Origin of the sequence: Streptomyces sp. NPDC006174, assembly GCF_040614075.1 — a bacterium.
GTDB lineage: Bacteria > Actinomycetota > Actinomycetes > Streptomycetales > Streptomycetaceae > Streptomyces.
Window position 1 is genome coordinate 1 of record NZ_JBEXTJ010000020.1, and the last position, 57,671, is coordinate 57,671.

General features: G+C 72.3%; 45 protein-coding genes and 1 pseudogene (1 of these 46 running past the window's edge). 20 read left to right on the forward strand and 26 right to left on the reverse strand.

The window, feature by feature from the left end; all coding sequences use genetic code 11:
- The first annotated feature begins 474 nt into the window (after positions 1–474).
- Positions 475–924 carry a PTS glucose transporter subunit IIA gene (locus ABZ267_RS31935; RefSeq protein WP_018512548.1) on the forward strand — a complete coding sequence of 150 codons (450 nt, stop codon included), beginning with the start codon at positions 475–477 and terminating at the stop codon, positions 922–924.
- 76 nt (positions 925–1,000) lie between these two features.
- A complete protein-coding gene (ptsP, locus tag ABZ267_RS31940; protein ID WP_356754139.1) occupies positions 1,001–2,671 on the forward strand; it encodes a phosphoenolpyruvate--protein phosphotransferase in 1,671 nt (556 codons plus the stop codon).
- Positions 2,672–2,744: 73 nt separating this feature from the next.
- Here the strand turns inward: ptsP and ABZ267_RS31945 are convergent, their stop codons facing one another.
- Positions 2,745–3,683 carry a hypothetical protein gene (locus ABZ267_RS31945; RefSeq protein WP_356754141.1) on the reverse strand — a complete coding sequence of 313 codons (939 nt, stop codon included), beginning with the start codon at positions 3,681–3,683 and terminating at the stop codon, positions 2,745–2,747.
- A gap of 62 nt (positions 3,684–3,745) precedes the next feature.
- Positions 3,746–5,725, reverse strand: coding sequence for an acetoacetate--CoA ligase (locus ABZ267_RS31950; RefSeq protein ID WP_356754143.1), 1,980 nt, complete (start codon positions 5,723–5,725; stop codon positions 3,746–3,748).
- Positions 5,726–5,939: 214 nt separating this feature from the next.
- Between ABZ267_RS31950 and ABZ267_RS31955 the strand changes: the two genes are divergently transcribed.
- Positions 5,940–8,294: a glycoside hydrolase family 31 protein gene (locus ABZ267_RS31955; RefSeq protein ID WP_356754145.1), complete on the forward strand. Its 2,355-nt coding sequence runs from the start codon at positions 5,940–5,942 to the stop codon at positions 8,292–8,294.
- A gap of 29 nt (positions 8,295–8,323) precedes the next feature.
- On the opposite strand, the gene ABZ267_RS31960 is transcribed toward ABZ267_RS31955, so the two are convergent.
- Positions 8,324–8,890, reverse strand: coding sequence for an NUDIX domain-containing protein (locus tag ABZ267_RS31960; RefSeq protein WP_356754147.1), 567 nt, complete (start codon positions 8,888–8,890; stop codon positions 8,324–8,326).
- Positions 8,891–8,950: 60 nt separating this feature from the next.
- Between ABZ267_RS31960 and ABZ267_RS31965 the strand changes: the two genes are divergently transcribed.
- The 4 genes from ABZ267_RS31965 (at position 8,951) to ABZ267_RS31980 (ending at position 11,995) form a co-directional block, all read left to right on the forward strand.
- Positions 8,951–9,787 carry a M15 family metallopeptidase gene (locus tag ABZ267_RS31965; RefSeq protein WP_356754149.1) on the forward strand — a complete coding sequence of 279 codons (837 nt, stop codon included), beginning with the start codon at positions 8,951–8,953 and terminating at the stop codon, positions 9,785–9,787.
- A gap of 107 nt (positions 9,788–9,894) precedes the next feature.
- Positions 9,895–10,242, forward strand: coding sequence for a DUF962 domain-containing protein (locus ABZ267_RS31970; RefSeq protein WP_356754151.1), 348 nt, complete (start codon positions 9,895–9,897; stop codon positions 10,240–10,242).
- Between the two features lie 122 nt (positions 10,243–10,364).
- Positions 10,365–10,808, forward strand: coding sequence for a zinc ribbon domain-containing protein (locus ABZ267_RS31975; RefSeq protein ID WP_356754153.1), 444 nt, complete (start codon positions 10,365–10,367; stop codon positions 10,806–10,808).
- On the forward strand, positions 10,805–11,995 hold the full coding sequence (locus ABZ267_RS31980; protein WP_356754155.1) for a lipid-transfer protein: 1,191 nt from the start codon (positions 10,805–10,807) through the stop codon (positions 11,993–11,995). Before ABZ267_RS31975 ends, ABZ267_RS31980 begins: the two co-directional genes overlap by 4 nt.
- A gap of 146 nt (positions 11,996–12,141) precedes the next feature.
- Here ABZ267_RS31980 and ABZ267_RS31985 read toward each other — a convergent pair whose 3' ends face one another.
- Genes ABZ267_RS31985 through ABZ267_RS32000 form a run of 4 tightly spaced genes read right to left on the reverse strand, consistent with a single transcriptional unit; the run spans position 12,142 to position 16,590 of the window.
- On the reverse strand, positions 12,142–12,750 hold the full coding sequence (locus ABZ267_RS31985; RefSeq protein WP_356754157.1) for an ATP/GTP-binding protein: 609 nt from the start codon (positions 12,748–12,750) through the stop codon (positions 12,142–12,144).
- Complete coding sequence (locus tag ABZ267_RS31990; protein ID WP_356754159.1) at positions 12,731–13,183, reverse strand: DUF742 domain-containing protein; 453 nt, start codon at positions 13,181–13,183, stop codon at positions 12,731–12,733. Before ABZ267_RS31990 ends, ABZ267_RS31985 begins: the two co-directional genes overlap by 20 nt.
- Positions 13,184–13,192: 9 nt before the next feature.
- Positions 13,193–13,636 carry a roadblock/LC7 domain-containing protein gene (locus ABZ267_RS31995; protein WP_356754161.1) on the reverse strand — a complete coding sequence of 148 codons (444 nt, stop codon included), beginning with the start codon at positions 13,634–13,636 and terminating at the stop codon, positions 13,193–13,195.
- Positions 13,633–16,590, reverse strand: a complete 2,958-nt coding sequence (locus ABZ267_RS32000) for a nitrate- and nitrite sensing domain-containing protein (RefSeq protein ID WP_356754163.1) — start codon at positions 16,588–16,590, stop codon at positions 13,633–13,635. Before ABZ267_RS32000 ends, ABZ267_RS31995 begins: the two co-directional genes overlap by 4 nt.
- 507 nt (positions 16,591–17,097) lie before the next feature.
- On the opposite strand from ABZ267_RS32000, the gene ABZ267_RS32005 reads away from it, so the two are divergent.
- Entirely contained in the window at positions 17,098–17,580 is a 483-nt protein-coding gene (locus ABZ267_RS32005) for a hypothetical protein (RefSeq protein ID WP_356754165.1), read from the forward strand.
- An 85-nt stretch (positions 17,581–17,665) separates the two neighbouring features.
- Here ABZ267_RS32005 and ABZ267_RS32010 read toward each other — a convergent pair whose 3' ends face one another.
- The 7 genes from ABZ267_RS32010 to ABZ267_RS32040 form a co-directional block, all read right to left on the reverse strand.
- Complete coding sequence (locus tag ABZ267_RS32010) at positions 17,666–22,435, reverse strand: hypothetical protein (RefSeq protein WP_356754167.1); 4,770 nt, start codon at positions 22,433–22,435, stop codon at positions 17,666–17,668.
- A gap of 58 nt (positions 22,436–22,493) precedes the next feature.
- Positions 22,494–23,420: a hypothetical protein gene (locus ABZ267_RS32015; RefSeq protein ID WP_356754169.1), complete on the reverse strand. Its 927-nt coding sequence runs from the start codon at positions 23,418–23,420 to the stop codon at positions 22,494–22,496.
- Between the two features lie 55 nt (positions 23,421–23,475).
- A complete protein-coding gene (locus ABZ267_RS32020; protein ID WP_356754171.1) occupies positions 23,476–25,002 on the reverse strand; it encodes a hypothetical protein in 1,527 nt (508 codons plus the stop codon).
- 105 nt (positions 25,003–25,107) lie between these two features.
- Complete coding sequence (locus tag ABZ267_RS32025; protein ID WP_356754173.1) at positions 25,108–28,704, reverse strand: hydantoinase B/oxoprolinase family protein; 3,597 nt, start codon at positions 28,702–28,704, stop codon at positions 25,108–25,110.
- 50 nt (positions 28,705–28,754) lie between these two features.
- Entirely contained in the window at positions 28,755–29,327 is a 573-nt protein-coding gene (locus ABZ267_RS32030) for a DUF4240 domain-containing protein (RefSeq protein WP_356363115.1), read from the reverse strand.
- A gap of 56 nt (positions 29,328–29,383) precedes the next feature.
- Entirely contained in the window at positions 29,384–30,802 is a 1,419-nt protein-coding gene (locus tag ABZ267_RS32035; protein WP_356754175.1) for a HEAT repeat domain-containing protein, read from the reverse strand.
- A gap of 290 nt (positions 30,803–31,092) precedes the next feature.
- Positions 31,093–31,485: an ankyrin repeat domain-containing protein gene (locus ABZ267_RS32040; RefSeq protein WP_356754177.1), complete on the reverse strand. Its 393-nt coding sequence runs from the start codon at positions 31,483–31,485 to the stop codon at positions 31,093–31,095.
- Between the two features lie 322 nt (positions 31,486–31,807).
- Here ABZ267_RS32040 and ABZ267_RS32045 point away from each other — a divergent pair, with 322 nt between their 5' ends.
- Both ABZ267_RS32045 and ABZ267_RS32050 read left to right on the forward strand, forming a co-directional pair.
- Entirely contained in the window at positions 31,808–32,002 is a 195-nt protein-coding gene (locus ABZ267_RS32045) for a hypothetical protein (RefSeq protein ID WP_003970432.1), read from the forward strand.
- A 37-nt stretch (positions 32,003–32,039) separates the two neighbouring features.
- Positions 32,040–33,698: a hypothetical protein gene (locus ABZ267_RS32050; protein WP_356754179.1), complete on the forward strand. Its 1,659-nt coding sequence runs from the start codon at positions 32,040–32,042 to the stop codon at positions 33,696–33,698.
- A 93-nt stretch (positions 33,699–33,791) separates the two neighbouring features.
- Here ABZ267_RS32050 and ABZ267_RS32055 read toward each other — a convergent pair whose 3' ends face one another.
- Entirely contained in the window at positions 33,792–35,291 is a 1,500-nt protein-coding gene (locus tag ABZ267_RS32055; RefSeq protein ID WP_356754181.1) for a PLP-dependent aminotransferase family protein, read from the reverse strand.
- Positions 35,292–35,393: 102 nt separating this feature from the next.
- Here ABZ267_RS32055 and ABZ267_RS32060 point away from each other — a divergent pair, with 102 nt between their 5' ends.
- The 4 genes from ABZ267_RS32060 (at position 35,394) to ABZ267_RS32075 (ending at position 38,915) form a co-directional block, all read left to right on the forward strand.
- Positions 35,394–36,089, forward strand: a complete 696-nt coding sequence (locus tag ABZ267_RS32060) for a hypothetical protein (RefSeq protein WP_356754183.1) — start codon at positions 35,394–35,396, stop codon at positions 36,087–36,089.
- The gene (locus ABZ267_RS32065; RefSeq protein ID WP_356754185.1) at positions 36,086–36,850 is read left to right on the forward strand and encodes a glycerophosphodiester phosphodiesterase family protein; all 765 of its coding nucleotides are present in this window, start codon (positions 36,086–36,088) and stop codon (positions 36,848–36,850) included. The genes ABZ267_RS32060 and ABZ267_RS32065 overlap by 4 nt, the downstream gene beginning before the upstream one ends.
- 46 nt (positions 36,851–36,896) lie before the next feature.
- A complete protein-coding gene (locus ABZ267_RS32070) occupies positions 36,897–38,273 on the forward strand; it encodes an MFS transporter (protein ID WP_356754187.1) in 1,377 nt (458 codons plus the stop codon).
- Positions 38,274–38,540: 267 nt separating this feature from the next.
- Entirely contained in the window at positions 38,541–38,915 is a 375-nt protein-coding gene (locus tag ABZ267_RS32075) for an RNA polymerase-binding protein RbpA (RefSeq protein ID WP_003959706.1), read from the forward strand.
- Positions 38,916–39,054: 139 nt separating this feature from the next.
- On the opposite strand, the gene fxsA is transcribed toward ABZ267_RS32075, so the two are convergent.
- From fxsA to ABZ267_RS32095, 4 genes are all read right to left on the reverse strand, one after another.
- Positions 39,055–39,666, reverse strand: coding sequence for an FxsA family membrane protein (gene fxsA / locus ABZ267_RS32080; RefSeq protein ID WP_356754189.1), 612 nt, complete (start codon positions 39,664–39,666; stop codon positions 39,055–39,057).
- A 75-nt stretch (positions 39,667–39,741) separates the two neighbouring features.
- Positions 39,742–40,509: a polyprenol monophosphomannose synthase gene (locus tag ABZ267_RS32085; RefSeq protein ID WP_356754191.1), complete on the reverse strand. Its 768-nt coding sequence runs from the start codon at positions 40,507–40,509 to the stop codon at positions 39,742–39,744.
- A 564-nt stretch (positions 40,510–41,073) separates the two neighbouring features.
- Complete coding sequence (locus ABZ267_RS32090) at positions 41,074–42,720, reverse strand: amidohydrolase (protein ID WP_356754192.1); 1,647 nt, start codon at positions 42,718–42,720, stop codon at positions 41,074–41,076.
- A gap of 46 nt (positions 42,721–42,766) precedes the next feature.
- Entirely contained in the window at positions 42,767–43,207 is a 441-nt protein-coding gene (locus ABZ267_RS32095) for an Lrp/AsnC family transcriptional regulator (protein WP_015607305.1), read from the reverse strand.
- Between the two features lie 204 nt (positions 43,208–43,411).
- Between ABZ267_RS32095 and ABZ267_RS32100 the strand changes: the two genes are divergently transcribed.
- On the forward strand, positions 43,412–43,810 hold the full coding sequence (locus ABZ267_RS32100) for a hypothetical protein (RefSeq protein WP_356754194.1): 399 nt from the start codon (positions 43,412–43,414) through the stop codon (positions 43,808–43,810).
- A 214-nt stretch (positions 43,811–44,024) separates the two neighbouring features.
- On the forward strand, positions 44,025–44,174 hold the full coding sequence (locus ABZ267_RS32105; RefSeq protein ID WP_356754196.1) for a hypothetical protein: 150 nt from the start codon (positions 44,025–44,027) through the stop codon (positions 44,172–44,174).
- A 13-nt stretch (positions 44,175–44,187) separates the two neighbouring features.
- On the opposite strand, the gene ABZ267_RS32110 is transcribed toward ABZ267_RS32105, so the two are convergent.
- Both ABZ267_RS32110 and ABZ267_RS32115 read right to left on the reverse strand, forming a co-directional pair.
- Positions 44,188–45,360, reverse strand: a complete 1,173-nt coding sequence (locus ABZ267_RS32110; RefSeq protein WP_356754198.1) for an acyl-CoA dehydrogenase family protein — start codon at positions 45,358–45,360, stop codon at positions 44,188–44,190.
- Between the two features lie 504 nt (positions 45,361–45,864).
- Positions 45,865–46,482, reverse strand: a pseudogene (locus ABZ267_RS32115) (transposase).
- Positions 46,483–46,872: 390 nt separating this feature from the next.
- Here ABZ267_RS32115 and ABZ267_RS32120 point away from each other — a divergent pair.
- Positions 46,873–47,472 (forward strand): hypothetical protein, encoded by a 600-nt coding sequence (locus tag ABZ267_RS32120; RefSeq protein ID WP_356754200.1) that lies wholly within the window; start codon positions 46,873–46,875, stop codon positions 47,470–47,472.
- A gap of 168 nt (positions 47,473–47,640) precedes the next feature.
- Positions 47,641–49,233, forward strand: a complete 1,593-nt coding sequence (locus tag ABZ267_RS32125; protein WP_356754202.1) for a PepSY domain-containing protein — start codon at positions 47,641–47,643, stop codon at positions 49,231–49,233.
- Between the two features lie 56 nt (positions 49,234–49,289).
- On the opposite strand, the gene ABZ267_RS32130 is transcribed toward ABZ267_RS32125, so the two are convergent.
- The gene (locus tag ABZ267_RS32130) at positions 49,290–50,072 is read right to left on the reverse strand and encodes an SAM-dependent methyltransferase (protein WP_356754204.1); all 783 of its coding nucleotides are present in this window, start codon (positions 50,070–50,072) and stop codon (positions 49,290–49,292) included.
- A gap of 97 nt (positions 50,073–50,169) precedes the next feature.
- A complete protein-coding gene (locus ABZ267_RS32135; protein WP_356754206.1) occupies positions 50,170–51,537 on the reverse strand; it encodes a peptidase C39 family protein in 1,368 nt (455 codons plus the stop codon).
- Between the two features lie 185 nt (positions 51,538–51,722).
- Here ABZ267_RS32135 and ABZ267_RS32140 point away from each other — a divergent pair, with 185 nt between their 5' ends.
- Both ABZ267_RS32140 and ABZ267_RS32145 read left to right on the forward strand, forming a co-directional pair.
- On the forward strand, positions 51,723–52,352 hold the full coding sequence (locus ABZ267_RS32140) for a hypothetical protein (RefSeq protein WP_356754208.1): 630 nt from the start codon (positions 51,723–51,725) through the stop codon (positions 52,350–52,352).
- A gap of 359 nt (positions 52,353–52,711) precedes the next feature.
- Positions 52,712–54,646 carry an AAA family ATPase gene (locus ABZ267_RS32145; protein ID WP_356754322.1) on the forward strand — a complete coding sequence of 645 codons (1,935 nt, stop codon included), beginning with the start codon at positions 52,712–52,714 and terminating at the stop codon, positions 54,644–54,646.
- Between the two features lie 85 nt (positions 54,647–54,731).
- Here ABZ267_RS32145 and ABZ267_RS32150 read toward each other — a convergent pair whose 3' ends face one another.
- From ABZ267_RS32150 to ABZ267_RS32160, 3 genes are all read right to left on the reverse strand, one after another.
- Positions 54,732–55,835, reverse strand: a complete 1,104-nt coding sequence (locus ABZ267_RS32150; protein WP_356754210.1) for a hemolysin family protein — start codon at positions 55,833–55,835, stop codon at positions 54,732–54,734.
- A complete protein-coding gene (locus ABZ267_RS32155) occupies positions 55,832–57,241 on the reverse strand; it encodes a hemolysin family protein (protein WP_356754212.1) in 1,410 nt (469 codons plus the stop codon). Before ABZ267_RS32155 ends, ABZ267_RS32150 begins: the two co-directional genes overlap by 4 nt.
- Positions 57,242–57,442: 201 nt before the next feature.
- Positions 57,443–57,671, reverse strand: the 3' portion of a protein-coding gene (locus ABZ267_RS32160; protein WP_356754214.1) for a PH domain-containing protein. It continues 233 nt past the right edge of the window; only the last 229 of its 462 coding nucleotides appear in the window; the start codon falls outside the window, past its right edge — the gene reads right to left on this strand; the stop codon is at positions 57,443–57,445.

Consider the following 57,671-nt stretch of genomic DNA (forward strand, 5'->3'; position numbering starts at 1 on the left):
CTCCGGGCGCTTCCCTTCATGTACTTCTTTGTCTTGCTGTCTTGCGTTTCCGACTCTATCAGACTCTTTCGTGTCCGATTCCCGGTCGAAGCGGGTCGAACGGTTTTGCTGATTTTCGCTTCCAGGTAATTCGCTTTCGCGGTTTTCCCTTTCGGCGAGTCCGACTCTATCAGGCCTTTTCTGTTCCCTTGACCACGTCCCTCGGGCATGCCGGAGGAAGGTTCAAGGTTAGGATCTGGGCTCAAAGGTCGCCGCCGACCTCCGACTCAAAGTCGCGTTGGGGTCAGGCAGGAGTACGACAGTACAGGCCGCTGGGGATCGAGGCAAATCGCTTGCGGTGTACCCCTAGACCTGTCAACCGGGCGGTCTCGGGCGGAACCGGGACTTCATATGACTTACTCTGCTGAGCAGTACGCCGTCCCCACATCAGCCGCGGCGGCGACACCTGAATCTCCACCCCCTGGGAGGCTCCCCATGACCAACGTGACGTCCCCTCTTGCTGGACGCGCCATCGGACTCACCGCGGTTCCCGACCCGGTCTTCTCCGGCGCGATGGTCGGTCCCGGCACCGCCATCGACCCCGTACGTGAGCCCTCCGAGGCCGTATCTCCTGTCGACGGCATCGTCGTCTCCCTTCATCCCCACGCGTTCGTCGTCGTCGACGCCGACGGACACGGGGTTCTGACGCACCTCGGTATCGACACCGTCCAGCTCAACGGCGAGGGCTTCGAGCTTCTCGTGAACAAGGGGGACACGGTGACCCGGGGCCAGAGCATCGTGCGCTGGGACCCGGCCGGCGTCGAGGCGGCCGGCAAGTCACCCATCTGCCCGATCGTGGCCCTGGAGGCCACCGCCGAGTCGCTCTCCGATGTCCGTGAGGACGGGGACGTGAAGGTCGGCGACACGCTGTTCGGCTGGCAGTAGCGCCTCGGGCGCAGTGACAGGCCAGTTGCACAACCACCGCGGTGACACGGTCGCCGCACAACCGGAGACGGGTGAAATGGAGACAACGCTGCGAGGCGTCGGCGTGAGCCACGGTGTGGCCATCGGCGAGGTTCGGCACATGGGTACGGCGGTGCTGGAGCCGCCCGCCAAATCGATCCCCACCGAGGAGGCCGGGCGCGAACAGGGGCGTGCCCGCCAGGCGGTGGAGGCCGTGGCCGCCGATCTCATCGCGCGCGGCAATCTGGCGGGTGGCGAGGCACAGCACGTGCTCGAGGCGCAGGCCATGATGGCGCAGGACCCCGAGCTGATGTCCGATGTCGAGCGGCGCATCGCCGTGGGCAGCACCGCCGAGCGCGCGGTGTACGACGCGTTCGCCGCGTACCGGGCGCTGCTCGCCAACGCCGGTGAGTACCTCGCCGGGCGGGTCGCCGACCTCGACGACGTACGGAACCGGATCGTGGCGCGGCTGCTCGGTGTGCCGATGCCCGGGGTTCCGGACAGCGACGAGCCGTACGTGCTCATCGCGCGCGATCTGGCGCCGGCGGACACGGCGCTGCTCGACCCGACGCTGGTTCTCGGCTTCGTCACCGAGGAGGGCGGGCCGACCAGTCACAGCGCGATTCTGGCGCGGGCGCTCGGTGTGCCGGCCGTGGTGGCTCTGCCCGGTGCCGGTGAGCTGGCCGAGGGCACGGTCGTGGCCGTGGACGGCAGCACGGGCGAGATCTTCGTCGACCCGAGCGCCGAGAAGCGTGAGGAGATGGAGGCCGCGGCGGCTGCTCGTAAGGCGGCGCTGTCCTCCTCGACCGGTCCCGGCGCCACGTCGGACGGGCACAAGGTGCCGTTGCTCGCCAATGTCGGCGGTCCGGGCGATGTGCCCGCGGCGGTCGAGGCGGGGGCCGAGGGTGTGGGGCTGTTCCGCACCGAGTTCCTCTTCCTGGACGACAGCAAGCAGGCTCCCTCCGAGGAGAAGCAGGTTGCTGCCTACCGTGCGGTGCTGGAGGCGTTCCCCGAGGGGCGTGTCGTCGTCCGCGTACTGGACGCCGGCGCGGACAAGCCGCTGGACTTCCTGACGCCGGCCGACGAGCCGAACCCGGCGCTCGGTGTGCGGGGGCTGCGGAGCCTGCTGGATCACCCGGAGGTGCTGCGTACCCAGCTGACCGCGCTGGCGAAGGCGGCCGAAGGCCTGCCGGTGTACCTGGAGGTCATGGCGCCCATGGTGGCCGACCGCATCGACGCCAAGGCGTTCGCGGACGCGTGCCGTGAAGCCGGGCTGCAGGCGAAGTTCGGCGCGATGGTGGAGATTCCGTCGGCCGCTCTGCGGGCGCGGTCGATCCTCCAGGAGGTGGAGTTCCTGTCGCTGGGCACCAACGACCTGGCGCAGTACACCTTCGCGGCCGACCGTCAGGTGGGCGCGGTTTCCCGGCTCCAGGACCCGTGGCAGCCGGCGCTGCTGGATCTGGTCGCGCTGTCCGCCGAGGCGGCTCGTGCCGAGGGCAAGAGCTGTGGTGTCTGTGGTGAGGCCGCCGCGGATCCGCTGCTGGCCTGCGTGCTGACCGGTCTGGGTGTCACCTCGCTCTCGATGGGTGCGGCGTCCATTCCTTATGTGCGTGCCACGCTGGCCAAGTACACGCTGGCCCAGTGCGAGCGTGCGGCCAACGCCGCGCGTTCGGCCGACTCCGCCGACGAGGCGCGCAGCGCCGCTCAGGCTGTGCTGTCCGGCGAGTAGCCAGAGCCGCAAGAAGCAGGTCCTGGAGGGGCTTTCCGCCGAGGCGGGAAGCCCCTCCTGTCGTGTGCGCCTGTCAGCGGTGCGGTTCTGCCGGGTCGGCTCCGATGTCGAATCCCGCGCAGTACTCCACGCCGGATTCCGGGGAGACGGGCTCTCCGGTCTCGGCGTCGGTGCAGTAGGCGTTGAAGACCTCGCCCGCGGTGAGCGGGGCGAGGGCGCCGTACGCGAGTCGCCAGCCGTGGACGCGGTCCGGGCTGTCGGGCGCGCTGGTGCGGAGCACCACTCCCCCGGGTGCCTCCAGGGCGATGGCCACCGCGAGCACGGTGGCGAACTCCGCTCCTTCCGAGGTGTCGAGGCGGGCCGGACCGGTGGTGTCGCGGTGGGTGTGGAGCACCGCCAGGAGCTGGTCGTTCTCCGTCGGGGTGGAGCAGACCAGGTGGTGGGTGCCCGGTCCGGCCGTCTCCAGCAGGCGGGTCAGGAGGTGGGAGGCCCGGTCGAAGGCGGCCCGCCCGATGTCCTGACCGCAGTCCACACAGGCGCCGAGGTCGGCGAGGAGGAGGGTGGCGTACTCCCAGGTGGCCTGGCGGACCGCGCGGGAGACGAGGAGCGGGATGAGGTCGGTGAGGCGTTGGCCGGTGTAGGCGATCGTGGCCCCGCCGGCGGCGATCTCGGCGGTGAAGCGGCTGCGGCTGGCGCCGGTGTCCGCGTCGAGTCCGGACTCCGCGCAGAAATCGGCGTAGTCCTCCGGGTCGAAGAGCGCCACCGTGGTGTGCATGCCCTGGGCGGCCAGAGATTTGAGCAGGCCCTCGACCTGGTGCAGGTAGGCGGCGTGGTCGTCGAACGGGAAGGTGCGGTAGCGCCGCATGGCCGCGAAGTCCTGCGTGTCGACCAGGAGGCCGACGGTGCTCGGAGCTTCGCGGCGCAGTGTGCGGCGCAGGGTGGTGGTGTGTGCTGTGGTGCCGTGCTTCTTGTTGTGCTTCGAGCTGTGCTTGGTGTTCTCGGTCTGCGCCATGTGTCCCCCTGTGCGCGGTGAATCCTTGCTCACTCAGCGTAATCAGGGGCACTGACAATCGGTCAGCGGCGGCGGTTCGCGGCCAGTTCGGCGTAGAAGTGGAGGAGGTCGAGGTTGTCCACGGAGCCCGGGTTGACCGCCTTGGCGAGCTCGGTGCCTTGGAGCAGGCGCTTGACCGGGACCTCGATGCGCTTGCCGGTGAGGGTGTGCGGGATGGCGGGGACCTCGATGACCTCGTCCGGTACGTGGCGCGGGGAGAGGTTCTCGCGGATGGTGGCCTTGATGGCGGCGCGCAGGTCGTCGTCGAGGGTGGCGCCTTCGGCGAGGTGGACGAAGAGCGGCATCCAGTATCCGCCATCGGGCTCTTCGAGGCCGATGACGAGGGACTCGCGGATCTCGGGGAGCCGTTCGACGGCCTCGTAGATGTCGGCGGACCCCATGCGGACGCCCTGGCGGTTCAGTGTGGAGTCGGAGCGGCCGTGGATGATCACCGAGCCGTGGTCGGTGATGGTGATCCAGTCGCCGTGGCGCCAGACGCCGGGGTACATGTCAAAGTAGCTGTCGTGGTAGCGGCTGCCGTCGGGGTCGTTCCAGAAGCGGATCGGCATGGACGGCAGCGGGTTGGTGACGACGAGTTCGCCGACCTCGGCGGTGAGTGGTTTGCCCGCCGGGTCCCAGGACTGGAGATCGGTGCCGAGACAGGGGGCCTGGAGCTCGCCGATGTGGACCGGGAGCGTGGGGACGGCTCCGGCGAAGCAGCTGCAGACGTCGGTGCCGCCGCTGACCGAGGCGATCCAGAGGTCTTCGGCGACCTCGTCGTGGAGCCAGCGGAAGCCGTCGGGCGGGAGCGGTGAGCCGGTGGTGGCGACGCACTGGATGCGGGAGAGGTCGAAGTCGCGGCCAGGGTGGATGTCGGCCTTGCGGCAGGCCATGACGTACGCGGCGGAGGTGCCGTAGAGCGTGGCGCCGGTCTGTTCGGCGATCCGCCACTGGGCGCTGACGTCCGGGTAGCCGGGGCTGCCGTCGTACAGGACGACGGTGGTGCCGGTGAGGAGGCCGGAGACGAGGAAGTTCCACATCATCCAGCCGGTGGAGGTGTACCAGAAGAAGCGGTCCTCGGGTCCGAGGTCGCAGTGGAGGCCGAGCTGCTTGAAGTGTTCGAGCAGGATGCCGCCCTGGGACTGGACGATGGCCTTGGGCAGGCCGGTGGTGCCTGAGGAGTAGAGGACCCAGAGCGGGTGGTCGAAGGGGACCTGTTCGAAGACCGGCTCGGTGTCGGCGGAGGTGAGGGCGGCCCAGGCGAGCGCGCCTTCGGGGGCGTCGGTGCCGAGCAGCGGGATGTGGACGACGGCGCGGAGGGTGGGCAGTTCGCGGCGGAGTTCGGCGACGGTGTCCGTACGGTCGTGCTCCTTGCCGCCGTAGCGGTAGCCGTCGACGGTGAAGAGGACGACGGGTTCGATCTGCTGGAACCGGTCCAGGACGCTGCGGGCGCCGAAGTCGGGGGCGCAGGAGGTCCAGACGCCGCCGACGGCCGCGGTGGCGAGGAAGGCGACGACGGCCTGCGGGATGTTCGGGAGGTAGCCGCTGACGCGGTCGCCGGGCGTGACGCCGAGGACGCGGAGTTCGGCAGCGAGTGCGCCGACCTGGCGGCGGAGGTCGGCCCAGCTGATCGGGACCTGGGTGTGGGTCTCGTCGACGTACAGGAGCGCGGGGCTGTCGGCTCGGGCCGGGTCCTCGGCGGTGCGCAGCGCGTGTTCGGCGTAGTTGAGGGTGGCGCCGGGGAACCAGGTGGCGCCGGGCATGGTGCGGTCGCCGATGACGCTCTCGTACGGCGTGGAGAAGCGGACGTCGAACCACTCGGCGACGGCCTGCCAGAAGGTGTCGAGCTCGTCGACGGACCAGCGGTGCAGGGCCTCGTACCCGCCGTCGGCCGGTGCTCCGAAGCGGCTCGCGGCCCAGCTCTGGAAGCGGGTCACGGCCGCGGCCTCGATGCGCTCGGGGCTGGGCTGCCAGAGGGGTGCGTCGGGCGTGGCTGCGGTCATGGGGCGGCTCCCTGGCTGGACGGGTACGCGGGTGGCGTGTCGGCGCGCACGGGCTGGGGTGTGCGCGTGAGCGGCTGACACGGACGATGCCATGTGATCGTCTTCGGCACCAGGGTGGCCCGGCGTGATGCGGGCTGCGATGCATCGGCGAGGACGGGTGAACGGCAGTTGAACGGGAGGTTCTGCGGTCCTGGCGGGTGGCATGGTGTGCGCCATGGACGGTCGTGACCTGGTGCGTCGGGTGAGGTTGGTCGGTTCGGTACGGGGGCTGCGGACGGTGCTCGCGGCCTGGCGGCGCCGGTCGGCGGACGCGCGTGCGCTGCCTCCGCGCGGTGCGGAGCGGGCTCGGGTGCCCGGTGCTCTGGTGGGGGCGGAGCCGGGTCCTGGCGGGGGTGTGGTGCGGTTCGCCCGTTCGGAGCTGCGGGTCCGGGTGGCGGTGGGCGGTGCGGTGTTCTGGGCGTGGGACGGGGCGGATCCGCTGCCGTCGTACGCGTTGGCGGGTGAGGTTCCGGGGCCGGATCCGCGGGCGGTGCTGGAGCCGGGCCAGGACGGTGGCTGGCAGGTGGTCTCCGAGCGGCTGACGGTGATCGTGTCGCGTACGGGTGCGGTGGAGCTGCGGACGCCGGGCGGGGTGCTGTTGCGGCGGGAGTTGCCGCCGCGCTGGTGGGAGCCGGTGGGCGGCGGCGCGGTGCGGTGGGTGCAGCGGTCGGAGGTGCCGGCGGACGCGCGGTTCTTCGGGCTCGGCGGGCGGGCGTCGGGGCCTCGGCTGCGGGACGGGGCGTACGGGCTGTGGAACACGGATCCGGGCGGACGGTTCGGGCCGGAGGACGATCCGCTGTATCTGACGATGCCGGTGCAGGTGGTGGTGTCGGACGCCGGGACGCATCTGGCGTTCCACGACAACACCTGGTCGGGCCGGGTGGTGGTGCGCGAGGGCGAGGAGGGCGCGGGCTCGGGGCACGACCGGCCGGGGACCTGTGAGGTGCGGATGGAGGGCGGGCCGCTGCGGTGCTGGGTGGTGGCGGGGACGCCGGCCCGGGTGCTGCGCGGGTGGACGGCGTTGACGGGTGCGCCGGCGGTGCCGCCGTCGTGGGCGCTGGGGCCGCAGCACGCGCGGTGGGGGTTCGGGAGTGAGCGGGAGGTGCGGCGGGTGGTGGCCGGGTACCGCGAACGAGGGCTTCCGCTGTCCGTGCTGCATCTGGACATCGACCACTACGACGCGCACCGGGTGTTCACGGTCGACCGGGAGCGGTTCCCGGCGCTGCCCGGGCTGGCCAAGGAGTTGCGCGACGAGGGCGTACGGCTGGTGTCGATCGTGGATCCGGCGGTGAAGGCGGCGCCGGGTGACGCGGTGTTCGACGCGGGCGTGGCGCTCGGGGAGCGAGGGGCGTATGTCCGGGACGCGCGGGGGCGGGTGGTGGTGGGTGAGGTGTGGCCAGGTGCCTGCGTCTATCCGGATTTTACTGATCCGATTGTGCGGGAATGGTGGGGATTCCTGTATGAGGAACGGCTTGCGCAGGGCTTCTCGGGGGTCTGGCACGACATGAACGAGCCGGTCTCCTTCACCGCGTTCGGCGACCCGTCCCTGCCGCGGTCGGCCCGGCACGTCCTGGAGGGCGCGGGCGGCGACCATCGCGAGGCGCACAACGTGTACGGGCTCGCGATGGCGCGCGCCGGGTACGAGGGGCTGCTCCGGCTGCGTCCCGAGGAGCGGCCGTTCCTGTTCTCGCGGTCGGGGTGGGCGGGGATGCAGAGGTACGGGGGCACCTGGTCCGGTGATGTGTCGACCGGGTGGCCGGGGCTGCGGGTCTCGCTCTCGCTGGTGCTGGGTCTCGGGCTGTGCGGGGTGCCGTACTCAGGGCCGGATGTGGGCGGATTCGACGGGTTCCCGTCGCCTGAGCTGTATCTGCGGTGGTTCCAGCTGGGTGCGTACCTGCCGTTGTTCCGGACGCATGCGGCGATCGACGCGGGGCGCCGGGAGCCGTGGGAGTTCGGGCCGGAGGTGCTGGAGCACGCGCGGACGGCGCTGGTGGAACGGGAGCGGCTGCACCCGTACTTCGTGACGCTCTCGCACGTGGCGCGGTTGTCGGGTGCGCCTTATGTGCGGCCGGTGTGGTGGGCGGCGCCGGGTGACCGGGCGCTGCGCGGGTGCGAGGACGCGTTTCTGCTCGGCGATGCGCTGTTGGTGGCGCCCGTGATGGAGGAGGGTGCGGACCGGCGGGTGGTGCGGCTGCCGCGCGGGCGTTGGTACGACACGGTGACCGGGCGGGCGTACGAGGGACCGGGGCCGGTGGTGGTCGACGCGCCGCTCTCCCGCATTCCGGTGCTGGCGCGGGCCGGCGCGGTCATTCCGGTGCGGGACGCGGACGGTGACCTGGAGTTGGAGGTGTGGGCGCCGGCTCCCGGCCTTACCGGAGGCGGGCTGGTGGTGCGGGATCCGGGTGACGGGTGGGCGGAGGCGGAGGTCGAGCGGTATGTGTCGCGCTGGGAGGGGGACCGTGTGGTGGTGGAGCGGGACGGTGGGGCGGGGGGCTCGGTGGGGCTTCCGGTGCGGGTTCGTGGTGACTAGGAGCCGCTCGTACGGCTAGGGGCTCGGGCTCAGCCGTAGCGGCCCGCGAACCAGGCGTTCATCGCTTCCGTGTGCAGGGGGAAGGTGAGCGGGCGGGGTGCGTACAGGATCTCGTAACCCGAGGTCTCGTTGGTGGGGACGGAGGGCGGCAGGCTTGTCAGGGGACGTGCCGGGAGGAGGCCGAAGACCAGGAGGTGGCCTGCGGTGTCGCTGAGGACGTCGGCGAGGCGGACGTCCGGTGCCTCGGCCTCGATCCCGGTCTCCTCGTACAGTTCCCGGACGACCGCGTGGCGCCAGTCCTCGGCGTGGTCGACGAAGCCGCCGGGCAGCGCTGTGCCGCCCTTGCGCGGTTCGATGGTGCGGGTGATGACGACGAGTCCGGTCGCGCTGGGGCCGGTCACCGGGAGCAGGGCCACGGCGACCGGGAGCGGATTGCGGTAGGCGGTGGAGCCGCAGCGCGGGCAGGTGCGGGGCCAGGTGCCGGGGGTGGTGAGGGCGGTGTACGGGGCTCCGCAGGTGGAGCAGTGGGAGTCCTTGACGTACGGGGTCGGCTGTCGACCGGTCGTCGGGGCGGGGCTGCTGGTGGGCTCGGACACGGGCGGACTGTATCCGATCGTCCTTTCGCCGGGGACGGGAAGCTGATAGACGATGTGGCCATGACAGGAATGCGTACCGCTCTCCGCGCCCTGGCCACCGCTGGAGCCGCTCTGCTCGCCGTCACGGCCGCCGCCCCCGCTCCGGCACAGGCCCGGCACGAGCCCGTATCGGCGCAGGCCCGTCCCGAACCCAAGGCGCCTGATGGGTTCGTGGCGTTGCGGTCGGTGGATCCGACGATCATCCAGGAGATGCGCTACACCACGGCCCACACCTTCCTCGGCGAGCGCGTCGACGGCTACCGGCAGTCCGTCTGCATCCTGACCCGGCCCGCCGCCCGCGCGCTGCGTCTGGCGCAGAAGCGGCTGCTGCGACAGGGCTATTCGCTGAAGGTGTACGACTGTTACCGGCCGCAGCGGGCGGTCGACCACTTCGTGCGGTGGGCGAAGGATCTCGACGACCAGTCCATGAAGGCGGAGTTCTATCCGCTGGTCGACAAGTCCCGGCTGTTCGAGGACGGTTACATCGCGGAGAAGTCCGGGCACAGCAGAGGGAGCACGGTGGATCTGACGCTGGTCCGGCTGCCGGCTCTGCCGACCAGGCCGTACCGCCCGGGTGAGCGGCTGACGCCCTGCTTCGCACCGCAGGGTGAGCGGTTCCCGGACAACTCGGTGGACATGGGCACCGGTTACGACTGCTTCGACACCCTGTCGCATACGGACGATCCCCGGATCCAGGGCAAGCAACGCGCCAACCGGCAGTTCCTGAAGCGGACGTTGACCGAGATGGGCTTCGTCAACCTGCCCGAGGAGTGGTGGCACTTCACCTACGAGCCCGAGCCGTTCCCGGACACCTACTTCGACTTTCCGGTGGACCGCAGGTCGGTGGGCAGGCCCTGAGGGGAACGGGCGACCGGGACCACCCCCGTGGGCTCCGGCCGCCTGTTCTTCCTTTCGGACGCGAAAGGGGCGTGTTCGGTTGCCGATCGGGCCGATACGGTGCCCGTATGTCACAGCAGACGTTCGATTCGTACGAGGAATTCTGGCCCTACTACGTCGCGATGCACTCCCGCGCCGCCACCCGCTGGGTCCATCTGACCGGCACGCTCACCGGACTCAGCATCGCCGCCTACGGGCTGGCACGCGGGCGGAAGCGATATCTGGCGGCGCTGCCGCTGATCGGGTACGGCACGGCCTGGCCCGCGCACTTCCTGATCGAGAAGAACAACCCGGCGACCTTCGGGCATCCGGCGTGGTCGCTTCGCGGGGACGCGCAGATGATCGGGATGATGCTGACCGGCCAGGACGCCGAGCTGGCCGACACCGCGGCCAAGTGGCTGGCCGAGAACGGCTGAGTCGCGCACGGAGCCGGCTCCCGTGGCCGCTCCTCTCGCCGGGCGCGGCCGCCCGTGGCACACTTCTGACGTTCCGTCAGTTTCAGTGCCGGGGAGGGACTTTGCCGCGTACGCGCATACCTGTGGTGGCCGGTTGGTTCACCGAGGACACCTCGGAGGAGGAGTTCCGGCTGCTGGGCACCCGGTGCTGGGACTGCCGGTCGGTCCACTTCCCCCGTGAGGACGGCCACTGCCGCAATCCGGCTTGCTCCGGCGGGGAGTTGGAGGAGGTGCCGCTGTCGAAGCGCGGCACGGTGTGGTCCTGCACCGATGGCCGCTACCGGCCCCCTCCTCCGTACGTCAGCGATCCCGAGGTGGCCTGGGTGCCGTACACGCTGGTCGCCGTGGAGCTGACGGCCGAGCGGATGGTGGTGCTGGGACAGGCCGCGCCCGGCGTCGGCGTGGACGATCTTCCCGTCGGGTCGGTGGTGGAGGTGGTGCCGGGCGTCCTGGACGCGGATCCGGCGGCCGGCACCGTACACACGACGTGGCACTGGCGGCCCGTGGCGGCGGAGGCGCTGTCGTGACCGGCGATGTGGCCGTGCTCGGGGCCGGGATGCATCCGTGGGGCAAGTGGGGGCGTGGCTTCGTCGCGTACGGGCGTGCCGCCGCGCGGGCCGCTCTCGACGACGCGGGCATCGGGTGGCCCGAGGTGGGGTCGGTGGTCGGCGCGCAGACGGTCCGGGGCGGCTATCCGGGGTATGTGGCCGGGGCGACGTTCGCGCGGGCGCTGGGGTGGCAGGGGGCGCGGGTGACCTCGGTGTACGCCGCGTGCGCGTCCGGGGCGCAGGCGATCAACACCGCGCGGGCCCAGATCCTGGCCGGGATGGCGGATGTGGTCCTGGTGGTGGGAGCGGACTCGGCGCCCAAGGGGTTCTTCGCGCCGGCGGGCGGGGAGCGGCCGGACGATCCGGACTGGCTGCGTTTCCGGGTGCTCGGAGCGACGAACCCGGCGTACTTCGGGCTCTACGCGCGGCGCCGGATGACCCTGTACGGAGATACGCCCGACGACTTCGCGTTGGTCAAGGTGAAGAACGCGGCGGCCGGGGCGCTCAACCCGTACGCGCGCTACCGAACTCCCGTGACAGCAGTAGAGGTTGCCGCCTCTCCGGTCGTCGCCGATCCGCTGCGGCTGCTGGACATCTGCGCCACCTCCGACGGTGCCGCCGCGCTGGTGCTGTGCGGCATGGAGTTCGCGCGGCGGCGCGGAGTGGCCGATCCGGTGCGGATCCGGGCCGTCTCGACCGTGACGCCGACCTTTCCGCGGACCGTCCTCGATCTGCCGGACATCGGCACCGACTCGGCGGTCGCCGTGGAGCCGTCGCCGGAGAGCTTCCGGCGATCGATCGCCCGGGCCGCGTACGAGGAGGCGGGGATCGGGCCGGAGGATCTGTCGCTGGCGGAGGTCTACGACCTGTCCACCGCACTGGAGTTGCAGTGGTACGAGGACATCGGGCTCTGCGCTCCGGGCGAGGGCGCGAAGCTCGTACGGGAGGGGGTCACGGCACTGGGTGGCCGGGTCCCGGTCAACGTGAGCGGCGGGCTCGCCTCGTTCGGCGAGGCGGTGCCGGCGCAGGCGATCGCCCAAGTGGGCGAGCTGACCTGGCAGTTGCGCGGCCGGGCCGGGGACCGTCAGGTGCCGGGGGCCAGAGTGGGCATCACGGCCAACCAGGGGCTGTTCGGGCACGGTTCGGCGGTGGTGGCCGTCCGGTGAGTCGTCGCCAAGGAACCTTTTGCCTGCACATGACTTGACGGCCAGTCACGGCAGCAGAACACTCGCAGCCCGGTTCGCCGGACGACGTGCGGCCCGTACCCCTGTCGGCGGGGGTACGGGCCGTACGCGTACGGCGGACCGGGCCGTCAGGTGGCGATGGGCGCGCGGTCCCGGGCCGCGCGCTCCAAGGCGTGCTCGACGACCGCGATGAGGACGTCACGTACCGAGGCACGGTCCCGTGCGTCGCACAGCAGCACCGGGACCTCGGGGTCGAGATCGAGAGCGCCCTGTACGGTCTCGGCGGGGAACTGCCCGGCTCCGTCGAAGCAGTTGACGGCCACGGTGAACGGGATCCGGCGGCGCTCGAAGTAGTCGACCGCGGCGAAGCAGTCCTCCAGGCGGCGGGTGTCGGCGAGGACGACCGCTCCGAGGGCTCCCTGCGCCAGCTCGTCCCAGAGGAACCAGAAGCGGTCCTGGCCCGGCGTGCCGAAGAGGTAGAGGACCAGGTCCTCGCGAACCGTGATCCGGCCGAAGTCCATCGCGACCGTGGTGGTGGTCTTGGCCTCGACACCCGCCAGGTCGTCCACCGGACGGCCCGCCTCGCTCAGCCGCTCCTCCGTGCGCAGCGGTCTGATCTCGCTGACCGCGCCGACCGCGGTCGTCTTGCCGACGCCGAACCCTCCCGCCACCAGGATCTTCAGGGTGACGGGCTCGACGGGCCGCTGCTTGACGCGGCTAGAGCGCCCGAAGGCCATTGATTACCTCGCGAAGAATGTTCACGTCCGGCAGTTCGGCCGGCGGAACGGGTCGGGTGACGTGCACCAGCTCGTCCTCGACGAGATCGCCGACCAGGACCCGTACCACCCCTACCGGGAGGTCGAGTTCGGCGGCGAGCTCGGCGATGGACTGGGGCGCGTCGCTGCAGAGTTCGACGATCGTGACGTGTTCGGGCGCGAGCGTCTGGTCCCGGCCGGGGTCGTCGGCGGCCGGTTCGGGCACGACGAGGGCGATCAGGTCGAGCCGGTGGCGGGAGGCGCTGCTGGTACGCCCCCGGGTCATGGCGTACGGGCGGACCACCGGCCCGGCCTCCGCGTCGTACCACCGCGAGGACTGAGGGTCGGCGGTGGCGTCCGTGGGGCCGGAGTCCGTGGGTCCGGGGTTCGTGCCCCGGCGGGAGTCAGCGCTCATGCCCGGCCCTCACCCTCCGGCGGGCAGACCGGTCGTCCGTGGGGCGTTGGCCAGGTGGGCCCCCACGCGCTTGACCATCAGCGTCATCTCGTACGCCACCTGGCCCACGTCGGAGTCCGCGTCGGCCAGCACGGCGAGACAGCTGCCGTCGCCCGCGGCGGTCACGAAGAGGAAGGCCTCGTCCAGCTCGACGACGGTCTGGCGCACCCTGCCCGCCTCGAAGTGGCGGCCCACGCCCTTGGCGAGGCTGTGGAACCCGGAGGCGACGGCGGCGAGGTGCTCGCTGTCCTCCCGGGTCAGATCCTGCGAGGTGCCGGTGGCGAGCCCGTCGCTGGAGAGCACCAGCGCCTTGCGGATGCTGGCGACGCGCTGGACGAGTTCGTCGAGCAGCCAGTTCAGTTCGCCCGAGCCGTGGCGTGCGGGGTTGGATGCTGCGGCGTTCGGTGCGGTCATCGACCGTCCCCTCCCGGAGTGGTTCCTGGTGCTGTTCCCTCGGGACCGGCGGCGTCCTGTGCGTCCTCGGCGTTCTGCCGACGACCGCGCTGCCAGCCACGCTGGAGTGAAGCCATGCGATTGCGTACTTCGTCCGCGTCACGGTCGTAGTCGTCGACCGTGTCCACGGGCGCCCGGTGCGGAGTCCGGTCGGTGGATTCCTCACGGAGCTGAGGGGCGAGGCTGGCCTGCCGGACCCGGCGGGGCAGGCCGCCCACGGTGTCGGGTGCGGTGTCGCGCCGGGCCTCGGTGGTGCGGGGTGGTTCTGGTGTGCTGAGTGGTGCCGGTGTGCGTTGTGCGGCGCGGGCGGCCCACGGCGTGGTGTGCGCGACCGGACCGGTCGCGGTGCGGGGTGCGGTCGCGGGAGGCTCGGCGGAGGTGGTGGTGTCGGTGGTCTCCGGGGCCTCGTCGTCCACGCGACGGCCGCGGTCGGTGACCAGGGTCGGCGGAGTGCGGCGCGGCAGCGGTACGGGACCGGCGGGTCGCATCGGGCGGACCTCGGCGGTGGGGCTTTCACCGTGGTCGCGGGCCTGCTGGTGCTGATCGCGGTCGGCGGCCCGGCGGGCGTCACCGGCGTCACCGCGACGGAGCCCGCCGGAGCCGGCGTGGTCGCGGCGCGGGCTCAGGCCGTCCTCGCGGCGCGGATCCCTGCCGTCCTCGCGGCGCAGGTCGCGGGCGCGGAAGATGCCTCCGCGCTCGCTCTCGGTGTCCTCCAGGTCGGAGACGCCGTCGAGCACCGGTCCCAGGGCCGGATCGAGGGCCGGGTCCGAGGCGCGGTCCAGCGGGTCACCGGCCAGGTCCAAGGGGCCGACCGGGCCTTCCAGTTCGACGGGGCCGTCGAGCACCGCCGGTCCGGTGAGGCCGGTCGGGACCGGCGAGAGGACGGCGGAGCGGCCGTTCGTCCTGCGATCGCCGCCCGGTGCGGTGCCGGCGGCGGACGAGGCGTCGCCGTTGGTGCGGCCGCTGCCGATCGCCCGCTCGGCCCGGCGGTCGAGGCGGAAGCCGGTGCCGTGGGTGTCGGGCGCCTCGGTGAGGAGCGCGGCCGGGATGAACACGACCGCGGTGGTGCCTCCGTACGGCGATTTCTGCAGGGAGACCCGGACGTTCTGGCGCTGGGCGAGGCGGCTGACCACGAAGAGACCGAGGCGGTCGGTGTCGGAGAGCTCGAAGTCGGGGGTCTCGGCGAGCCGGAGGTTGGCGTCGAGGAGGACCTCGGGCGGCATGCCGAGGCCGCGGTCGTGGATTTCGAGCGTGAAGCCGTTGGAGACGCGTTCGCCGTGCACCTGGACCGCGGTGTGCGGCGGCGAGAAGACGGTGGCGTTCTCCAGGAGTTCGGCGATGAGGTGGGTGAGGTCGGCGACGGCGGGGCCGCCCACGCCGATCCGGGGCAGCCGCCGGACCTCGATGCGTTCGTAGTCCTCGACCTCGGCGACGGCGGCCCGTACGACGTCCATGAGCTGGATGGGCTTGCGCCACTGGCGGGAGGGCGCGGCGCCGGAGAGGATCACGAGCCCTTCGGCGTGGCGGCGCATCCGCGTCGTGAGGTGGTCGAGGCGGAACAGGTCGGCCAGTTCGTCGCTGTTCTCGGTGCGGCGCTCCATGGTGTCCAGCAGGGTCAGCTGGCGATGGAGGAGAACCTGGTTGCGGCGGGCGAGGTTGACGAAGACCTCGGAGACGCCGCGGCGCATGTCGGCCTGCTTGACGGCGGCTTCGACGGCGGCGCGCTGGAGGGTGTTGAGCGCCTGGCCGACCTGGCCGATCTCGTCGCGCTCGTAGGTGAGGTGCGGGGCCTCGGTCTCGACGTCGACCTGTTCGCCGGCGGCCAGCCGCCGCATGACGCTCGGCAGGCGTACGCCGGAGACCTCGTGGGCGTCCTTGCGGAGCCGGGAGAGGTCGCGGACGAGTTCGCGGCCGATCCGTACGGAGACGAAGATCGAGACGATCAGCGCCAGGAAGCCGAGGACTCCGGCGATTCCGGCCTGGGCGAGGACCCGGTATCCGGCCGGTTCCGCGCGGTCCTGGAAGCGGTCGGCCATCTCCGTGGAGTCGTCCGCCAGCCGGTCGAGGACGGGCGGGGCCGCCTGCTGCCAGCGCTCGGTGTCGACGGCGCCTTCACCCTTGGTGGGCCCGGCGGCGATCAGGGTGTCCTCGGCGGTGCGCAGCGGCTCGGCGTCCGGGCTGCTCCAGAACTGGTCGACGCGGCGGCGCTCGGCGGCGGGAAGGTTTTCGAGGCTGACCTCGTAGAGCAGCTCGCGCTGGGCCACGAGGCCGGATATCTGGCGCAGTTCGGCGGTGGTGAAGCGGCCCGCGATGAGGCTGGAGGCGACCAGCGCGTCTTCGCGCGACAGCATCTCGCGGGCCCGGGATATCCCGACCAGCGCCCGCATCTGCTTGTCCAGCGAACCGTTCTCCGTGGTGTGGAGGCCGTTGAGGAAACGGTACGCCGGGTCGACGAGGCCGTTGTAGAAGTCCAGCGCCTTCGCCCGGCCGATGGTGCGCTTCTCGACGGATTCGCGCAGCGCGTCCAGGCCGTCGACGGCGCTCAGGATCGCGTCGAGCCGCATGCGGGCCTCCGCGTCGAGCGCCTCGCGGACGTCGTTCTGCCGGGCGCTGTTCCTGACCTCGGCCACGATCCGGTCGGTGTCGGCGCGCTGGCTCAGCAGGAGCGGCAGGGCGTCGGAGGCGCGGGGGTCGGCCAGGAAGACCAGGGTCTGCCGGCGCTCGGCCTGCACGACCCGGACCGCTTCCTCCAGCGGTCCGGCGACCTTGTCGACGGAGGTGCTGACACTCATCAGCTCGGTCGCCTGGCGGCCGGTGACGTAGGTGGCGAGGACCCAGAGGCCCGTGAGGGAGACGAGCGGCACCAGCAGCAACGCCACGATCTTCCTGCGGATGGACTTCCCGCGAAAGCGCATGGCCTCCCCCAGATCGGCCCCGCACCGCGGGGGTGGTCTCTCCCGGTCGTCCCTCGCCCCTGGTCCGACGTTCGCCGTGCGTACACCGGCGCGCATCGGTCCGACGCGGGCGAGGGCCCGTCCTGCGTCAATAAACGGCGCGAGCCTACTACTGACACAGAGACAACTCGAAGACACGTCCGGATGATTTTCAGCCGTCCGGCCAGGGTTTGATCATGAGTTGTCCCGGTATTCCCGGAGATGAAATTCGCGAAAGCGACAGAGGATCCCCACCGATCCTCTGAGGACGGGCCCGGATCAGTTGGCTGGAATTATTCGTTCCTTAGCCTTCTGTGGCCCTGCGGTGTCTTTCAGCGGGAATCTTCGGAGCGGGTGGTTCGTCCATATGTACGGGGTAGACGCAGGGCGGGAGCGCGCGCGGCGGTACGGAGCCCATCCGCCCGCGTAGAACCGGCGCAAGCCGGGCAGCCACCCTGAAGTCGGACAGTGGTGGGGAGTTGAAGGACCTTGAGCACGCAGGAACGCCGGCGCGCCGGAGCACCGGTAACACCGGTCGGCACCGCGAGGACGGACGCCGGGGACGGGGCGCGTATCCCGCGGCAGTTGTGGGTGGAGGAGCCGGCCAGGAAGCGGCGGATGCCGGACGCGGTGCGGACGGCGGCGGTGCGCGCCGTGCTCGTCATGTCGCTGACGATCATCCAGGCGGTGGTCGCCTTCCTGTGCACACTGGCCGGTTCCTGGCTGGCCTTCCCGATGGTGCTCAGCAGTGTGGCCAGCACGGTGGTCGCCACCTGGGCCGTGCTGGACGTCTGGGTCACCCGGCAGGTGTGGAACCAGCGCCACGGCGTGGTGTCCGAGCCGAGCAGTACCGCCCGGCAGATGCGCCGGGAGCGGCGGCGGGCCCAGCGGGCGGCGCGGGCGGCCGAGCGGGACGAAGGGGGCGGCAGGATATCCGGCCGCCGGAGCACCGGCGATCTCTCCCGGGCGTGAGACCTGCCTACCTGCGGACCGTCTCCGCAGGGCATGAACCCTGTCCGCGGGCCCGATGCCTCATCGGGCCCGCGGGAGCCGGAAGTTACGCCTCCGGCTGCGGCTGCGCGGCCTGCTGAGTGCTCCGCTTGAACATGCGGGTGGCCGTGATCTCGCCGTGGACCGTCTCACCTTCCGGGTCCTGCTGCGGCAGTCCGGGACGCAGGTGCTCCTCCACGCTGATGTACTTCAGCCCGGCCCTCAGGTCGGCGTCGTTGCGCAACCGGATGACGAGCGGGAATTCGGCGAGCGCGGTCGTGTCGAAGAGGCCGGTCGTGTAGAGCAGCTGCACGCCGAGCGCGTCGGAGACCGCGCGCTGGAGCTCCAGCAGATACGTGGCGTTGGCGCGGCCGATCGGGTTGTCCAGGAACAACGTGCCCGCGTGCCGGTGGCGGTCGCGGCCCCGGTCGTTGCTGCGCAGCGCCGCCATCGTGCAGTACAGGGCGATGGCGGCGGTGAGGAGCTGGCCGCCGGAGAAGACGTCGCCCATCTGCCCGACCGGGACCCGCTCGGCGCGGAGCACGGCGTCCGGCTTGAGGATCTCCACCGCGATGCCCTTGGGCCGCAGCGCCGCCTCGACGCCGCGCAGCAGCAGGGACATGCCGTCCCGGCGCAGGTCGGAGTTCTTCTTGAGGGCCGCGTGCGTCGCCTCGTCGATGACCTCGCCGAGGCGCTCGGTGAGGGTCGCCTGGTCGGGCTCCTCGAAGCGGATCCGGAGGAATTCCTGCCCCGACCACTCCCCCAGTCCTTCGGGGAGTTGGGAGAGCCGCTGGGCGGAGCGGAGGGTGGCGAGGGCGGACTCGACCAGGCCACGCAGCCGGTCGACGATGGAGTCGCGGTTGCGCTCCAGCTGGACCAGCTCGTCGGTCAGGACGCGCAACCGGGGCGCGAAGGCGTCGGCCCACTTCCGCGCGTGCTCCGGCAGCGCGGATGCGGGCAGTTCGCGGATCTGCTGGCGGGCCGGGGTGCGGACCTGCTCGTAGCGGGTGGAGTTGGCGTGCCGTACGAGGATGTCGCTCGCTTCCCGTACGGCGCTCTCGGCGGCCGAGAGGTCGGTGGAGCAGCCGCGCAGGGAGCGGCGGGCCTCGGCGGCGGAGTGCCGGGCCTCCTCCAGCGTGCCGGGATACGGGTCGGGGCCTTCGGTGCCGTCCTCCGTGCCGTGGTCGCGGAGGAGGTCACGCAGGAGGGCCGCCGTCTCGTCGAAGCCGCCTGCCGAGTCCTCGGCGGTGCGGTGGGCGTGGAGCAGCTCGCTGTGGGCGGCGCGGGCGGTGTCCAGGGCGGCGGTGGCGGAGGCGAGTTCGCCGGTGGCCGTACGCAGGAGGGTCTGGGCCTGGTCGGCGTCGGCCGGGACCAGCTCGTCGGGCAGCTCGGTGTGGTGCGGCCGCTCGTCGTCCGGTGCGAGCCGCTCGGCCTCGCCTCGGTACCGGCCCAGCTGCTCGCTGGCGGTGGAGGCCCGTGTTTCCAGGAGCTGTACGTGGGATTCGGCGCGGGCCGCCGCCGCCTGGCGGGAGGGGCCGTCGGCTCCGTCGGTGCCTTCGAGGAGCTGGGCGGCGCGGGTGCGGACCTTGTTGGTGAGACGGTCCAGCTCGGCGAGGGCGGCGCTCTCGTCGCTCTCGGCGCGGGCCTGCTCGGCGCGCAGGTCGGCGCCGACGCCGACCTTCTCGTACAGCTGGGACGCGGCCCGGTAGGCCTCGCGGAGGGTGGGCAGCGCGGTGCGGGGCTTGGTCTCGTCGGGCTCCGGGAGGATCTCCGGGGCTCCGGCGATCTCGGCGCGCTCGGCCCGCAGGGCGCGGGCGGTGCGGCGGGCGTCGTCACCGGCGCGCTGGGCGGCCCGGCGGTCCTCGTCGGCGGAACGGGCCAGGTCCAGGCAGACGGCGGCGCGGGCCTCGGACTCAGCGGCCTCGTCGACCAGTTCGCGGAGCCGGACCTGCCAGCGGGCCCGCTCGCGCAGCCGGTGGGCGAGCCCGGCCAGCGCGTCGGCGACCCGGCGGGCGCGCTGGGCGGCCTCCTGGCGCTCCTCGCGGACCCGGGCGGTGTCGGCAGCGGCCTCGTCGGCCTCGGCGCGGGCGGTCCGGGCCTCGGCGAGGACGGCTTCGGCGCTCTCGGCCGCCGTACGGGCGGTGGCGGCGGCCTCGGCCAGCTCGGTGAGCATGCCGGGCGGGCAGTCGGCGCGCCAGGAGCCGATGCGGGAGGCGAGGGCCCGGTCGGCCGAGAGGCGGGCGGTGAGTGTGCGGATGTCCTCGTCGCGGGCGGCGGCGCGGGAGCGCAGGGCGTGGCGCTCCTCGTCGGCGGCGTGCTCGTCGTGCATGGCCGGGTTCGGCGGGACGAGGAAGACGCCGTCGTGCTGCGCGTCGGAACCGGTGCCGGGGTCCGGGACGGGAGCCAGGAGAGCGGCGGCGGTGCCGACGGCGACGGCCGATCGGGGCAACAGGGCGGCGCTGCCGAGGACTTCGCGGGCGCGGGTGTGGGCGTCGGGGTCGGTGATGACGACGCCGTCGACCAGCTCCGGGCGGGCGGCGAGGACGGCGGCGTGGTCGGCCGGGTCGACGGCCTGGGCGAGGTAGCGCCAGCCTGGCAGGGCCGGGATGCCGTGCTCGCCCAGGTACTCGACGGTGGCGAGGACGTCGGGGCCGGGCGGCAGCAGCCCGCCTTCGCCGAGCGCGCCGAGGATGCGGGCGTCGTCGGCGGCGGCGGTGCGCAGGTCGAAGAGGCGGCGCTCGGCGGCCGTCACGGACTGGTCGAGGAGGTCGCGCAGTTCGTCGGCGCTGCGGTCGAACTCCTGGGCGGTGAGCGGTTGGTGGAGCGTCGTGGTCTGGTCGGCCAGAGCGACCGCGCTGTCCGGGGAGGCGTCGGTGGGGCTCACGCCGGTGGCTGTGCCGTCGCTCTGAGGGCCGGTGCGTGCGGCTTCGCGCTGTGCTCCGCCCGGCGCCTCCTCGCCCGCTCCACGGCGCGGGTGCGGGACGCCCGTACCCGTGGGCAGGCCGAGCAGGTCGGCCAGGCGCGGGTCGGCGGCGATGGACTCGGCGGCGCTGAGCTCGTCCTCGTAACTCTGCTCCGCCGCCTTGGCTCCGTCGGCGGCACGGGCGGCGGCCAGCTCGGCGCGGCTCTCGGCGGCCGACGCCTCGCGGGCCTGGTCGGCGGCGGTGCGGGCGGCCTCGCGGGCGGTGTCCCAGGCGGCGACGGCGGACTGTTCGGCGTCGCTGGCGGCCAGAGCTGCGCGGGCCGGGTCGGCGTCGGGCGCGGTGTTGTCGAGCCAGCCGGCCTGGACCGCCTCGCCGGTCTCCTGCTCGACCTCGGCGAGGCGCTGGCGCAGGTGGCCGGCCTCGCTGCGGGCGCGCTGGGCCTCGGTGGCGGCGACGGTGGCGTCACGGTGGGCGCGCTCGCCGGTGGCCTGGAGGGTCTCGGAGCGCTCCTCCTGCTCGTTGGCGACGCGCTCGCCGTCCTCGGCGGCGGTGTGCAGCGCCCGGACGAGTTCGGCGGCGGCGGTGGCGCGGGCGGCGAGCGCCGGGGCCGCGTCGCGCTCGGCCTCGCGGATGGCGGCGGCGACCCTGGCGGAGCGGTCGGCGGCGGCGCGGTGGCGCAGGACGGCCTCGGCGGCCTGCCAGGCGGCGTGCAGCGTACGGGCGTCGGCCAGCTCCTTGCGTCCGGCGGCGGCGCTCTTCTCGGCGGCGGCCAGGGCCAGGGAGGCGTGGCGGTAGGCGAGTTCGGCGGCGATGAGGGAGCGGCGGCCGCGGGTGGACTCGGCCTCGGTGACGGTGTGCGCGGCGGCGGTGACCCGCTCGGCCAGCTCGGCGGTGCGGCCGCGCTCCTCGGCGCCGCGGGCGCTCAGGCGGCGGGCGAGAGTACGGGTGCGGCGTTCGGCGGCGGCGTGGATGTCGCGGCTGCGGGCGCGGGTCTCGGTGGCTTCGACGATCCGGCCGAGGAGGTCGACCGAGCCTGCGGTGAAGTCGCGTTCGGCGGTCAGCTCGGCGCGGCGGCCGAGCTTGTTGCCGAAGCCGCTGACCAGGTCGGCGAGGCCGTCGGTGTCGCGGGTGTCGGTGACGGCACGGAGCAGCAGGTCGGTGAAGTCGGAGTCCTTCTTGACCGCGAAGAGTCCGGCGGCCTCACCTTCGTCGGCGTTCATCTCGCGCTGGTAGCGGAAGAGTTCGGGGTCGAGGCCGAGTTCGCCGAGGTGCTCGTTCCAGCGGTCGTGGATCTCTTCCCAGTGCACGTCGAGGTGTTGGTAGAACTTGCCGGCGTCCACCAGCGCGTCGCGGAACCCCTTCATCGTGCGGCGCCTGCCTCGCGCTCCGGAGACCCCTTCGGCGGGCCGGCCCACGGCGGTGGCCTCCGCGACGGGCAGGCTGTCCAGGCTGAGCCCTGGTCCGGGCCGGAAGGAGTACCAGGCCTCCGCGAACTTCCTCGGGTCGTTGGAGACCTGCCGCCCGCGCCACTCGCTGACCTTGCCGACGACGACGCACTCACCGGTGAGCGTGTGCTGCCACTCCAGGGCGACATGGCCGCAGTCGTCGGCGAGCAGGAACTTGCGGAGCACGCCGGAGCTGGCGCCGCCGAGGGTGTTGCGGTGGCCGGGGAGCATCACCGAGAAGATCAGCTTCAGCAGGACGGACTTGCCGCCGCCGTTCTCCAGGAAGAGCACGCCGGCCGGAGCGGGTCGGCGCGGCGGGCCGACCGGCTCGTCCTCGAAGAACTCCGCCTGCGCCGGGGCCGGGTTGGGGACGGGTTCACCGACGCCGCGCAGGTCGAGGACGGTGTCGGCGTAGCGCGCACCGGCAGGTCCGATGGAGTAGAGGCGGACCCGGGACAACTCGTACATGGCGGCGGACTCTCGTCGTTCGGAGAAGCGGTGGCGGAGCTGGGCGGTGCGGGCGGGGTCAGGAGGAGTGGAAGGGCAGGCCCGCGTCGGCGGCCAGCTCCATGCTGTCGGGGTCGGACGGCGGCAGCAGGGTGGCCGATCCGTCGGTGACGGGGACGACGCCGAGCTCCAGCAGCTCGGCCATGGCGGCGCTGCCCGCCATGTCGCGGACCTGGAGCTGGTAGCGGGCGGTGGTGCGGTAGGCGCCGCCCGCGTCGTCGCGGGTGCGCTGGAGGAAGCCGGAGTCGGTGAGGAAGGCGACGGCCTTGCCGATGATGCCGGTGGTGGATCCGGCGAGGCGGCGGGCGTCCTTGGTGGCGCCGGTGGAGCTGCGGCGGGCGTAGATCCGCCAGCCGGATTCGAGGCCCGGGGTGTCGGTGGCGGGGTCGGTGTTGTCGCCCTGCTCCTCGGCACGCTCCTCCAGACGCTTGCAGGCCTGGCGTACGAAGGCGTCGACGCCGTTGACCGTGATGCGGCCGATGTACGCGTCGTCGGCGAGATCCTCGGGGCGCGGGAAGGCGAGGGCGGCGACGGCGAGGTGGGCGAGGCCGTGGAGGAAGCGGTCGGCGGCGTCGGAGGAGGCGCGGCGCGCGTAGTCGCCCATGCGGACGGCGAAAACGGAGTCCTCGCCTGCCGTGACGGCCATCCCGGCGCGCGGCGAGACCTCCAGGACGATGAGGCCGAGCCCGGTGGCGACGGCGTCGGCGAGCCGCGCGAAGGCGCTCTCCTCCCGGTACCGGCGGAGCAGGTCGGCGTATTCGGCGTCGCGGGCGGGCAGCAGCTTGGGCTGGAGGCCGAAGGAGACCAGGCGGGCCGCGTCGGCGGCGTCGGCCGGGGTGACGGGCGTCGGGCCGGTGGGCTCGGCGGTGTGTGCGGGTGCGGAGTCGGTGACGTACGCGGAGGGCTCGGTCCACGCGTCGGGGTGCTCGGCGTCGTGGTCGCTCACGGTCGGGACTCCTCGGTACGGAAAAGGTGGGGGTGCGCAGGACGTACGGGGCCGGTCATGAGGCCTCCTTGCGGTCCGCGGCCATTCCGGCGGCGTCCAGAAGAGCCATGCCCACGATGAGGTCGGCGCCGCCGAACTCCGGGTCCTCCAGCTGCGTACCGTCGTCCACCGCGAAGAGCAGGCGCCGCTCGCCCTGGCGGTAGGCGGTGCCGACGGGCGGGCTGGCGGCGTGGACGGCGAGCAGCGCGACCAGGTACGGCAGGTCGGGATCGCTGCGACGGGCCTCGGCGAGCAGCCCGGAGAGTCTGCGCGGCGCGTCGTGCTCCAGGTCGAGCAGGGCCATGGCGCTGCTCAGCTGGGCGTCGCTGAAGCGGCTGTCGTCCGGCGTCGCGATCAGGTCGGGCTCCGGCATCTCCATGCCGAGGTGCTCGCGCTCCAGCGGCGGGGTCATGAGCATCTCGACCAGGTCGCCGACGCGGACGGAGGTGGGCGTGCGCAGCCCGGTGCCGTTCGCGAAGAACGCGTCGGTGGCCCGCAAGGACTGCTCGACGGGGAGCGGGAGGAGCGGGGCGAGGAGCTGACCGTACAGATCGAGGCCCGCGTGGGCGGCCGGAGTGGCGAACGCCTGCCGGTCCTGCTCGGCGCGGAAGAGCGGTCCGGCCTCCAGGAGGCGGGACTGGAGCTGGGTGTGGCGGCGGATGCAGTCCTTGACGATGTCGACGAGCTCGGCGGCCCGGCGCTTGTGCTCGGGGTCCTCGGCCTCGTCGCGCGCCTTGCGGATGTTGGTGAGGATCGCGTTCTCGTGGCGGTAGCGGTCGGCCACGTGGTCCAGGGCTTCGGCGATCATGTCCGGGACGGTGGTGAGCCAGTCGACCGCGCGGACGTTGCGCCGGGTCGCCTCCAGCGTGCGGCGCAGCGTCTCGGCGTACTGCACGGTGCGGTAGCGGGCCTGTTCGGCGGCGAGCTGGGCGTCCGCGAGGCGGCCCCGGCTGATGAGGACCTCCAGCTTGACCTCGGCGGCGATCTGGGCGCTGGTGACGTCGGTGTCCAGAGCGCCGACGAGGACGTTGACCGCTTCGTCGGTGGCCCGGAGGTAGACCGTGCCGCCGTAGCCCGGCACCTCCTCGATCAGCTTGAAGTCGTAGTCCCGGCGGACGTAGACGCCGTCGGGTCCGAAGGTGCCGTAGACCGCGCGGAAGCCTCGGTCGACGCTGCCGACGTTGATCAGGTTCTCCAGGACCCAGCGCGCGACCCGTTCGTGCTCGGCGACGGGACGGTCCGGCGCCTGGGCGCCGACGCGCGGCAGCAGCCTGGCCACTATCTGGTCGTGGTCGGCACCGGTGTCGAAGTCCATGTTGAGCGTGACGTGGTCGATCGCCGCGAGGGCGACCTCCGCCATGGCGTAGACCGTGTACTCACCGGCCAGATTCGCCTTGCGCACGTCGAGGTCGTGCAGCGGCGCCGTGCACGCGAGCGCGCGCAGCCGACGCGAGAGCCCCTCGTCGGCGGCAGGGCCCGGGGCAGGCCTCGGCCCCGCGTTGAGCTGCGGCGCAGCGTTTTCCGTGTCGGCAGGCGAAGTCACGAGGGACAGATTAGGTCCTCACACTGACAACGGTCGAAACGGCGTTTATGCGACCGGCGGCAGGCGGCCGCATCACGGCTTCCGGCCGGCCCCGCGCGCCCCCGGTCACACCCCCGCAGGCCCGTATCCGCCACCGCCCGGCGTCCGCACCACCAGCACGTCACCGGCCGCCAGTTCGGCGGTGTCGCACCCTTCCAGCCGGTCCACGCCGCCGCCCGCCCGCTCGATGTACTGCTCCCCGAGCGCCCCAGGCTCGCCGCCACCCGCTCCGTACGGCGGAACCCGGCGGTGACCGGAGAGCAGCGCCACCGTGACCGGCTCCAGGAAGCGGATCCGCCGCTCCACGCCTCCGCCGCCGTGCCACCGTCCCTCGCCTCCGCTGCCTTCCCGGACCGCGAAGCTCTCCAGGAGTACGGGCAGCCGCCACTCCAGGATCTCGGGGTCGGTGAGCCGGGAGTTGGTCATATGGGTCTGCACGGCGTCGGTGCCGTCGAAGCCGTCGCCGGCTCCGGAGCCGCTGGCCACCGTCTCGTAGTACTGGACGCGGTCGTTGCCGAAGGTGAGGTTGTTCATGGTGCCGGACCCTTCGGCCTGGCCGCCGAGCGCCCCGTACAGGGCACCGGTGACGGCCTGTGAGGTCTCCACATTGCCCGCGACGGTCGCCGCCGGATAGGCCGGGTCGAGCATCGAGCCGGGCGGAATCCGCACGTCCAGCGGCTTCAGACAGCCGCTGTTGAGCGGGATGTCCTCTCCTACGAGCGTGCGGAAGACGTACAGGACGGCCGCCGTCACCACCGAACGGGGTGCGTTGGTGTTGCCGGGCTGCTGCTCAGAGGTGCCGGCGAAGTCGATCACCGCGCTGCGGGCCTCCCGGTCGACGGTGAGCTCCACCTGGATCACGGCCCCGCCGTCGGTCTCGTAACGGAAGCCGCCGTCCTGAAGGCCCGCCACGATCCGGCGTACGGACTCCTCCGCGTTGTCCTGGACGTGCCCCATATAGGCGGCCACGACCTCCGTCCCGAACTGGTCGACCATGCGGCGGAGTTCCGCGATGCCCTTCTCGTTGGCGGCGATCTGCGCACGGAGGTCGGCGAGGTTGGTGTCCGGTGAGCGTGAGGGGTACGGGGCCGAGGCGAGCAGGTCGCGGGTCTCGGCCTCACGGAGGTGGCCGTCGCGGACCAGGAGCCAGTTGTCGAAGAGCACGCCCTCCTCGTGGATCGTCCGGCTGAAGGCGGGCATGGAGCCGGGTGTCGTGCCGCCGATCTCGGCGTGGTGGCCGCGCGAGGCGACCAGGAACCGGAGCTCGTCCTCGTCGAACACGGGCGTCACCACGGTGACATCGGGCAGGTGCGTGCCGCCGTGGTACGGATCGTTGATGGCGTACACGTCACCGGCGCGCAGGGTGCCGTCGTTGCGCCGGAGCACCTCCTTGATGGACTCGCCCATGGAGCCGAGGTGCACCGGGATGTGCGGAGCGTTGGCGATCAGGTTGCCGTCGGCGTCGAAGAGGGCGCAGGAGAAGTCGAGGCGCTCCTTGATGTTGACCGAGTGGGCGGTGTTCTCCAGGCGGACGCCCATCTGCTCGGCGATCGACATGAAGAGGCTGTTGAAGACCTCCAGCATCACCGGGTCCACCCGGGTGCCGACGGCCGTCCTCTCCGGCCGTGGCCGGGCCCGGGTGAGCACCAGGTGGCCGGTGGCGCTGCACGATGCCTGCCAGCCGGGGTCGACGACGGTCGTGGCGTCGTCCTCCGCCACGATGGCGGGTCCGGTGACGGTGTCGGTGGGACGGAGGTCCTCACGGCGGTACAACGGCGCCTGCTGTTCCCGGCCCTCGGCGTACATCGTGACGGTGTCACGGGGCTGGAGTGCGCCCTCGCGGGGTGCTTGGTCACGGGGGCCGGAGCCGTGCCCCCCGGTCGTCCCCGTGGCCTCCACCGAGACGGTCTCGACCACGATCGGCTTCTCCATGGTGAAGCCGAACCGGGTGCGGTGGTCGGCGGTGAACTCCTCGCTCATCGCGTCCACGGAGTCCTGCGCCACGGCGAGCGCCGCGTCCGTTCCCGCGTACCGCAGCAGAATTCTCGCGTGTGTGCTGATCGCGGAATCGGGCACTCCGTCGGCGCGCAGGTCGTCCCGCGTACGGTCGGCCAGCTCCGCGCAGAGCCGCTCGACCCGTTCCCGTACGGTCTCGTCCAGCCCCGCCTCCACGGACTGTTCGCGCATCGCGGTGGCGTCGGCCAGGCCGATGCCGTACGCGGAGAGCACTCCGGCGAGCGGAGGTACGAGGACGGTGTCGATGGACAGCGCGTCGGCGACGGCGCAGACGTGCTGGCCGCCGGCGCCGCCGAAGCCGGTGAGGGCATAGCGGGTGATGTCGTGGCCGCGCTGCACGGAGATCTTCTTCACCGCGTTGGCCATGTTGAGGACGGCGATCTCCAGGAAGCCCGCCGCCACGTCGGCCTCGTCCGGCCGGTTCCCGGTGGCGCGGCCGATCTCGTCGGCGAGCTCCGCGAACCGTTCCCGTACGAGGTCGGCGTCGAGCGGCCGGTCGCCGTCCGGGCCGAAGACGGCGGGAAAGTGGTCGGGCTGGATGCGGCCGAGCATGACGTTGGCGTCGGTGACGGTGAGCGGGCCGCCTCGGCGGTAGCAGGCGGGGCCGGGTTCGGCGCCCGCGGAGTCGGGGCCGACCCGGTAGCGGCGGCCGTCGAAGTGGAGCAGGGAGCCGCCGCCGGCCGCGACGGTGTGGATGCTCATCATCGGAGCGCGCATCCGCACTCCGGCGACCTGGGTGCCGAGCTCCCGTTCGAACTCTCCGGCGTAGTGGGACACGTCGGTGGAGGTGCCGCCCATGTCGAAGCCGATGACGCGGTCGTGTCCGGCCTGCCGCGACGTACGGACCATGCCGACGACGCCTCCGGCCGGACCGGAGAGCACGGCGTCCTTGCCCCGGAACGCGGCGGCCTCGCGCAGTCCGCCGTTGGACTGCATGAACAGGAGCCGGATGCCTTCGAGGCGGGCGGCGACCTCGTCGACGTACCGGCGCAGCACCGGTGAGAGGTAGGCGTCGACGACGGTGGTGTCGCCGCGTGGGACGAGCCTGATCAGCGGGCTGACCTCGTGGGAGGTGCTGACCTGCGTGAACCCGGCCTCGCGGGCCGCCTCGGCGACGGCCCGTTCGTGGTCGGGGTGGCGGTAGCCGTGCATCAGGACGACGGCGGCGCTGCGCAGCCCGTCGGCGTGGGCGGCGCGCAACTGCTCGCGTACGGCGTCGAGTTCCAGGGCCCGTACGGTGTGGCCTTCGGCGTCGATACGTTCGGGGACCTCGATCACGTGCTCGTGGACGGCCTCCGGGAGGACGATGTGGCGGTCGAAGAGGCGGGGACGGTTCTGGTACGCGATCCGCAGCGCGTCCCGGAAGCCTTCGGTGATGAGCAGCACGGTCGGCTCGCCGCGCCGCTCCAGCAGAGCGTTGGTGGCGACGGTGGTGCCCATCCGGACGGCGGCGACCCGGTCGGCGGGCACCGGCTCGCCGTCGCGCAGGCCGAGGAGCAGGCGGATTCCGGCCACGGCCGCGTCGTCGTAGCGGCCGGGGTCGTGCGAGAGGAGCTTGCGGGTCACCAGCCGGCCGTCGGGACGGCGGCCCACCACGTCGGTGAAGGTGCCGCCCCGGTCGATCCAGAACTCCCAGCGTCCGGTCATGGCGCCATTCTGTTCCGGCGGCTGCGAACCCGCAGGGAGAGACTCCGGCGCTAGCCCAGGAAGAGCGCCGCCAGCCGTGGCAGGTGGCGACGGCTGAGATCGGCGTCCTCGGCGTCCCAGTTCTCGCCGTCCGGCTCTCGGGGTCCTATTCGGCCCCGGCCGGCCGCCTTCACCGCCTCGTAGAAGCCGTCGGCCGCGCCTCCGGCCCGCTCGTACGCCGTCTTCACCGGCCCGGTCAGCGACTCGTAGCCGATCCAGCCGCTCTCCTCGCGGCTCATCCGGACCACGACCGGCAGCCCGGCCAGCGAGTCCGGGTCGGCCACCGCACGGGTGAAGACCTCGCGTCCGAGCAGGACGAGCCCGTCGCGGAAGTCCATGAACCCGTCGTCACCGCAGCCGCCTTCGATGAGGTACGCCGCGTTCCACAGAGGCCACCGGTAGGCCGAGCCGGTCACCTCGTACGCCGTCACGGCGAAGTCGACGATCCGCTCGGGCTCCAGCGCCGCGAGCACCTCGGTCAGTGCGCCGGGCAGCGGGTCGTCGGGCGGATCCCGGTCGTCCGCCCGGTCCCCGGCCGCCTCACGTGCCCGTCCGACGAGCCCCCACCACGTGTCGATGTCCATGGTGAGAAGCGTAGGAGGAGGGTCTGACAACGCCTCCTCCTCCGCTCATCGCGCGGTCAGAGCGCCGGTGCGTCCGGTCCGATCCGGCTGCGGACCGCCGTCTGCACCTCGGCCTCCTCGGCCGGGTCGGCGGCGAGGCGGCGCAGCCGTTCGGCGACGCGGATGTCTCCGGTCTCGGCGTGCAGGGCGGCCACCTCGCGGGTGGTCTCCTCGCAGTCCCACAGGCACTCCACCGCGAAGCCGGTGGCGAAGGTGGGATCGGTGGCGGCGAGGGCCCGGGCCGCCCGGCCGCGCAGGTGCGAGGAGGACGTCTCGCGGTAGACGTGGCGCAGTACGGGTGCGGCGCAGGCGATGCCGAGGCGGCCGGCGCCGTCGACCAGGGTCCAGAGCCGGGGTGCGTCGGGTCCGTCGCCGCGTACGGCCTCCCGGAGCGCGCCGAGGACTTGGGGAGCGTCCTGGGCGGTGCCACGGCAGGCGAGGATCCCGGCGGCGGAGGCGCCGAGGGCGTCGGGACGCCTGGCCCAGCCGCGGGCGCGTTCCACGGCGTCGTCGCCGGCCATCCGCTCGAAAGCGGCGACTGCGGCGTCGGCGACCGTGCGGGCGGGGCTGAGGGCGGCGGTCTCGATGAGGTCGAGGACGGCGGGGTCGGCCGCCTCGGCCAGATAGTGCAGCGCGGCGCAGCGAGCGCCTTCGGAGCCGTCGCGGGCGGCTTCGAGGATCTGGGGACGGTCCTCGGGTCCGGCGACGGCGGAGAGGCAGCGGGCCGCGGGGACGTGCAGTTCGCTGCCGCGCTCCAGGGCCTGCTGGGCCCAGTCGAAGACGGCCTGGACGCTCCAGCCGGGACGCGGGCCGCCGGGGCGCATCTGGCGCTGCCAGCGGTCGAACGAGCCCTGTTCGGTGGCGGCGCGCACGCGGGCGCCGACCGCTTCGCGCGGGTCGTCGGCCCAGAGCCGCCAGGGTCGCGGCTCGAAGGAGTCGCGTACGGCGGCGGCCAGCTCGGCGGTGCCTTCCTCGGTGGCCGGAAAGCGGCCCAGGACGGGCAGGGCGAGTGAGCGCAGGCCCGCGTCGTCGTCGCGCAGGGCCAGCTCGTCCAGGGCCCAGGCCCAGTTGGCGCCGGTGGCCGCGTAGCGGCGGAGCAGCGCCAGGGCGTCGTCGCGTCCGTAGGAGGCGAGGTGGCCGAGGACGGAGAGCGCGAGCCCGGTACGGGAGTCGTCGGTGTCCGTGTGGTCGTCGGGGTCACCCAGGTGGCGCTCGATCTCCTCGATGCCGCCGTCGAGATCCAGGTACAGGCGGGCGTAGTAGAGGGAGCGGTTCTCCACCTGCCAGTCGTGACGGGGGTCGCTCACGACGCAGTGGTTGAGGGCCGCGAGGGCCTCGGGGCGCGGAGCGGCGAGCGCGTGGAGCGTGCCGTCGCCGCGGCCCCTCTGCAGCAGGCCGAGCAGGGTGCCGCTCGGCGCTATGAACGGATCGAACATGGGAGAAAGCCTCACATCAAGCTGTCGACGCAACCGGGACTGTGCAGTGACCCGTGCCCCGTGGGCACGGGGGGATGTCCGGGGGACACCCCTACGCCGCGCAGCGACATGATCGGCCGACCGTCGTCTTCTGCTTGGTGTAGACCATCTTCCTCTGCCTCTCGTCGGTGGCCCGAAACGGACCCGCGACGTCATGATGACCCAGCCATTTCGCCACCGCGACCACATTTACGACGGACCGGTCAGCGGACCCCTCTGCGGACAGGCCCGCAGGCGCGCCCGCCCGCGTCTCAACGCGCACCGAAGCGTTCCAGCAGGTCGGCCTTGCCGAACATCTGGGCCGTGTCCCGCGCGGACGGCGTTCCGGCGGCGGGGTCGGCGCCCGCGGCGAGCAGGGCGTCGATGACGGCGTCCTCGCTCTTGAAGACGGCTCCGGCCAGCGGGGTCTGGCCGCGGTCGTTGGCCCGGTCCGGGTCGGCGCCGCGGGCGACGAGCGCGGTGACCGCCTCGGCGTGGCCGTGGTAGGCGGCGAGCATCAGCAGCGAGTCGCCCCGGTCGTTGGTGAGGTTGGCCGGGACGCCGGCGTCGACGTACGCGGCGAGCGTCTCGGTCTCGCCGGTGCGGGCCAGGTCGAAGACCTTGGTCGCCAGCTCGACCACCTCGGGATCGGGAGTTTCGCTCATCGCGCGGGCCGCCTTCCTTGACCGTGCGGCGGCTCACGCCGCCGCGGTTGACCGGGTGGTGTACGGCACGGGGCCGTACGAGTGAATCGACAGGGTACTGCTCGGGGACGGACATGACCGGGCCCGGATACGGCAAAAGATCACCGCGGACGGTTCCTGCCCGGCATGGACTCCGAAATACCGCGCGCGGGCCACCGGTTCACCTCGGCCAGTCAAGTGAAAATGCGTTTTATTCACTCGATTGCACCTTTTATCGCATAGATACTTCGCGTGATCCTGGAAGGACTCATGGTGACTGTCCCCTCAACCAGGAGATCCGCTCATGATCCTTTCCATCTCGGGCGTGGTACTGCTCGCCATCGTCGTCTTCCTGTTCTTCAAGAAGGACGGGCTCAAGGCGTCCCACGCCATCGTCTGCGCGCTGTTCGGCTTCTACCTGGCCGGCACCGCGATCGCGCCGAGCATCACGGCAGGCGGGGCGAGCCTCGCCGGTCTGCTGGGCGGGATCAAGTTCTGACGCTCCGCAACCGCTCCCACCCCTTCAGGAGACAGCTGTGGCCCGGCGACCACTCCCCCGCATTCTGAGCAGCGGCAGCGCTTCGATCACTCGCAGCAGAGAGATCGCGCGCACGGCCGCCGACAGTGCCACCGATGTGCTCCATCCGCTGATCACGATCCTGCGTGGTCTGCGGCTGCTGGCCGTCTCCGGCCGGCAGAGGTGGGCCGCGACACCCAAGGAACGGCGTGGTCCCAAGCTGCTCCTGGCCGCGGCCTGCGTGCTCGCCGTGGCGCTCGTGCCGTACGGGCCGATCCTGGCCCTGATCACGGTGATGGGCGCCGCCGCGTGGAAGGGGCGGGAGCGGACCCCCGTGAAGACCGGCCCGGACGAGGCGGAGTCCACCCGTCTGCGCGCCCTGTACGAGGCGCTCGTGCCGTACTTCTCGGTACCCGAGGACCCCGACCCGCTCTTCGCCCACGGCGGCGACTGGGAGAGGACGTTCACGGAGTACGCCTTCGACGGCGACGGGCGCCTCACCCGCCTCCAGGTCTCCTACCCGGCGTACTTCACCGACGGCGAGACCGCCGCACGGTCCCGGATCGAGCAGCTGCTGCACACCAAGTCGGGCCGCGGCCGCGAGTACCACTTCGTCTGGAACGAGGAGGCCAACCGCCTCGTCATGACCGTGCTCGACCCGCTGCCGGCCTCGATCGCCGCCCAGCGCTTCGTCACCGCGCCCGGCGAGACGGTCCTCGGCTTCACCGACCCGGACGCCGTACGCCGTACGGTCCCGGTGCGCGACGGCGACACCACGTCGGACGCCTCCCCGGTCGTCTGGCGCACCGGCAACCGCTCCACCGAGCCGCACCTCCTGGCCGTCGGACAGCCCGGCAGCGGCACCACCACGCTGGTCCGCTCCATCGCGCTCCAGGCCCTCCAGCAGGGCGACGTCCTCATCGTCGACGGCAGCGGGACCGGTGAGTACGGCGCCCTCATCGGCCGCACCGGCGTCCTCGCCGTGGAGTCCGGCCTGAGCGGCGCGCTGGCCACCCTGGAGTGGGCGGCGCACGAGACGGAGCGGCGGCTGATCTTCGCCAACCGGGCCCGCCAAGGAGGCCATCCGGTCCCCGAGGACATCAAGCGCCCGCTCTGGATCCTGCTGGACCGTCCCGGCGTCCTCGGCCACCTCGCCGCCGCCGACGGCAGGCCCGACCCGCAGGAGCTGCTCCAGGTGCCGCTGCGGCACGGTCGGGCGGCCGGGGTCACCGTCGTCCTGGCCGACCAGTTCGACGCCGTGGAGAACCTCACCGAGACCGTACGGACCCACACCCGGGCCCGCGTGGTCCTCGGGCCCGCCTCCCGCGAGCAGATCGCCGCCGTGCTGGGCGCCGAGCCGAACACCACTCCGCCGCCGGAGGTGCCGGCGGGACGCGGTTACGCGCGCCTGGGCACCGGGCCGGTGCTGCGCCTCCAGGTTCCGGCGACCCCGGATCCGTACGACGAGGACGCGAGCGAGAGCCACCGGCAGGCGGTGCTCGACGTGCTGCCGCAGCTGCCGGGCGCCGCGCCGCAGGAGCCGCAGCAGGAGTCGTGGCCGGAGCCGGCCGCCGTGTCCGACGGGCCGGCCGAGGACACCGCCGAGGTGCCCGTGGCCGTGGAGACCGTACCGACCGGGCAGCTGGCCAAGGCGCAGGCGGCGATCGCCGAGGGCTGAACCCTCGGGCGGAACAGTGCGGGCGGAGAGACGGGCCGGATGGCCCGCTCACCGCCCGCAGACGTCCCACGCCCGTCAAACCCCTCAGGCCACTCAGGCCACGAAGCTCCGTGGCGCGTCCGCTCCGGCGCCCGCGCCGGAGCGCACCAGCTCCACCGCTGCCGCGAGCCGCACCGCCGCCTCCTCCGCGACCGGGCCGCCCACCGTGAACGGCAGCCGCACATAGCCCTCGAACGCCCCGTCCACGCCGAACCGCGGCCCCGAAGGCACCCGTACGCCGACGCGCTCGCCCGCCACCGCCAGCCGGGAGCCGGAGAGGCCGCCCGTCCGCACCCAGAGGGTCAGCCCGCCGCGCGGCACCGCGAACTCCCAGTCCGGCAGTTCCCGGCGCACCGCCGCCACCAGCTGGTCGCGGTTCTCACGCGCCTGGTCCCGCCGGATCTCCACCGCCTGCTCCCAGCCACCCGTGCCCATGAGCCAGTTGATGGCGAGCTGTTCCAGGACCGGAGTGCCCATGTCCGCGTAGGCGCGGGCCGAGACCAGCGACCGGATGACGTCCGGGGCCGCGCGGACCCAGCCGATCCGCATCCCGGCCCAGAACGCCTTGCTGGCCGAGCCGACAGTGAGCACCGTGCTGCCGGCCGGGTCGAAGGCGCAGACCCGGCGGGGCATGGCGACGTCGGCGTCCAGGCGGAGTTCGGTCATCGTCTCGTCGACGACCAGGACGGTGCCGGCGGAGCGGGCCGCGTCGACCAGTTCGCGCCGCTGCTGCTCGTCCGCGAGCGCGCCGGTCGGGTTGTGGAAATCGGCCACCACATAGGCGAGCCGCGGCGCCGAGTCCCGCAGCACCTGGCGCCACCGGTTCATGTCCCAGCCGCCGATGCCCTCCTCCATCGCGACCGGGACGAGACGGGCTCCCGTCTCGCGCATCAGCTGGAGGATGTTGGCGTACGAAGGGGACTCCACCGCGATCCGTTCGCCGCGGCCCGCGAAGAGGTGGCAGATGGCGTCGATGGCGCCCATCGCACCGGTGGTGACCATGATCTGTTCGGGCATCGTGGAGATACCGAGCGCGGTGTAGCGGTCGGCGATCATCTGCCGCAGAGCGGGAAGCCCGGCCGGGTAGTCGCCGTGCGTGTGGGCGTACGGAGGCAGCTCCTCCACCGCACCTTGGAAGGCCCGGGTCAGCCAGGGCTCGGGCGCGGGCAGGGAGGCGCAGCCCAGGTCGATCATCGAGCCGAGCGACTCCGGAGGCAGCGGTTCCAGGCCCCGGGCCGGCAGCGGGTTCCCGGCCGGGACGGCGGTCCAGCTGCCGGCGCCGCGACGCGACTCCAGAAACCCTTCCGCGCGCAGCGCCTCGTAGGCGGCGGCGACGGTGGTGCGGCTGACGGCGAGGGCGAGGGCCAGTTCGCGTTCGGCGGGCAGCCGGGCGGCGACCGGAACGCGCCCCTCCAGCACAAGGAGCCGTACGCCGTCTGCGAGCGCGCGGTAAGCGGGCGGCTTCCGTCCGGCGGGGCCGGTGGGCCGGGGCTGCTGCGCCTGGAGCTGCCGGGCGAGCTGCGCCGCTCCGACGGTCGAAGTCCACTGCGCCATGAAAATCAGTCCACCTTCCTCGAATTGGCCATATCTGGTGGCCGATCCCCTGCCACAGAGTGACACGCAGCAGTCCACTACCACCACACCAGGGGGCAACACGTGTCCAGCACCACCGCCCGTGGCACCAACCACCTCACCCGGCGGCTGGTCCAGCTGTACGCCGGCCTGACGCTGTACGGGGCGAGTTCGGCGCTCCTGGTCCGCGCCGAACTCGGTCTGGAGCCGTGGGGCGTGCTGCACCAGGGCCTCACGGAGCTGACCGGCATCTCGATCGGCGTCGTCTCGATCATCGTCGGCGCGATCGTGCTGCTGCTGTGGATCCCGCTACGGCAGCGTCCGGGGCTCGGCACCGTCTCCAACGTCTTCGTGGTCGGCCTGGCGATGGACGGCACGCTCGCCCTCGTCGGCGACCTCGACGGCCTCGGGGTCAGGATCCCGGTGATGGTCCTGGCCATCGTGCTGAACGGCGTGGCGACCGGGCTGTACATAGCGGCCCGCTTCGGCCCGGGCCCGCGCGACGGACTGATGACCGGGCTGAACCGGGCCACGGGCCGCTCCATCCGGCTGGTCCGTACGGCGATCGAAGTGGCCGTCGTCGTCACCGGCTTCCTTCTCGGCGGCTCGCTCGGGGCCGGTACGGTCCTGTACGCGCTGGCGATCGGCCCGCTGGCCCAGTTCTTCCTGCGGCTCTTCGAACTCCCCGCGCCCGCCACGGCGACGGTCACCACCGCGCCCCCCGCCGGACCCGGCCCCGTTGCCACCCCTCCATCCGGGCAGGCCATACTGCCGCAGTGAAACCGAGCCGCCATCCCTATCTTGATCACGCGACACCTCTTGCCTTCGCTCATCGCGGCGGGGCGGCGGACGGCGTGGAGAACACCGCGGCCGCCTTCCGCCGGGCGGCCGCCGCGGGCTACCGCTACTTCGAGACCGACGTCCACACCACGGCGGACGGCCGCCTCGTCGCCTTCCACGACGCCACGCTCGACCGGGTCACCGACGCCCGGGGCAGGATCTCCGCGCTGCCCTGGAGCGAGGTGCGCCGGGCCAGGATCGGCGGCACCGAACCCCTTCCGCTCTTCGAGGAGCTGCTGGAGGAGTTCCCGGACGCCCGCTGGAACGTGGACCTCAAGGCGGAACCGGCCCTGGAACCCCTCCTGGAGCTGATCCGCAGGACCGACGCCTGGGACCGGGTCTGCGTCGGCTCCTTCTCCGAGGCACGGGTGGCCCGCGCGCACCGCCTCGCTGGACCGCGTCTGGCCACCTCGTACGGCGTGCGCGGGGTCCTCGGGCTGCGGCTGCGCTCGTACGGGATCCCGGCGGCGCTGCGGGCGGGCGCGGTCTGCGCGCAGGTTCCCGAGCGGCAGAACGGCATCCCGGTGGCCGACGCCCGTTTCGTCCGCACCGCGCACGCGCTCGGCCTCCAGGTGCACGTCTGGACGGTCAACGAACCCGAGCGGATGACGGCCCTCCTGGACCTCGGAGTGGATGGCATCATGACCGATCACATCGAGACGCTGCGTACGGTGCTGAGCGAGCGGGGGGCCTGGTCCTGACGCCGGGCCCGTCCGCGTCCGCACGCGAGAACCGAGGGGGCGCGGGTTGAGCACCGGAACCGCAGGAACGACAGATCCGGCCGGAAAGCCGCCGGGCGACGGGTCGGCGGCGGCGGCTCGCAGACGCGAACAGCACGGCTGGTACTTCTACGACTTCGCCTGTTCCGTCTACTCCACCAGCGTGCTGACCGTCTTCCTCGGTTCCTATCTGACGTCGATCGCCAAGGCCGCCGCCGATCCCGACGGCTTCGTGCATCCGCTGGGCATACCCGTGCGCGCGGGCTCGCTGTTCGCGTACTCCGTATCGGCCTCCATCGTGGTCGCCGTGATCCTGATGCCGATCGTGGGCGCGGCGGCGGACCGTACGGGACGTAAGAAGCCGCTGCTGGCGGCGGCGGCCTATACAGGTGCCGCGGCGACGGCGGGGATGTTCTTCCTGGACGGCCACCGCTATCTGCTGGGCGCGTTCCTGCTGATCGCGGCGAACGCGTCGATCTCCGTGTCGATGGTCCTGTACAACGCCTATCTGCCGCAAATCGCCGGGCCGGAGGAGCGCGACGCGGTCTCCTCGCGCGGCTGGGCCTTCGGCTACACCTCGGGCGCGCTGGTGCTCGTGCTCAACCTGATCCTGTACACGGGCCACGAGTCCTTCGGTCTCGCGGAGTCCGACGCGGTACGGATCTGCCTCGCGTCGGCGGGTGTGTGGTGGGGCGCGTTCACCCTCGTACCGCTGCGGCGGCTGCGCGACCGGCGGGTGGCACCGGACGGCGAGGGAGCGGTCGGCTCCGGCTGGAAGCAGCTGGTGGCGACCCTGAAGGACATGCGGCGCCACCCGCTGACACTCTCGTTCCTGCTCGCGTACCTCGTCTACAACGACGGCATCCAGACGGTGATCTCGCAGGCCTCCTTGTACGGCTCCGAGGAGCTGGGCCTCGACCAGACGACCCTGATCGTCGCCGTGCTGCTGGTGCAGGTCCTGGCGGTGGCCGGGGCGCTCGGCATGGGCCGGCTGGCGCGGGTGTACGGCGCCAAACGCACGATCCTGGGCTCGCTCGTCGTGTGGACCGCGATCCTGGTCTCCGCCTATCTGCTGCCGGCCGACGCGCCCGTCTTCTTCTTCGTTCTCGCGGCGGCCATCGGACTGGTGCTGGGCGGCAGCCAGGCGCTGTCGCGCTCGCTCTTCTCCCACCTGGTGCCGCGCGGCAAGGAGGCGGAGTACTTCTCGGCGTACGAGATGAGCGACCGCGGTCTGAGCTGGCTGGGCCCCCTGGTGTTCGGTCTGGCGTACCAGCTGACCGGCAGCTACCGGGAGGCGATCATCTCGCTCATCGTGTTCTTCGCGCTCGGCGCGGTGCTGCTCGCGCGGGTGCCCGTACGGCGCGCGATCACGGCCGCGGGCAATCCCGTACCGGAGCGGATTTAGACGTTGAAGTGAAAGGGCGGTAGTATACGTCTTTGGCCTGCCCGGAGGACCGTCACTGCGAGTGGAAGCAGCTCAACCGTTGGGTGACAACGCTCGACAGAGGTGACAAACCGGGCAAGGGTGGGTACTCGACCCAAGACAAAGCAGCGGCACGAACGGGCGACGCATGACCGGCGACGGGAATCTTTGCCAGCGACCGGACGTTGACCGGATGACGACGACAGCGACATTTTGTCCTGTGGGCGACAAGCCCGGGAGGCACGATTCATGAGTGAGCGAGCTCTTCGCGGCACGCGACTTGTGGTTACCAGCTACGAGACGGACCGCGGCATCGATCTGGCCCCGCGCCAGGCGGTGGAGTACGCATGCCAGAACGGACATCGATTCGAGATGCCGTTCTCGGTGGAGGCGGAGATTCCGCCGGAGTGGGAGTGCAAGGCGTGCGGCGCCCAGGCACTCCTGGTGGACGGGGATGGCCCCGAGGAGAAGAAGGGCAAGCCTGCGCGTACGCACTGGGACATGCTCATGGAGCGGCGCACGCGTGAGGAGCTCGAAGAGGTGCTGGCCGAGAGGCTGGCGGTTCTGCGCTCCGGAGCCATGAACATCGCCGTGCACCCGCGGGACAGCAGGAAGTCTGCCTGACCGCGTAAAGCACCACCGCACTCCGCGTACCTAGCGCACCGAGCGCGACAACAGCACAGCACAAGAGCCGCGGGTCGTGACACAGAACGTGTGTCACGACCCGCGGCTGTTGCATGTCCGGCGCCGGCCTGCCCGGGTCTCAGGGAGTGAGCGGCGGGCGCGGGCCGCGAGGATCGTCGTCGGGGCCGGTGGGGCGGGAAGCGGGCTGTGTGCCGTCCTCGCGGATGACCTCACCCTGGACGACCTTTCCGTCCGGCTGGTGCATACGGGCCTGCTGGAAGGCGTCCGAGAGGCTGCCGGGAGACGCGGCCCGCATCCGCCGCTCCAGGGACTGCTCCGCCCGGCGGCTGATCAGCGTGCGGACCGGCGGCACCAGCAGGAGCAGACCGGCCGCGTCCGAGATCAGGCCGGGGATCAGGAGCAGCAGTCCGGCGAGCATCAGCAGCCCGTTGCCACGGGAGGCCTTGCCGCCGGTGACCTGCGGGGCCTCGGTGGCGCCGGGCTGTCCCGGCATCCGCTGGAGGGTCTCGGTGAGGTTCTTGAAGGCGCGGCGCCCTGCGCGCTTGATCACCACGGTGCCGAGCACCGCTCCGGCGACCAGGAGCAGCAGGACGGTGAGCCCGCCCGCGGCCGAGGCCACCACGGTCAGCAGCCAGACCTCCAGGACCAGCCAGGCGGCGAGGGCCAGGGGCAGGAATCTACGGGCGCGTGAGCGCCGGGGACGGGTCGGGGGCGGAGTGCCGGTCGTCATGCCACCAGTGTGCCCGTACGGAGGTGGAAGCGGCGTAAGGGGGTGATCATGGACCGGCCCGTACGCGCCGGAGGGTCAGGGTTTCTTGCGGCCCAGGACCTTGTTGGCGCGGGAGGTGACGCCCCAGCCCGTGACCCGCCACAGGGCCTCGACGAGGATGTCCCGGCTCATCTTCGAGTCGCCGACCTCGCGGTCCACGAAGGTGATGGGGACCTCGACCACGTGGTAGCCGGCCTCCACCGAGCGGCGGGCCAGGTCGACCTGGAAGCAGTAGCCCTGCGAGGCGACCTCGTCGAGTCCGAGGCCCTGGAGGGTCTCGGTGCGGAAGGCGCGGTAGCCGCCGGTGACGTCGCGGACGGAGAGGCCGAGGGCGAGGCGGGAGTAGAGGCTGCCGCCGCGCGAGATGACCTCGCGGCTCTTGGGCCAGTTGACGACCCGGCCGCCGGGGACCCAGCGGGAGCCGAGGACGAGGTCGGCGCCCTTGAGCGCGGTGAGCAGGCGGGGCAGTTCCTCGGGCTGGTGGGAGCCGTCGGCGTCCATCTCGACGAGGACGCCGTAACCGTGCTCGGTGCCCCAGGCGAAGCCCGCGAGGTAGGCGGCGCCGAGCCCTTCCTTGCCCTTGCGGTGCAGGACGTGGACCTGGTCGTCCGCGGCCGCGATCTCGTCGGCCGCCTTGCCGGTGCCGTCGGGGCTGTTGTCGTCGGCCACCAGGATGTCGGCGTCCGGCACGGCCGTGCGCACCCGCTCGACGATCGGCCTGATGTTCTCGACCTCGTTGTAGGTCGGAATGATCACGAGGACCTTGCCGAGCGGGCCGAACTGCCTCTGACCGCCGTCGTTCACTACTGCCCCTTAAAGTCCGTACACAGAGGGACACCATATCCAGCACATCGCCGCCGGGGTCCTACGCGGTCGTACGGACGCGTGGCACAGGCCGGGCAGATGGACGGAACTGCGGACAGAAGCACGGACGAAAGCCGTGACCTCCGGCAGGGACGGAGCTGCGGATCGGGGCCCGGCGCCCTTCGGGCCGACCTGGGACCCGCTGGCTGCGGATCGACCGAAAGCCGTTGTCTACTGAACGTCCGGGCCCCACCCGGGTCGCACCCTCCGTCCGGCTGAAACCTTCCCTCGCCCCCGAGGCGCGGGCGCTGAACCTGGCTGTCAGTGGCGGTGCGCCGGTGCGGCACACCACCCCATGACCCAGCGGCGTTCGACGACTGCGTGGAGGTTTCACCGGTCGGACGTCCTGTGGTGGACCCGGCCGAACCTACCGGCCCGTGGGCGCGTTCTGTCAACACCCGTGCGACCTGCGGCTTTTGCCCGAATCGCCTGGTCAGTGCCCAAGATCCGCAGGTCGTGAACGCGTGCCCGAGCCATCGATCGGCGGTACGGCACGCTGTGACGTCACTCGTTCGGTCGCACGTAGACCGTTTGTCCGGACACCACCGTCCGCAGGCAGACCGGCAGTTCGGCGCCCGGCGTCAGATCCGGCAGCCCGGGCGTGCCGGAGCGGGGGTCGGTGGACCAGCGGGCGACCCGGTCGTCGGGGGCCTGGACCAGGAGTTCGGCGGTCCGCCAGACCGCGTAGTCGGCCGGTGCACCGGGCACCAGGAGCCCCGCGTCGTCCCGGCCGATGGCCCGCCAGCCGCCTCGGGTGTGCGCGGTGAAGCCGGCCCGGACGGAGATGCGGTGCTCGGGCGTGCGGTGGTGCGCGGCGGCCCGCACGGTGCCCCACGGGTCGAGCGGGGTGACCGGGCTGTCGGAGCCGAAGGCGAGCGGCACTCCGGCCCGCAGGAGTGCCGCGTACGGGTTCAGCGTGGCGGCCCGCTCCGCGCCGAGGCGCTGGGCGTACATGCCGTCCGGTCCGCCCCAGGCGGCGTCGAAGGCCGGCTGGACGGAGGCGGTGAGGCCGAGTTCGGCGAAGGCGGCGATGGTCTCCGGGGTGAGCATCTCGGCGTGCTCGACGCGGTGGCGGGCGGCGCGGATCCTGGCGAGGCCGAGCGTCTCGGCGGCGGCCCGCACGCCTTCCACGACGGCGGTGACGGCCGCGTCGCCGATGGCGTGGAAGCCCGCCTGGAGGCCGGCCTCGGTGCAGGCGGTGACATGGGCGGCGATCGCGGCGGCGTCCAGGTGGGCGGTGCCGGTCTGCGGGTCGTCGGCGTACGGCTCGTGCAGGCAGGCGGTGTGCGAGCCGAGCGAACCGTCGACGAAGAGGTCGCCGGCCGCGCCGGCCGCGCCGAGCTCCCGGATGCGGCGGGCGCCCTTCTCGTCGGCGATCTCCTCGGCCCAGAGGCCGAAGACCCGGGGTCCTGGCCGCTCGGCGGCGAGAGCCAGGAGCGAGGTGAAGTCCTCCTCATCGGAGATCTCGGGCCCGCCGCACTCGTGGAGGGTGCCGATACCGAGGGAGGCGGCGTGGTCGAGCGCGGCGCGCTGGGCGGCGGTGCGCTGGGCCGGGGTGAGCGCGTTGTGCGCGGCGGCGCGTACGGCGTGGTGGGCGTCGCCGGTCAGCGGCGCGTCGGGGTGGTAGCCGGTCATCGCGGTGACGCCCGGGACGAGGTCCAGCAGGGCGGTGGTGGCGACGGCGGAGTGCACGTCGATCCGCGGCAGGTAGAGGGCCCGGCCGCCGGTCGCCTCGTCGAGCTCGGCGCGCGAGGGGTGGCGCTGTTCGGGCCACCGCGCGGCGTCCCAGCCGTGGCCGAGCAGGACGTCCCCGGCACCGTGCCGGTTCGCGAACGCACGGACGAGGCCGAGGGCTTCGGAGAGCGTACGGGCGCCGGAGAGGTCCAGTCCGGTGAGGGCCAGGCCGGTGGCGGTGGTGTGCACATGAGCGTCGGTGAACGCCGGAGTGACCAGCGCGCCCTCCAGGTCGACCACCTCGTCGACGCCGCTCGCGAAGGCGTCGGCGGCCCCTTCCGAGCCCACCCAGGCGACATGTCCGCGCTCCACGACCATCGCGGTGGCGAACGGGTCGGCCGGGCTGTGGACGTCTCCACCGCGCAGCAGCAGGGTGCGGTGGTCGGGGGCGCTCTGAGGGGCGGTGCTCTCGGTCATGGGACCAGTCTCGCGCCTGCCACGGACCGTGGAGTCCGCACCCCCCTCAGACGCGCGGCGGCCGGGCCTCGTACGGGGTGGAGAGGACGACGGTCGTACGGGTCGAGACGCCAGCCAGCGTGCGGATCCTGGTCAGCAGGTGCTCCAGCTCCAGCGGGGTCGCCACGCGCACCTTGAGGATGTAGTTCTCGTCCCCGGCGACGCTGTGGCATGCCTCCAGCTCCGGTACGCCCGCCAGCCGCTCCGCGATGTCGTCGGGCGCGCTGGGGTCGAACGGCTTCACCGAGATGAACGCGGTGAGGGGCAGCCCGACGGCCTCGGGGTCGACGACGGCGGCATAGCCGCGGATCACCCCGCGCTGCTCCAGCCTGCGGACGCGCTGATGAACGGCCGAGGTGGACAGGCCCGTGGCCTTGCCCAGGTCGGTATAGCTCATCCGCCCGTCCTTGACGAGCAACTCCACGATCTGACGGTCCAGCTCCTCCATGCGGATCAACCTATGGCCCCGGACGCCTGTCGGCACAGTCGCACAAGGTCACGGAACGGCACCTGCGGGCGGCATGTGACGAACGCCACAGACCTACGGGTCGGTAGCGGGGCCTCTGGCGGTTATCGGCCGCGAGCGGAGGGAAGTGCTTGCTGTGGTCGTGGCCGTGGCGCTGTGCCGGCCCACCCGAGGGGGGAAGATCCCATGCAGAGCATGAAGCTCACCGGACGTACCGAACCGGAGCCCGTCGATCCGGACGAGGACGACGGCGCCGATGTGTACGACATGTTCGAGATGTTCCGGGTGGTCTGCCCGGACTGCGCCCAGCCGATCGCGCTGCTGGCCGACGAGGACGTCCTGCCGGAGCACGCCCGGTGCCCCACCCCGTGGAACCCGTTCGTGCTCACCGTCTGCTCCGGCACCGGCCGCGCCGCGGTGGAGGCCCGTCCCGCCGACGAGACGCTGGAGCCCCAGGAGCAGGAGGCGGCACTGCTGCTGACACTCCCCCAGGGCCTGGACTGGCGGATGCAGCCCTTCTCCCACGCCGGCGGCCCGGGCTCCCGGCCGCTGCGTGTGGACCGGATGCGGCGCGAGGCCGCCTGAGCCGCCGTTCGCGACCAAGGAGGTGGGTGCTCACGGGCACCCGCCGAACTGGCACTCGGTTCGGGCCGGCAGTGACCCGGCCCGGCCCCGCCGCGTTGACCTCCGTATGACGACGCTGCACTCACCAGTCGGCTCGGGGCGCCGCCGGCTCGCTCCTCCGGCGCCCGAAGAATCGGTTCCGCAGCCGCTGCCCCGGTCGACAGGGAACTCGCCGATGGCCTCCCCCGTCGACCCGCCCATCTACCGCGCACTGCTGCTCCACTGGCGCAGCAGCGGCCGGACCGTGCCGGGCCACCGCGACCCGGAGTGGACCCGGGCCGCGGCCCTGCCCGCCTGGCCGGAACGGCCGCTGGGAGGGGTCTGAAGCCTCCTGAGGGTCAGCGGGTCTCCGGACCCGCGAGGTGGCGCGCGATGACCATGCGCTGGATCTGGTTGGTGCCTTCCACGATCTGGAGCACCTTGGCCTCGCGCATGAGCCGCTCGACCGGGAAGTCCAGCGTGTAGCCGTAGCCGCCGAGCACCTGGACGGCGTCGGTGGTCACGCGCATGGCCGCGTCCGTGCAGAACAGCTTCGCCATGGCCGCCTGGCGGGAGAAGGGCTCGCCGGCGTCGCGCAGCCGTGCCGCCTCCAGGTAGAGCGCCCGACCGGCCTCGATCTGGGTGGCCATGTCGGCGAGCATGAAGCGCAGCCCCTGGAAGTCCGCGATGGGACGGCCGAACTGGCGCCGGTCGGTGGCATACCGCACGGCCTCGTCCAGGGCCGCCTGGGCGACCCCGATGGCGCAGGCGGCGATGCCGAGGCGGCCGGAGTCGAGCGCGGAGAGCGCGATGGCGAAGCCCTGGCCCTCCTCGCCGATGCGGCGGTCGTCACCGACCCGTACGCCGTCGAAGTTGAGCTGGGCCGTGGGCGAGCCCTTCATCCCCATCTTCTTCTCGGGCAGAGCGGCGTTGAGCCCTTCGGCGTCGCCGGGGACGAGGAAGGCCGTGATGCCGCGCGGGCCCTCCACGCCGGTGCGGGCGAGCACGGTGTAGAAGTCGGCGACGCCGCCGTGGGTGATCCACGCCTTGGTGCCGGTGATGACCCAGTCGTCGCCGTCGCGTACGGCCCTGGTGCGCAGGGAGGCGGCGTCGGAGCCGGAGGCGGGCTCGGAGAGGCAGTAGGCGCCCAGCAGGCCGCCGGAGAGCATCGCCGGGAGGTGCGCGGCCTGCTGCTCCTCGGTGCCGTAGCCGGCGAGCGCGTGGCAGGCCAGCGAGTGGACGCTGACGCCGAGGCCGACGGTGAGGCGGGCCGCGGCCAGCTCTTCCAGCACCTGGAGGTAGACCTCGTAGGGCTGGTCGCCGCCGCCGTGGGCGGAGCCGTAGGGAAGTCCGAGGAGGCCGGATTCGGAGAGGAGGGCGAAGACCTCGCGCGGGAAGTGGCCCGCGTCCTCCTCCTCGGCCGCGCGGGGAGCGATCTCCTTGGACACGATGTCGCGGACGAGCGCGACGAGCTGCCGGGACTCCTCGGTGGGCAGACGGCGTTCCACCGGCTGCGGGGCACGGTCGGACATGACGGCGCTCTCCTCCCTGTCGGGCGTTGCGACGGTCACGCGCTCGGGGTGTGAGAGGCGCCGCCGGGTGATCTCCCGGGACGGAGCCGGGAAAAAGCAGACTGCCCAGCCGATCCTGCCCTCCCGGGTCTCGGGCGGCGCGGGCCGGCTGCTGTGGCGGGTTGAGTATGCCCGATCGGATGCCTCCCGTCACGGGTTAAGGGCTGGTCAAAGGGGATGAAGGGCCCCGCGAGAATCCGCGAATTGGTCCGAACCATTGACCCATTGGTCTAGTCCTTCTACGGCTCCCCGGCGAACGCCTTCCCGCGTTCATGCCAAACCGGGCGCATACGGCCAGGAGTTCGCCCCCCACGAAGAGCCACGATGCTCACATCGCACCGTCCCCCCACCCGGCTCCGGGCGCTCGCAGCGGCCGTCTGCACGGCGGCGCTCGGCGCCACCCTGCTGAAGGTTGTTGCAGAAGGGTGGGCGTGGGCAGGTCGAAGTGGTGTTCGACCTGCTGGTTCAGCCTGCCATGGCGAGGTTGTGCATAGTGGCGACGGCTTGGATGGCGCGATGGAGGCCATCTCCTTCCTGGCGGCAGTCGCGGAGGATTTTTCAGTTCTTCATGCGGGCGAAGGCATGCTCGACGCGGGCACGGACGCGTCGGTGTTGGGCGTCGTCCTCCTCCTGGCCGCGCAGGAGTGGGCGTCCGGCTCTTCTGCGGTGCGGGACGACCAACCCGGTGCCCAGGTAGGCGCCATCCGCGATGACCGTGGTCCCGGCCGCGATGGCGCGCAGGTCCGACTCCCCCCAGGCGTGGGCGTCGGCCTTGTTCCCGGGGACGGGGCGGGCTGAGGCGATCACCAGGCGGCTGCCCGCATCAATGATGACCTGCACATTCGCCGAGAACCGGTAGTTACCCCAGGACGCGGCGACCGTACGGTCACGGACCGGGACGAGGGTTCCGTCCACGATCCACAACCGTTTGACATCCGCGACGGGCCGTGGAGCAGACTCGATCGCCAGGAGCGGCCCCAGGCGCTGGATGACTCGGCAGACGGTGGCCGGGGAGACTCCGAAGAGCAAGCAGGTGAACGTCTCCACCCACAACAGCTCAGCCCGCAACACCCCCCATACAATGAGGAATGGCCTAACTCAGGTGTTCTGCAACAACCGTTAGTCGCCGTCGCGCGGAGTGTGAGGGGCGGTGTGCCGGACAGGTGCTCCGCCTCTTCGGCGTACACGCCTCGAAGGCGGCACATGAAGGTTGGGCAACACGGTGTTCGTTTGGTGGCAATGTTCAGTGCCCAGAGGGGAGATCCTGCGCTTCTCGTACGAGAACCTCTTCGGTTTCGGTAAGGAAACCTCTCCGGCTTTCGTACAGAAACCTCTCCGGCGCGCCTCCCGCAGCTTCTTCCGTTTTCTCGCGGGAACTTTTTCGGCCACCTGGCCGACTACTGCCCCATGGGAAGAGACCGTGACCGAGGACCCTGGGTCGGAGCGCACGCCGGGCATGGCTACCTTGTGTCCATGCGTGCACGGGGCGGCTGGCCGACGCGAGCGGCCAGGGGCCTGCTCTGCGGTTCGGCCTGCCTGTTCCTCGGTGCCCTGAGCCATGTCGCGGCGGGCGGACGGCTGCCCGGAGCGGGCGTGCTCGCGCTGCTGTTCCTGGTCCTGAGTGTGCAAGGAGCGCTGCTCTTCGGCGGCCGGCGGCGCGGCTTCGACGTCGTGACGCTGGTACTGGGCGGCACGCAGTTCGCTCTGCATAGCGCCTTCCACTTCCTCCCGGCGTCCGGCGGAGGACCGCGTTCCGCGACGGCCGCCAGGCACGAGCACCACATGTCCGGGCCGGCCGACGGTCAGGCTGGCGAGCACGTCATGGACACCGGGATGACCCTGGCCCATGCGGCGGCCACCCTCGGAACGGCCCTCTGCGTGATCCACGGAGAGCGGGTGCTGCGGCGCCTCGCGGCCCTGTTCCTCCCTCGCCTCGCCCTCCGGCCGACGCCGTCACTCCCCTGCCTGCCTCGTCTGCGCCCGGCGCCGCCGGTGGTCGCGCGGATCCGGTTCGGGTCGCTCCTCGCCCGGACCTGCCACCGGCGCGGGCCGCCGGTGGCGGTCGTGGCCTGACGGCCTCCGCACCTCGCCGCGCACGCCGGAGCTGATCCGGTGGAGTGCGGCCCGCGTGCGGGCGCCGCCCGGTCGCGAACGCCACCGCTTCCCACCGCCCGGGCAGAACCCGGCCCCCACCGGCAGGTCCGCGGAGTCTTCCTCCGGCCTGCCCTCCGAGGAGCACGCATGTCTCGCAGAACCGAAGAAATACCGCAGAACGACCACGACCCCACCGGCCCCGCGACAAGCGAACCGGACAGCGACAGACCCGACGCCCTCACGAAACCGGCCGCCACCGACACGACGGACGGCTCCGCGCAACCCGTCGCCACCGACAGGACCGACGGCCCCGCGGATCCGGCCGACGGCCCCGAAACCCTCGCGAAACCCGCCCCCGGCCAGCCCCGCTCCTGGGACGCCGTACGCCACCTCCTCGTCCGGCTGCACTTCTACGCCGGCGTCCTCGTCGCGCCCTTCCTGCTGGTGGCCGCCGTGACCGGGCTCGCCTACACGCTCACGCCCCAGCTCGACCAGCTCGTCTACGGTGACCAGTTGCGGGTCGAGCGGGTCGGTGACGCGCCCCGGCCGCTGGCGGAGCAGATCGCCGCCGCGCGGGCGGCCTATCCCGAAGGCACCACGGCTTCGGTGACCACGCCGTCGGGTCCCGAGGACACCACGCGGGTGGTGCTCGCGGTGCCGGAGCTCGGCGAGAACCAGCGCACGGTCTTCGTCGACCCGTACACCGCCGAGGTACGAGGTGAGCTGACGACCTGGTTCGGGTCGACGCCGCTCACCACCTGGCTCGACGACCTCCACCGCAACCTCCACCTCGGCGAGTTCGGCCGCCTGTACTCCGAGGTCGCCGCGAGCTGGCTCTGGGTGGCCGTCGCGGGCGGGCTCGTCCTGTGGCTCGGGCGCAGCCGGGGACAGCGTGCGAAGTCGGCCCGGGGCGCACTGCTTCCGGACCGCAAGGCCCGGGGGGTGCGCCGGACGCGCAGCTGGCACGCGGCCACCGGAGTGTGGCTGGCGCTGGGGCTGCTCTTCCTGAGCGCCACCGGTCTCACCTGGTCGAACTACGCCGGTGAGCGGTTCGGCCGGCTGCTGGACGCGGCGAACGGCAACGCCCCGGCCCTCGACACCGCGCTCCCGGGCGCGGAGGCTCCCGCCGAGGACCACTCGGACCACGCCGGCCACGGCGGCTCCGGCGAAGCGACGGCCGACGCCGACCCGGCCGACTTCGACACGGCCCTCGCGGCGGCCCGGGACGCGGGTCTCGGCGGCACGGTGGTGGTCACGCCCGCGGCGGACGCGGCGAGCACGTGGACCGTGGCGCAGAACGACAACGTCTGGCCGGTGCACTACGACCGGGTGGCCGTGGACGTGGCCGGCGGCGAGATCACCTCACGCACCTACTGGGCCGACCACCCGGCCCTGTCCAAGCTCAGCAAGCTCGGTGTGCAGGGCCACATGGGTGTGCTGTTCGGGGTCGTCAACCAGATCGTCCTGGCGGTGATCGCGCTGGGTCTGACGGCGGTGATCGTCTGGGGCTACCGCATGTGGTGGCAGCGGCGGCCCACCCGCGACGACCGCCGCGCGCCTGTCGGCCGGGCCCCGGAGCGCGGCGCCTGGCGGCGGCTGCCGCTGCCGGTCCTGATCCTGGGCATCCCGGCGGTCATCGCGCTGGGCTGGGCGCTGCCGGTCCTCGGCGTGACGCTGGCCGCGTTCCTGGTGGTCGACGTGGTGGTGGGCGCGGTCCGGCGACAGCGGCGTAGCGCCTGAGTGCTCGGTACGAGGCGCTCGGCCGGGACCATCCGGCCGAGCGCCTCACCGTGACGTCACTTCCGGCCGACGCCCGCGTACATCGCGACGTCCGGCGCCGCCTGCTCCGGCCGCCATGCCGAGCAGGAGACCACGCCGGGCTCCAGCAGCTCCAGGCCGTCGAAGTAGCGCGCGACGGCGGCCGGGGTCCGCTGGGTGAGCTTCGGGGTGCCGTGCTCGTTCCAGAAGGCCACCGCCTCGTCGACGTCCGGCATGTCCGGGTGCGTGACCGTGTGCGAGAGGACGAGGTGGCTGCCGGGGGCGAGCGCGTCCATGAGGCGGCGGACGAGGGCGTACGACTCCTCGTCGTCCTCGATGAAGATGACGACGCCGAGCAGCATCAGGGCGACCGGCCGCGCGAGGTCGAGCGTCTTCGCCGCGGCGGCCAGGATCGAGTCGGTGTCCCGCAGATCGGCGTCCAGGTAGTCGGTGCGGCCCTCGAGCGTCCCGACCAGCAGAGCCCGCGCGTGCGCCAGGACGAGCGGGTCGTTGTCCACGTAGACGACCCGCGCGTCCGGGGCGGCGCGCTGCGCGACCTCGTGCGTGTTGTCGGCGCTCGGCAGCCCCGTACCGATGTCCAGGAACTGCCGGATGCCCTCCTGACCGGCCAGGTGGTGTACCGCCCGGCCCAGGAACAGCCGGTCCGCCTTCGCGTACGCACCGATGCCGGGGTGCAGCGCCCGGATCCGGTCACCGGCCTCCCGGTCGACCGGGTAGTTGTCCTTCCCGCCGGTCCAGTAGTTCCAGATCCGGGCGGTGTGCGGCCGGGTCGTGTCGATGCGCGATTCGATGTCGGTCACACCGTCAACTTATCGCACGAATTCCAGCAACTTCCTTGCTCCGAAGGCACATTGGCCTCGCCGCCGGCAGAGTCCGCCGGACACGCCCCGGCCAGGATCACAGCAGCCCGGACGACCGCAGTACGCGGCGCTGCGCCGGCGTCGGCCCTGACGGCCAGTACACGTAACAGACCCCGCCCGTACCACTTCTGACCTGGCCGTTCGCGTTGTAGCGCTTGGTGCGGAGCCAGATGTTCTCCCAGGCACGCCGCGGATAGACGCGCCGTACCGCCTCGTTGTCCGGCGAAGCGGGATCGTTGGCGATCACGTCACCCTCGCGGGTGAACCCGACCACCGTCATCAGGTGGCCCGCCGTTCCGTAACCCGCTCCGGGCAGCTCCTCCTGGAGGAAGGACTGCGAGGTGATGACGGGGATTCCGGCGTGGACCAGCCGCTCCAGGTCGGTGAGTGAGCCGAGGCGGGTGACGACCGCGTTCAGGTCGCGGTAGGTGGCGGCGTAGGCGGCGTTGAAGGGCCAGTTGCCGCAGCCGCCGTACTGATAGTCGTACGTGTACCGAGCGGCGTGGCAGACCTGCGGGTCGGGCAGGCCGGGCCGGACCCAGGCGAGGTCCTCGGCCGTCGGTTTGCGGCCCCAGTACTCGACGATCATCTGCGAGGAGGTGGGGCTGCACCACGCCTCGCCGCCGTTGTCGTACTCCGGGTACTGGCCGATGTGGACGTTCTGCGAGTAGCGCGGGACCCGCAGTTCGCGGGCGTGGGCCGGGCTGGTCGCCGGGACGGTGAAGCGGTCGGGGATGTCGGAGGCCATCGCGCCGACGCGCCAGACGGTGGGGGTCAGGCGGCTGCCTGGGGTCCGGTACAGCGTGAGGCGGAGGCGGTACGCGGTGAACCGTACGCCGCTCGCCGCGTCGTCCACCGAGAGCGTGTCGGTCCAGACCGAGCTGTGCGGGTCGCCTTGGCCGTCCACCGAGGTGCGGCGGATGTCGCCGTCGCCGGAGGCCCAGCGGCCCATCACGAACCACGGGGTCGCCGTGCCGTCCGCGTAGGTGGCGCTCAGCTCGATCGCGATCCAGGTGCCCGCGGGCGTACGGGCGTTCCAGGAGGTGATCAGCTCGGTGGCGGGGACGGCGGAGCGGTGGAGCGGCGAGGTCCAGGTGGCGTACTCCCAGGCGGCCGTCTTTCCGGTGTGCGGATCGGTGTAGTCGGTACGGCCGGTGGCGGTGGCGATGGCCAGGCCGGGGCGGACGCCGGCGAGGACGCGGGTGCCGTCGCCGGAGCCCCAGCGCCAGTCGGTGTACGTGTGCCAGAAACGGTTGTCCACGAGAGGTGCGGCTGCCTGGGGTGCGGAGGGCTTGGACGCGGGTGCGGCTGCTGCGGGCCCGGCGGATGCGGCGGCGCCCGCTCCTGCCGTTGCTGCCGCGAGTGCGGCGGTCAGGACGGTCCTGCGTGAGGTCGGACTGGTCATGGGCGAAACCCCCGGTCATGGATGGGAGTGGGGCTGCGGATGCCGATCGGTGCGCCAACTATCCCGGCTCCGGCCTCGGCCGGGCCAGCTTTTCGGCCTGCGTCGCGCCACCAATATGGGTCTGGACCACTGGCGTGACCTGCGGCGCGCCGGGCCGGCCGGGACCCGGCCCGTACGCTGGCTCCATGAACGACCTGGTCCGCCACGCCGCCGCCCTGCGCTCGCTGCCCGCCTCCTGCGGGCCGGTGCGACTGGTCGCGGTGGACGGGCACGCGGGCTCCGGCAAGAGCACGTTCGCCGGGCGGCTGGCGGAGGCGCTGGGTGGTGCGCCGGTGCTCCATCTGGACGATCTCGCCACCCACGAGGAGCTGTTCGGCTGGACGGAGCGGCTGCGGGACCAGGTGCTGCTGCCCTTCGCGCGCGGCGAGGCCGCCCGGTACGCGCCGTACGACTGGACCGAGCGGCGCTTCGGACCGGCGCGGAGCCTGGAGCCGGCTCCGGTGGTCCTGGTCGAAGGTGTCGGCGCGGGCCGCCGGGAGGTGCGGCCGTGGCTGGCGGCGCTGTGCTGGATGGAGCTGGAGCGGGAGGTGTCCTGGAAGCGCGGCCGGGCGCGGGACGGCACCGGGCTCACGGAGTTCTGGGACGGCTGGACCGCCGCCGAGGAGGCGCACTTCGCCGAGGACCCTTCACGCCCGTACGCCGATCTGCTGGTACGTCAGGTTCCCGGCGGATACGCGTGGCGGGAAGGGCCCGGCGCGACAGCGGGAGCGAACCGTTTCGTCACCGACGGTAGGCAGCACACACCTCCGTACTGAGCAGTCGGAAATCAGCCGGGAAGTGCCCCAACTCGGCTTGACCGAGGGCCCTTACTGGTCTTACGTTCTCATTGTGCGGCTTTTCGGAGCCCCCGCAGACGCGAAGCCCCCGGTTGTTCCCCCGTGATCGGGGGCTTCGTCCTGTGCGCGCACCGCCGCCCGGCGACCACACAGAGCGATTCACTCACCCTCGGTCACCATCCGCCCGGTCCGCCGATGACCCGCTCTCTCCTCCTTGCGCGGGTACGATGCACCTCGGTGCGGTCAATTCCCTTCCTTCGCGCAGTGATTCGGCACGCTCAGGTGGGCATGATGTGCGGGCGGGACATCCTGGGGGAACGGTTGGCGTGGGGGACCTGATGGACATCGGCACACCGGGCGCACACGCCCCCGCCGACCTCGCCTGGCTGCGCGGCATGGACGCCTACACGATGGGCGCCTATCCGCAGGCCGAGGAGGAGTTCAGAACTGCGGTACGGATCGATCCCGGCATGGCGGACGGCTGGCTCGGCCTCCACGCGCTGCGCATCGACACCGCCACCGCGCTGTTACGCATGTACCGGCACCGCGAACGCTTCGGCGAACAGCGGACCCGGCACCGGCGGCCGCTCAACTCCTGGTACTGGCTGGGCTGGTGGGTGCAGCCGCTGCTGGAGAGCCCGCGCGATCTGCTGCTCGCGCACGCCTCGCACTGGCTGGACGGACGCCATGTGCCGGAGCTGGACCGGGCGTTGGCGGGACTGCCGCCGGTGGACACGGACCCGCAGGTCCGGTTCCTGCACGCCTGCCGCTCGTATCTGGTCAAGGACTGGGAGCAGCTGGTCCGATACACCGAACAGCTCGTCGACGATCCGATGCTCGGCATAGAGGCAGGGCTCTTCGGCGGCATGGCCCGGGTCCGGCTGGAGATGTACGGACAGGCCGAACCGCTGCTCTCCGCCGCCCTGATGCGCTGTCGCAGCGAGCAGCCGCAGCGCAAGGAGCTGCGCTACTGGCTGGCGCGGGCGCATGAGGGCACCGGGCGCAGTGCGGCGGCGCTGCCGTTGTACCGGGCGGTGCACCGGGTCGATCCGGCCTTCATGGACACCTCGGCCCGTCTCGCGGCGATCTCGGAGGGCGACGGGTACGACGAGTCCGCCGACCTGGCCGCCGTGATGCTCACCGGTTTCGGAGCGGGAGGCGCGGGAGGCGCGGAAAGCACGGGGGCCGAGGCGCTGGTGGACGGCGACGCGGCGCTGGGGACCGACCTGGTGGACGGCCGCGAGCCGTGGTCGATCGGTGACGCCGGCCTGCTCGGCGACGGTGACGGGGACGCCCCGGCGCCTTCGCCGACCGGCCCGGTCGAAGGCGTACGGCGGACGAGGACGCGGAAGCCGCCACCGTTCCCGGCCGGGCCGAGCGATCCGGTCCTGCTGGCCGAGGCACTGGCCCAACTGGAGCGCATGGTCGGCCTGGAACCGGTGAAGCGTCAGGTGAAGGCGCTCTCCGCACAGCTGAACATGGCCCGGCTCCGGGCCGAGCAGGGGCTCCCGGTCCAGCCGCCGAAGCGCCACTTCGTCTTCTCCGGCCCCTCCGGCACCGGCAAGACCACGGTGGCCCGCATCCTCGGCCGGGTCTTCTACGCGCTGGGCCTGCTCGGCGGCGACCATCTGATCGAGGCCCAACGCGCCGATCTCGTAGGCGAGTTCCTGGGTCAGACGGCGGTGAAGGCCAACGAGCTGATCGACTCGGCGCTCGGCGGGGTGCTCTTCGTCGACGAGGCGTACAGCCTGGCCAACTCCGGTTACAGCAAAGGCGATGCGTACGGCGACGAGGCCCTCCAGGTCCTGTTGAAGCGGGCCGAGGACAACCGGGACCACCTCGTCGTCATCCTCGCGGGCTACCCGGAAGGCATGGACCGGCTCCTCGCCACCAACCCGGGCCTCTCCTCCCGGTTCACCAGCCGGGTCGACTTCCCGAGCTACCGGCCGCTCGAACTCACCGCGATCGGCAGCGTGCTGGCCGCCGAGAACGACGACGTGTGGGACGAGGAGGCGGTCGACGAGCTGCGCTCCATCAGCGGCCATGTGGTGGACCAGGGCTGGATCGACGAGCTGGGCAACGGCCGCTTCCTGCGCACGCTGTACGAGAAGAGCTGCGCCTACCGCGATCTGCGGCTCTCCGGCTATCCGGGGACGCTGAGCCGGGAGGACCTGTCCACGCTCCGGCTGCCGGACCTGATGCAGGCGTACGGCGAGGTGCTGTCCGGGCGCGGACCGGTCGGCCGGGACAAGCGGGAGCCGGGCGGGATGTGAGTCCTTGAGGACCGGCCTGTACGGGGATGAGCAGACCGGCAGGACCGCGCCTCGCCCACCCCCGTACGCCTCGGATCCGTACGCCTCAGGACACCAGCGCCCCGTCCTCCGCACCCGCCGCGTCCACCGTCCGCAGCGGCACCGGCACCGGCACCACACGGTGGGCCGGGTCGCGGACCTCGCCGACCAGCGTCTCCAGAACGTCCTCCAGCGCCACCAGGCCCAGGACGCGGCCCGAGCCGTCCGCGACCTGGGCCAGGTGCGTCGCGGCGCGGCGCAGCACCGTCAGGGCGTCGTCGAGCGGGAGTTCGGCCCGCACGGTGGTCATCGGGCGCCAGAGCTGCTGCGGGACCGCGCGGTCGGCGTCCTCCAGGTCCAGGACGTCCTTGACGTGCAGGTAGCCCATGAACGGCCCTCCGCCCTCCTCCGCGCAGACCGGGAAGCGGGAGAAGCCGGTCCGTACCGTCAGCTCCTCGATCCGGCGCGGCGTCACCGACGGGTCCACGGTCACCAGCCCGTCCCGCTCCAGCAGGACGTCGGTCACCGGCCGGCTGCCCAGGATCAACGCGTCCTCCAGCCGCTCCCGCGCCTCCGGGCCGAGCAGCCCGGCCTGGCCGGAGTCCCCGACCAGGCGGTTGAGCTGCTCGCTGGTGAAGACGGCCTCCACCTCGTCCTTCGGTTCGACGCCGAAGCCGCGCAGCACCGCACCGGCGCAGGCGCCCAGCGCGGTGGTGACGGGACGGCAGAGCCGGGCGAAGGCGACGAGGCCGGGACCGAGCCGGAGAGCGGTGCGCTCCGGCTCGGCCATCGCGAGGTTCTTCGGGACCATCTCGCCGATGACCAGGTGCAGGGCCACGACGAGCGCGAGCGCCAGCGCGAAGCCGAGCGGATGGATGAGGCCTTCGGGAAGGTGCACCGCGTGGAAGACGGGCTCCAGGAGGCGGGCCACGGTCGGCTCGGCGACGGCTCCGAGGGTGAGCGAGCAGACGGTGATGCCGAACTGGGCGGCGGCCATCATGCGCGGCAGGTTCTCCAGCCCGTACAGGACGGTCCGGGCGCGGCTCGATCCCTGTGCGGCCAGCGGTTCGATCTGGCTGCGGCGGACGGAGACGAGAGCGAACTCCGCGCCGACGAAGAAGCCGTTCGCCAGCACGAGGAAGGCGGCGAACAGGAGCTGGACCAGGCTCATCGCACGGCCTCCAGCACCGCGTGCGCGGAGGCACTTGGCAGGCTCCGCGTCACCGTGTCCGCCGACGGGCTATCCGTCACCGTGTCCTCCGGTGGGTCCTCCGTACGGGTGAAGCGGACGCTCTCCGCGCGGTTGTGGCCGACCCGGCGGACGGTGATACGCCAGCCGGGAAGTGCGATCCGGTCGCCTGGCGCGGGGATGCGGCCGAGCAGGTCGGCGACGAGCCCGGCGACGGTCTCGTACGGACCCTCCGGCAGCTCCAGGCCGGCCCGGCGCACGGTGTGGACCCGGCAGCTGCCTTCGGCGTCCCAGGCCGGACGGCCGTCCTCGCCGGTGGCGGCGGTGAGTTCGGGGCGGTCGGAGCCCTCCGCGTCGTGCTCGTCGCGGACCTCGCCGACCAGCTCCTCGATGATGTCCTCCAAGGTCACCACTCCGGCGGTGCCGCCGTACTCGTCGACCACGACGGCTATCGGCTGCTCGTGGCGCAGCCGCCGCAGCAGCCGCTCGACGGGCAGCGTGCCGGGCACCAGGAGCGGGGCGACGGCGATCGTGCCGGCCGGAGTGCGCAGGCGCTCGTGGGCCGGGACGGCGAGGGCGTCCTTGAGGTGGACCATGCCGACGACCTCGTCGATGCGGTCCCGGTAGACCGGGAAGCGGGAGAGGCCGGTGGCGCGGGTGAGGTTGAGGACGTCCGCGGCGGTGGCGGAGGAGTGCAGGGCGCTGACCTTCACGCGAGGCGTCATGACGTGCTGGGCGGTGAGCCCGGCGAGCGACAGGGTCCGTACGAAGAGGTCGGCGGTGTCCTGTTCCAGGGTGCCGGCCTCGGCGGAGTGGCGGGCCAGGGAGACCAGTTCGCCGGGGGTGCGGGCGGAGGCCAGTTCGTCGGTCGGCTCGACGCCGAAGAGCCGGACCAGCCGGTTGGCCAGCGTGTTCAGCGCGGTGATGACGGGCCGCAGCAGGGTGGCGAAGCGTGCCTGCGGTCCGGCGACGAAGCGGGCGACCTGGAGCGGCCGGGAGACCGCCCAGTTCTTCGGGACGAGTTCGCCGACGACCATCTGGACGGCGGAGGCCAGCAGCATCCCGATGACGATGCCGACGCCCGGGACCGCGCCGGCGGGCAGTCCGGTGGCGGTGAGGGGTCCGGCGAGCAGCTGGGCGAGGGCCGGTTCGGCGAGCATGCCGACGACCAGCGAGGTGATGGTGATGCCGAGCTGGGTGCCGGAGAGCTGGAAGGAGAGTTCGCGCAGCGCGTGGACGACGGTACGGGCCCGCCGGTCGCCTTCGGCGGCCGCGCGTTCGGCGTCGGGCCGGTCCACGGTGACGAGCCCGAACTCGGCCGCCACGAAGAATCCGTTGGCGAGGATGAGGAGGACAGCCGCCGCGAGGAGCAGCAGAGGCGTGGTCATGAGGCCGCCGCCTCCGGTGAAGGGGCGGCGCAGGTACTACCGGACGATCCGTCCATTGCTGGAGGGAGTCACTCCTTGGGTCGCAGGAAAGCCCCGCGGGCCCTGGATGGAGGGCCGTGCATCGGGCGGGGTGGGGCGCACGGGCGCCGCCGTCCACCAGCGTAGACAACAGGGCTCCGCGCGGCGCGGGTGCTCCGCCGGTCAGGTGGTGGCGTCGCCGGTGGTCGAACGGGACTCGGCGAGGGCGCGCAGGGCGCGGGCGTCGCGGATGGCCTGCTGCTTGGCGATGCCGGGCTGGATGCCGAGGGCGGGCATGCTGGTGCCGTCGCTGAGGTCGAGGAAGACCCAGGGGTCGCCGGAGCGCAGGTTGACGCGGAGGATCTCCTCCCACGCCAGCCTGCGGGTCCGGGTGAGGTTGACGACGGTGACC

Bases quoted from the DNA above. Each gene is read 5' to 3' on its own strand.
- ABZ267_RS31935 (WP_018512548.1), top strand. From the start codon at position 475: ATGACCAACGTGACGTCCCCTCTTGCTGGACGCGCCATCGGACTCACC.
- ptsP (WP_356754139.1), top strand. From the start codon at position 1,001: ATGGAGACAACGCTGCGAGGCGTCGGCGTGAGCCACGGTGTGGCCATC.
- ABZ267_RS31945 (WP_356754141.1), bottom strand. From the start codon at position 3,683: ATGGCGCAGACCGAGAACACCAAGCACAGCTCGAAGCACAACAAGAAG.
- ABZ267_RS31950 (WP_356754143.1), bottom strand. From the start codon at position 5,725: ATGACCGCAGCCACGCCCGACGCACCCCTCTGGCAGCCCAGCCCCGAG.
- ABZ267_RS31955 (WP_356754145.1), top strand. From the start codon at position 5,940: ATGGACGGTCGTGACCTGGTGCGTCGGGTGAGGTTGGTCGGTTCGGTA.
- ABZ267_RS31965 (WP_356754149.1), top strand. From the start codon at position 8,951: ATGACAGGAATGCGTACCGCTCTCCGCGCCCTGGCCACCGCTGGAGCC.
- ABZ267_RS31970 (WP_356754151.1), top strand. From the start codon at position 9,895: ATGTCACAGCAGACGTTCGATTCGTACGAGGAATTCTGGCCCTACTAC.
- ABZ267_RS31985 (WP_356754157.1), bottom strand. From the start codon at position 12,750: ATGGCCTTCGGGCGCTCTAGCCGCGTCAAGCAGCGGCCCGTCGAGCCC.
- ABZ267_RS31990 (WP_356754159.1), bottom strand. From the start codon at position 13,183: ATGAGCGCTGACTCCCGCCGGGGCACGAACCCCGGACCCACGGACTCC.
- ABZ267_RS31995 (WP_356754161.1), bottom strand. From the start codon at position 13,636: ATGACCGCACCGAACGCCGCAGCATCCAACCCCGCACGCCACGGCTCG.
- ABZ267_RS32000 (WP_356754163.1), bottom strand. From the start codon at position 16,590: ATGCGCTTTCGCGGGAAGTCCATCCGCAGGAAGATCGTGGCGTTGCTG.
- ABZ267_RS32010 (WP_356754167.1), bottom strand. From the start codon at position 22,435: ATGTACGAGTTGTCCCGGGTCCGCCTCTACTCCATCGGACCTGCCGGT.
- ABZ267_RS32025 (WP_356754173.1), bottom strand. From the start codon at position 28,704: ATGACCGGACGCTGGGAGTTCTGGATCGACCGGGGCGGCACCTTCACC.
- ABZ267_RS32030 (WP_356363115.1), bottom strand. From the start codon at position 29,327: ATGGACATCGACACGTGGTGGGGGCTCGTCGGACGGGCACGTGAGGCG.
- ABZ267_RS32035 (WP_356754175.1), bottom strand. From the start codon at position 30,802: ATGTTCGATCCGTTCATAGCGCCGAGCGGCACCCTGCTCGGCCTGCTG.
- ABZ267_RS32040 (WP_356754177.1), bottom strand. From the start codon at position 31,485: ATGAGCGAAACTCCCGATCCCGAGGTGGTCGAGCTGGCGACCAAGGTC.
- ABZ267_RS32045 (WP_003970432.1), top strand. From the start codon at position 31,808: ATGATCCTTTCCATCTCGGGCGTGGTACTGCTCGCCATCGTCGTCTTC.
- ABZ267_RS32055 (WP_356754181.1), bottom strand. From the start codon at position 35,291: ATGGCGCAGTGGACTTCGACCGTCGGAGCGGCGCAGCTCGCCCGGCAG.
- ABZ267_RS32075 (WP_003959706.1), top strand. From the start codon at position 38,541: ATGAGTGAGCGAGCTCTTCGCGGCACGCGACTTGTGGTTACCAGCTAC.
- fxsA (WP_356754189.1), bottom strand. From the start codon at position 39,666: ATGACGACCGGCACTCCGCCCCCGACCCGTCCCCGGCGCTCACGCGCC.
- ABZ267_RS32090 (WP_356754192.1), bottom strand. From the start codon at position 42,720: ATGACCGAGAGCACCGCCCCTCAGAGCGCCCCCGACCACCGCACCCTG.
- ABZ267_RS32095 (WP_015607305.1), bottom strand. From the start codon at position 43,207: ATGGAGGAGCTGGACCGTCAGATCGTGGAGTTGCTCGTCAAGGACGGG.
- ABZ267_RS32100 (WP_356754194.1), top strand. From the start codon at position 43,412: ATGCAGAGCATGAAGCTCACCGGACGTACCGAACCGGAGCCCGTCGAT.
- ABZ267_RS32105 (WP_356754196.1), top strand. From the start codon at position 44,025: ATGGCCTCCCCCGTCGACCCGCCCATCTACCGCGCACTGCTGCTCCAC.
- ABZ267_RS32110 (WP_356754198.1), bottom strand. From the start codon at position 45,360: ATGTCCGACCGTGCCCCGCAGCCGGTGGAACGCCGTCTGCCCACCGAG.
- ABZ267_RS32120 (WP_356754200.1), top strand. From the start codon at position 46,873: ATGCGTGCACGGGGCGGCTGGCCGACGCGAGCGGCCAGGGGCCTGCTC.
- ABZ267_RS32125 (WP_356754202.1), top strand. From the start codon at position 47,641: ATGTCTCGCAGAACCGAAGAAATACCGCAGAACGACCACGACCCCACC.
- ABZ267_RS32135 (WP_356754206.1), bottom strand. From the start codon at position 51,537: ATGACCAGTCCGACCTCACGCAGGACCGTCCTGACCGCCGCACTCGCG.
- ABZ267_RS32140 (WP_356754208.1), top strand. From the start codon at position 51,723: ATGAACGACCTGGTCCGCCACGCCGCCGCCCTGCGCTCGCTGCCCGCC.
- ABZ267_RS32145 (WP_356754322.1), top strand. From the start codon at position 52,712: ATGGACATCGGCACACCGGGCGCACACGCCCCCGCCGACCTCGCCTGG.
- ABZ267_RS32150 (WP_356754210.1), bottom strand. From the start codon at position 55,835: ATGAGCCTGGTCCAGCTCCTGTTCGCCGCCTTCCTCGTGCTGGCGAAC.
- ABZ267_RS32155 (WP_356754212.1), bottom strand. From the start codon at position 57,241: ATGACCACGCCTCTGCTGCTCCTCGCGGCGGCTGTCCTCCTCATCCTC.